Here is a 57,171-nt window from a genome sequence, read left to right on the forward strand (position 1 = left end):
AAAACGGAATCTATGGTCACTCCCGTTTTTGCAACACCGATTTTGACGATAAATTGGCTTGCTTGAATCTATCCGGCGTCTGAATGGGATTTTATTCCCGCGCCTCGATGAGTTCCGCGCCTGATGAACCTCCAGAAAATATACGGCTTCAATGAGCCTTTCCGTTTTACAGGTTCCTCAACAGGCCGGTGGGCCGTTAGTATCATCAATATCAGTATTCGCAAAACCAGATCAGTGATTCTTTAAACCGGTGTATTTCTGCCGTTATGCTACATAAGTTTGCTGTCGTGCCGTTAGGGCCCAGGCTATTCTGGCCAGCTTGTTTGCCAGAGCACAAGTGACGACAAAGTTGCTTTTCCTACACAGTAGATCCCTGACCCAATCGGCCAATTTGCCAGACTGGTGTTCCAGTTTTTGTATGAATACCCTGGCACATTGAACCAACAAAGTTCGGATCTTTTTGTTACCTCGCTTACTAATTCCCAGCAATGTCGTCCGACCTCCCGTGCTGTACTGTCGAGGCACTAGCCCTGTTGCCGCCGCAAAGTCACGACTGCTGGCGTACTGCTTCCCGTCGCCAATCTCAGTTGAAATAGTACTCGCTGTCAGTGTTCCGACGCAGGGAATGCTCAGCAAGCGCTGTCCAATCTCATCTTCGTCCAACTTTCGTTTCAACTGGGATTCCAAATCTTTAATCTGCTCAACAAGATAGTGATAATGCTGTTGTAATTTCAGCAATAACTGGCTGAGGTATAGAGGCAAACTATTGTCCTCAAGAAGGGTACTCAGTCGGCTAATAACGGCAGCTCCTCGTGGAACGCTGATGCCAAATTCCAGCAGAAAAGCATGCATCTGATTGGTTGTTTTTACCTTATCCTGAACCAGGGATTCACGGACACGATGCAGCGCACGCATTGCCTGCTGAGATTCAGTTCTGGGCTGTACAAAACGCATAGACGGACGCGATGCAGCTTCACAAATAGCTTCGGCGTCGACAAAGTCGTTTTTGTTACTTTTAACGAATGGACGGACAAATTGTGGTGATATCAGCTTAGGAAAATGCCCNCCTGAACCAGGGATTCACGGACACGATGCAGCGCACGCATTGCCTGCTGAGATTCAGTTCTGGGCTGTACAAAACGCATAGACGGACGCGATGCAGCTTCACAAATAGCTTCGGCGTCGACAAAGTCGTTTTTGTTACTTTTAACGAATGGACGGACAAATTGTGGTGATATCAGCTTAGGAAAATGCCCTAACTCTTCCAACTTGCGTGCCATAAAGTGAGAGCCACCACAGGCTTCCATTGCGATGGTTGTAGCGGGGCATGTCGCCAAAAATTCGATTAACTTTGGCCGTGTAAATTTTTTACGGTAAACAGCCTTGCCGCGACGATCCTGGCAATGAATATGGAAAGAGNAACTCTTCCAACTTGCGTGCCATAAAGTGAGAGCCACCACAGGCTTCCATTGCGATGGTTGTAGCGGGGCATGTCGCCAAAAATTCGATTAACTTTGGCCGTGTAAATTTTTTACGGTAAACAGCCTTGCCGCGACGATCCTGGCAATGAATATGGAAAGAGTTTTTACCCAGATCGATACCAATGAGCGCAATGTTTTCCATGATAGTTCTCCGAATGAAAGCCTGTCCTCAGCATAGTACCGGGAAGGAGGGAGTGACCATCTCATTAAAAATGATCGTTATAGTTATCAGCGGAATCGCTTGAGTAGTTACGATAATCACCGGAGTACATCAGTAAATACTTATCCTGACCGCGCTCTCCGATCATACTCAAAACGGGCGCTGCGCTCTGAAACGAGGAACCGATAGCATCTCTGCTATGTGGCTGATAAGACACGTTATCATTATAACCATAGTCCACAGCGACCTTGCCCTGGAAGTCGATCCCCGCAAAGCCAATGTGTGATTTCGGTGTTAAATCAGCCCATACGGGCTGCGATATCACGATTCCGGTAATCACGAGTAATTTAGTATGCATTCTTACCGATAAATCCTTTAAAAATAGTTTTAATAATAATTTTTATATCCAACCATAAAGACCAGTTTTGAATGTACTCAATATCGTACTGAACCCTTTTTTCCATCTTATAAAGCGCATCGATTTCCCCGCGGAAACCGTTGATCTGCGCAAGCCCGGTGATCCCAGGCTTAACTTTATGGCGGATCATGTAATTTTCGACCTGTTTACGGTACTGCTCATTATGCGTAACCGCATGAGGTCTGGGACCGACAATCGACATACTTCCCTGCAATACATTGATAAATTGCGGTAGTTCATCCAGTGAGGTACGGCGTAAGAAACTACCAAACTTGGTTACTCGTGGATCGTTTTTAGTGGCCTGAATAACCGTATCGGCGTTCTCCATAACGCGCATCGAGCGAAACTTCCAGACCTTAATTTTTTGCCCGCTAAGACCATACCGGTCTTGTTTGAAAAAGACTGGCCCGCGGGAAGTGAGTTTGATTCCAATGGCAATGGCCAACATCAGCGAAGAAATCATCACCATAATGATGCTACCAAGCACCAAATCTTCCGCCCGCTTGATAAACGAACCCGCCCCTTCGAACGGCGAACTAAAAATGCCAATAGTTTGCAGGTTGTGAATGGAGCGCAGCTTGGACATGTTGTTACTGTAGGTGTGGAAGTCAGGAACAATATACGTATCTACGGTGGTGTCTGACATCATCGCCAAAAAATGACGAATGCGTTGTAAAGCTACCATCGGTAAAGCGATGTAGATTTCGTCTATATTTCCCTGCCGGGCTTCCTCAACCAGATTGATCACCGGCCCACGAAAGGGGCTTTTAACCTTATCGACGATATCGCCACAGCGGGATAAGGCGCGCTCATCATAAAAAGCCAGATCTAATGTGATATTAGCGTATTCATCCATTAACGCGTTTTCTGCCGCCAGGCCATTGTCGGTCAGACCAATAATCGCCACACGCATACTCTTTTTCGTTGAATATTTAAAAATGAAAAAGCGAATGTAATAAAGAAAAGGTAATGGGATGAAGTACCAGTAAATAATCGCTGAATAAAAGGGGGAAGGCAGTTTGTCTAAGTAGCCGAGAGACTCGGGTTCAGCCACCGTCATGCTGACCAGTTCGTTCAGAAAAATCGCCAGTAGTGTACAAAAAACCAACCGTTTTTGATTACGTAAACCGATCGTCTTAATCTTTTGTTGATACATTTTAATGTATTCAGCAAACAGTAAGAAAAAGACTGAGAAGAGAATACTCAGAATGGCAATGGTGTTAAATGGCGCCAGACCTAACAGATGGGCGCTAAAAATTAACGTCGCATTGATTACAATGAAATCGACCAGCTTTAAAAAGACTGGATATCCCTGGCTGCTAATCTTTAGCGATTTTTTAAGCATATCTCAGCCCATTATTTATTGATCTTTAATTGTTTTTTTCTCATTTATGTTGCTAATTATATCACAAGTCTTAAAAACGCAATGGCACACTGTCAGTAAATGTAAAAAACAATGTAATACAATGTGATGGGTTTCGCACCATACAAATGCAACCCAATGATTTAGATGATTATTTATTGGTAATATTTTTTAATTTCATCCTTAAAAAACATGATTAATTGCAACATAAACGTCATTGACAGATCACAATTCATAAGCTACCAGTGGCTAGAATCACATGATGAGCGCCTGACAACGGGTTAACCTTACAAAAAGCAATACTTTGTCCAAACCTCGTTGCGCTACGCTCAGTGATGAGAGTCCTGGAGAGCGACAAGAAGAAATCAATAAGTGTATTTATAATTCCCACCATAAAAATAACTTAGTAACACATTTACAAAGCAATGATTAGCAACCTTATTATAAATAAGGTATTTTACGAAGAGTCTGCGATTGCTTTCATTTTCACGCTCAAATTTCAAAAAAAAAAACGAATAGTAAAAAAATTTAGTTTAAATAATTGTAGCAACTCCGATGAGTAGAAGCGGCAAGCATGGCTTAAATTAAAACGATAGCCAATCATTGAGAAAATGCGTGTTACATATTACTAATGTCAACATTCTGCATGAACACACCTTTAACATCAGAGTTTACAGCGCTTACCAACACATCAATTTAAAATAAAGAGAAGAGAATAAATGACAGCATTAAAATTTTGTTAAAAGCAGCGTAAATCGCCCCAACGAATTATTGATAACAATGTATACACTTTTGTTAAGATATATATAAAAACACCTTCCAAAGCCATTCAATCATGCCAAAAAAATTTTGTTTACTTATTTTTCGCAAATAAATAATATCCGCGCCGGATTACTTGTTGAGCAATTTACGCACGTTAATCATTTCTTTCAAATGAAGTCCTACATCATTTTTTGACGTTGATGAACTCCAGCTGAATCTGTGCCTCTGACAAGTACTTTTCTGGGTAAATAATAAATTTAACGGAGTTATGATGATGAAAACTGCACTTACCAGCAGTGTACTGGTCGCTTTGTTTGCCGCTAATGCTGGCGCAGCAGCGAATTACGTTACCACTGCCGCAACAGGTTCTAAAGCCACCGCGACGGTCCATTTTACCGGTGAAATTGTTGCCTGTACCTGCGTGGTGAGCACAGCAAACCAGCCAGGTAAAACAGTGGCATTGCCACAAGTTACCAACCAGCTATTTAGCGGCGCGGGCTCTAGCACCGGTGATACTCCGTTTACGTTGCAATTTAGCGGCTGTAGTGGGGTAACTGGAGGAAGCGGCTATGTGGTGGTCTTTACCGGTAAAACCCCTGGCAGTAACACAGCACTTCTGGAAGCGAAACGTGGCTCGGCTTCTGCCACCGATGTTGGCATCGAAGTGGATCAAGCGGGTCATGCCCTCGATTTCGCTTCCGGTAGTAATGAGGTGAGCTTAAAAGCAGATCAAAATGGCGATGCACAAATCGATCTGGTCGCCAAATATCAGCAAATTGGCGGAACGCTGCCTGCGGCTGGCACGATCACTGCGGATATGAATTACACCGTCATTTATAAATAACGGACGTTGATTGCTATGGATGGCACTCTTCCCTGAACCTGGAAAGTGCACCTGATGAATAAAATATTCTTTTACCTGCTGCTGTGTGTGATTAGCACCGCTCACAGCGCAATTAATTTGGGTCAAACGCGCGTTATTTATAATGAGAACGATAAAGCGGCGATGTTTGACGTCAACAATAATACAGACAAGCCATATATGGTACAGACGTGGCTGGATAATGGTAATCCGGATGAGACGCCTGCCAATCTGCCAATGTTAATTACGCCCCCGATCCTGAAACTTGACGGCCATAAATCAGCCGTGTTGCGAGCTATTTATCAGGGCAACGGCTTTCCTGAGGATGTTGAATCTGTAGTGTGGATTAATGTGCAGGAAATCCCCACCATCGAGAATGAAGAAAATACCTTACAGCTGGCGCAGCGTATTCGCATCAAACTATTTTATCGCCCTGTTGGGCTGAATATGACGCTACCTGAAGCCGTTGAGAAATTACAGTGGCAGTGCCACGGTCATACTCTGCGGGCGGTCAATGCGACGCCGTTACATATCTCCCTGACGCAATTACATATTAACGGCCAAAACATTGATGCCGACATGATTAATCCGCATGGCGAACGCACGTTTGCGTTGTCACAGCAAAAAGTCAGCCATATCGGTTTTAGCTGGGTAGATGATTACGGCGGCACTAACGCGGTTAATAACGTCCCGGTATCTTGCAATTAAGCTGGGGTTGCACATGATGAAAAAAAATAAGCACCCGCAACGGTACACCCTCTTTACGCTGTCAACGCTGGCCGTGTGCATACCTGCATACGCCAGCAGCACGCCGCAGTTTAATACCCGTTTTGTACATGGTACGCAAAATATTACCTCCGTAGTGCAAATAGCCCGTAATGACGGACTTAGCGAAGGCACGTTTGAATACGATATATATCTAGACCATAGCTTCGTCGAAACGCGCAATGTTGACTTTAAAAGACGTCAACCACAAGGCAAGCCGCAACCTTGCCTGAGCGCGGACGATCTGCGCAAATACGGGATTAAAATCCCTGAAGGTAACGCCGATACCTGCGTGGAGCTCACGGCTCTGATCGCAAACAGTCGCCTGACGGCAGATGCAAACTACCAGCGCATTGATATTTCAGTACCAGAAGCTTTTCTGCTTTCGACTGCGCATGACGCCGTGCCTGAATCGGCCTATGACGATGGGATTAATGCCGCTTTTGTCGGCTACAACGCCAATACGACGCACCTGATTGAACAGGGCCAGGATCATGACTCTGTTTTTGCCAGTTTTGCCAACGGTATAAACCTGGCGGGATGGCATTTTCGTAACCAGTCTACTTTCAGCTATGCCAGCGGTTCAGGCCGTCAATGGCAGGCGGTTTCCACGTGGGTGGAACGTAATATTATTGCGCTGCGTAGCCGCTTGCGCTTCGGGCAAACATATACGGACGACGATGTATTTGACAGCATCCAGTTTACCGGGGCACAGCTCACCAGCGATGAAAACATGTTGCCTGATAGCCAACGCGATTTTGCGCCAGTCGTTCGCGGCGTCGCCAATAGCAATGCCACAATCGAAATCCGTCAAAATGGCTATCTGATTTACAGTAAAAACGTCGCGCCGGGCGCATTTGACATTGATGATATCAACCCCAGCAACCAAAGCGGCGACCTGTACGTCAGCGTTATTGAAGCCGATGGCAGTCGGCGTAATTTCAGTGTGCCTTATTCGGCGGTACCGAACATGCTGCGTGCAGGTAACAACCGCTTTCAGTTTACGGCAGGGGAATACCGCGACGGTTACAGCGGTGGTTGGCGGCCCCGCTTTGTTCAAGGCACATTGAGTTATGGTCTCAGCTTTGGCTCCACGTTGTACGGTGGTTTCCTGACCGCAGAAAGCTATAATGCGATTGCCACCGGGATCGCGCAGGATCTGCACCAGTTCGGCGCGATCTCTTTCGATATCACTACCGCCAGAGCGCAGCTTGCCAGTGGAGATACGTCCACAGGACAAAGTTACCGTTTCTTATACTCCAAATCGCTGAACCAGTACGGTACGGATTTCCGTCTGGTAGGCTACCGCTACAATACCTCCGGTTATTACAGCTTTAGCGACACCATTAACGAGCATAACAGCTGGTCCTCGGGCTATTACGACATCGCCTATGACGACCCGAATCAACAGCTGCGTTTCCCTGGCGAGGAGCACAACAAAAAGCATTACTACACCACTAACTACAATAATCGCCGCCAACGTTTTGAGGTCTCTGTTAACCAGCGTTTGTGGGATAACGCCTCTCTTTACGTCAGCGCCAGCCAGCAAAACTACTGGCACAACGGGAGTCACGACCGCACGATACAGTTGGGTTACAACGATACACTGGGGAAAATCAACTGGAGCGTTTATGTACAGGATACCCGTAACCAGTACGACTACCAGGACCGCAGTATCAACCTGACGCTTTCCATTCCATTCGATTTCATGGATAGCCGCGGCTTTGTCTCCACCAACATCATGCATAGCCAGCAGAATGGCGACAGCTACTCCACCAGCTACAGCAATACAGCATTTGACGATCGTCTGAGCTGGGGCGTTCAGGGCAGTACCACCGATCGACAGGATTCCTCTGCCGGGGTTAACGCCGCCTGGCAAGGCGACAAGATGAATGTTCAGGGGGGCTACAGCGCAGGACGCAACTACCAGAATATGAATATGGGCATCAGCGGCGGGGCAATGCTGCACGCAGGCGGCGTGACGCTCATGCACTCTCCTGGCGATACCATGGTGTTGGTCGAGGCCAAAAATGCCGACGGTGTCCATATCCAGCAACAAAATGGCGTGGCAATTGACGGTAACGGCTATGCGGTCCTTACCGCCGCAGACGCATGGCATTACAACGTGGTGAGTCTGAATACCGCTGATATTGGTGCCGGGCTGGATATTCCGCAGGCACAGAAAAAAATTGTTCCAACAGAGAAAGCCATCGGCAAAGTGGTGTTTGAAACCTTCAGCGGCCGCAACTATCTGGTCAATGCCGTCATGCCCGGCAATATTGCCCCCCCGGTCGGCGCGAACGTACGAGATACGAAAGGTCGTAGCCACGGTCTGGTCGGTATGCATGGCGCACTGTATGCCAGCGGCGTGGAGGACAATTCTCGCCTGGAAGTGCGCTGGGGCTCCCACGCAAATGAACACTGCTTTATTCAAATGCCGGATAACCATAACCAGCCGGTGAAGAAAATCGGATATACACAAATTACCGCCCAGTGCGTCGGCTCGTAAGGTGCAATCAATGAATCCGTTAAAAATAGTTAAACTCGTGGCGCTGCTTTGTTTGCCGATATTCAGTAGTGCAAGCTATGCGGTTACCTGTACAGCAAACAGCGTCTCCGTACACGTTGATCCCATTAAAATCAGCCACAGTACCACCGCTGGGGACACCGTTTGGGTGTCCAATCCACAAACCGTTAGCGTCACTTGCCGCGACACAGACTATATGCCCCACGGCGAAGCCGCCAGAATCTACATCGACCCTGATCATGAGTTTGCGCATTTTCTGCAGGGAACCAATATGAAACTGGTGGTGAGCATTGATGGTCGCCCCTACGATCAAAGCGCCCAGGCCGTCACCACCCAATATCAGGCAACGTTGCCCCGAACACGTTCAGACAACTACTGCAGCAGTAATAACCACAGCCATTCCAGTGACTGCCAGGCGCGCCCACAAACATTTTCTTTCACCTTTAACCTCAGTCTGGTCGCTACCGGAAAACTCCCGGATCCTTTGCCTGCGCTGGCCGGTCGCACCATCAACAAAGTTTTCGTCGTCGACGGTATTGGCAGCATTAACGCCTGCGGTTCGCATTGCTCCACCAGCAATCCGGCAAAAAACTTTGGCCCCGCGCTTAATGGCCTGAATAACATCAGTTATATCAACTGCGAACCGATCGTCTCTATCAGCTCTGACAAAGGAACGGATACCGTCGAGTTTGGCAGGATCAGCATTACCGAAGCAAAAGTGGGAAAAGATAACAGCCACAGTAAACAGTTTGCCGTTATTGCCGCAGAAGCCGCCGGGAAGCATGAATGTCGCGGCATCAACTACGCGGTAACGTTTACCGGCACCACGAGCAACAGCGGCGCAGTTTTTACCGGTCAGGGTACGCCAGATATCGGCGTTACGCTCCAGGATGCTGCACAGCCCGGCTCCGGGGACATTATCAGCGGCAACCGTATCGATTTTGCCAGTAACGCGTTTACCAACCAGAGCGACAGCCGACGCAAAGAGTTCATGGCAACCCTGTTCTGGCTGAAGAATCCTCCCCAACCCGGCACATTTAGTATCCCTGTCAATGCAACGGTGACCTTTAAATAACAGGCGCAGGACGATGCTGATCGTCCTGCGCGTCTCGCACCAGGCATAAAAACCGCAGTCGTACGCTTAACCCGCCTAATGTTTCACTCCGTGATAGCTGAGGGTGCGTGCGGTGCAGACGAGCAATGTCGTTGACCAGCGCCAGGCCTATCCCGGCGCCAGGGACATTACCGACGTTATCAAGGCGATGAAACGGCAGCAGCGCCTGGTGCACCATCTGCTCATCGATACCCGGCCCGCTATCTTCAACCACCAGCACCACCGCCTCTCCTTTTCGCAGCAGACGGGCGGTTACCACACCATGCGGCGGCGTGTATTTCAGTGCGTTATCCAGCAGATTCCCGCACAGTTCGCCAAGCAGGACTTCATCGCCCTCAATCCACACCGCATCCTGTTCCCCTTCATAGCCCAGATCGATCCCTTTACTGCGCGCCTGCGCCAGTCGCGTGAAACAACTGCTTTGCACCACCTCATACAAATTAACCGGCGAGAAGTGCCTTTCTCCTTGCTCTTTGCGCTTCACAGCCGACAACTGTAACAGCCTTTCCGTCAGTTGAATGGTGTTGTCCAGCGTGGAGCTCATGGCTTGCAGACTCTCATACCATTGCTGCGGCTGCTGGCTGGCGAGGGCCACCGACGCCTGAGTTTTTAGCACCGCCAGCGGCGTTTTAAGCTGATGGGAAGCATCCGCGCTGAAGCGCTCCTGGCGAGAGATCAGGCCGCGAAGTCGGTCCAGATAACGGTTGAATGCCACAATCAACAGACGGGTTTCCGACCACGGCAGCAGCTCCGGCAACGGCGTCAGCAGCCCAGGCTCGCGACGCACCATCAGCGATGACAGCTGGCGCATCGGGCGTAACACCCGACGCAGCAGCCAGCCGACCAGCACCAGCGTGAGCAGCACCAGCAGCCCTTGCGAAACCCACGAGGAAAACAGCAACTGTCGCGCCAGGTAACGTCGCGATTGCAGCGTTTCGGCGACATAAATCTCGGCCATGCCGATAATGCCGCCCTCGTTGACGGGCTGCAGCAGACGCGCCACGCGAATTGCCTCCCCGCGATATTCAGTGTGATAAAACCACGCCAGCGCCGGATAAAGCCGCGTACGCGATGTCGCAGGCGGCATCGCAGGTAAATCGTCATAACCTGAGATAACCTTCCCCGCCGGATCGACCACCTTGTAATACAACCTGTCGTTCATATTCAGCTCAAAGCTGTCCAGCACCACCCACGGCACATTCACTTCCAGCTGTTTGTTGTGCACCACCAGTCGCTCGGAGACGGTTCTGGCAGACGAGAGCAGCGTCCGGTCATACGCCTGCGTCGCCGCCTGTAGCGCGCTGACATAGCTGTTAAATGCCGACAACCCCCACAACAACATGAGCGGCAAACCCAGAAACATCAGCAGTTGCAGGTATAACGATTGGGGTTTAACCCACTTCATCGCTACGCTCCAGCACATAGCCCAGCCCGCGCAGCGTGGCGATGCGCACATCGCTTCCCTGTAGCTTTTTACGCAGACGATGGATGTACAATTCAATGCTTTCGGGGCTGACCTCATCGTTTAGACTGAAGACCTGTTCAAACAACTGCTGACGCGAAACCGGTCGCAATCGACGGTACATCAGCACCGTCAGCAATGCCTGTTCGCGCGGCGTGAGCGCCAGCGCCTGCCCCTGCAACAGAAAATAGCCCTCATCGTGAAACGCCAGTTCGCCCAGTTGCTGTATGCCCTGCACCTGCCCCGCGCTGCGGCGTAGCAAAGCCCTCAGCCGCGCATCCAGCTCCTCGATTTCAAACGGTTTTGCCAGATAATCATCGGCCCCGACGTTCAATCCTTTCACCCGATCGGCCACCGCGCTGCGCGCCGTCAGCAGCAGAACAGGAAGCGTCTGCCCGCGTTTGCGCAGGCGCTGAACGACGTCAAGACCATCCAGTCCCGGCATATTGATATCCAGCACCGCCAGCGCGTACGTTTCGCTATGTAAAAGATGGTCGGCCGCCAGGCCATCAAAAACGCAGTCGACGGCAAAACCGTTTTGCACCAGCGCTTTCTCCAGCCAGTGAGCTAACTCACGATTATCTTCCGCTAATAAGAGACGCATATCACATCCTGTAAAGTTTCTGCCGCATTGAAAGGGAATTGAAAGGTTAATGTTTTAACAATCATGCAACCGAACTGCTACACATCGGCTCACATAATCACAAAAATCTTCTTCCGTACCCGAAAATCCGGTTTTCCGGTGTGAGGATAAACAATGAAAAAACAGTTACTTCGTACCCTTACTGCAAGCATTTTACTGATGAGTACCTCTGTTCTGGCGGAACAAGCGCCATCGCGCACAGAATGTATCGCCCCTGCTAAACCTGGCGGTGGTTTCGATCTCACCTGTAAGTTGATTCAAGTGAGCATGATGGAAACCGGCGTTATCGAAAAACCAATGCGCGTTACCTACATGCCCGGCGGCGTTGGCGCCGTGGCCTATAACGCGATCGTCGCGCAACGTCCGGCTGAAGCGGGTACCGTAGTGGCATTCTCCGGCGGCTCGCTGCTGAACCTGTCACAAGGGAAGTTTGGTCGCTACGGCGTTGATGATGTCCGCTGGCTGGCAAGCGTGGGCACTGACTACGGCATGATTGCCGTACGCCAGGACTCACCATGGAAAACGCTGAAAGATCTGCTGACGGCTATGGAGAAAGATCCTAACAGCGTGGTCATTGGCGCAGGCGCCTCTATCGGTAGTCAGGACTGGATGAAGTCGGCGCTGCTGGCGCAAAAAGCCAACGTCGATCCACACAAGATGCGCTATGTGGCCTTTGAGGGCGGCGGCGAACCGGTCACCGCGCTGATGGGGAATCACGTACAGGTGGTTTCCGGCGATCTCAGCGAGATGGTGCCTTATCTTAGCGGCGACAAAATCCGCGTGCTCGCCGTGTTCTCTGATCAACGTCTGCCAGGCCAGTTAGCTAACGTACCAACCGCCAAAGAGCAGGGTTACGACCTCGTGTGGCCCATCATTCGTGGCTTCTACGTTGGACCAAAAGTCAGCGACGCCGAGTATCAGTGGTGGGTTGATGCCTTTAACAAACTCCAGCAGACCGATGAGTTTAAAAAGCAGCGCGATCTGCGCGGCCTGTTTGAATTCAACATGAGCGGTAAGCAGCTCGACGAATACGTGAAAAAGCAGGTCACGGATTACCGTGAGCAGGCGAAAGCCTTCGGTCTGGCGAAATAAGCGCAGAGGCAAAGATGATGAGCGATCGTATTTTTGCAGGTATCTGGCTGTTGCTCTGCATAGCCGGGCTGTTCGTGGCCTGGCAAATCACCAGCGAATACAGCTATGAGCCGGTTGGGCCGCGTCCCTTTCCGCTTGGCATTATCAGCCTGATGCTGGTATGCGCCGTGGCGCTGCTGTTGCGCCATCCCGACACCATCAGTTGGCCCCGCCGTCACGTGCTGCAAAAGCTGCTGACGATGGTGATTGTTCTGTTGATGTACGCCTGGGGTTTCGAATGGCTCGGTTTTCCCATCGCCACCGCCATTCTCACCGTGGTGATTGGCATGCTGTTCGGCGCAACCATTCCGGCTGCCGGGATTTCCGGCGCGGTACTCGGCATTCTGCTGTGGTATGCCTTTGACCGACTGCTTGACGTCACCTTACCACTCGGCGCCTGGCTGGGTTAACGGAGAAACGATGGATACCTGGATTTATCTTTCTCAGGGTTTCGCGGTGGCCATGACGCCGGAAAACCTGGTCATCGCCCTGATTGGCTGTTTTGTCGGTACCATTGTCGGGCTGTTGCCTGGTCTTGGACCCATTAACGGCGTGGCGATCCTCCTGCCTCTGGCGTTCGCTTTGCATCTGCCTGCAGAATCTGCGCTGATCCTGCTGGCTACGGTCTACATAGGTTGTGAATACGGCGGACGTATCTCCTCCATCCTGCTGAATGTTCCCGGCGATGCGGCGGCGATTATGACCGCGCTGGATGGCTACCCGATGGCGCAGCAAGGCCGTGGTGGCGTTGCGCTCTCTATCTCGGCGGTCAGCTCTTTCATTGGTTCGCTTATCGCTATCGGCGGCATCATTCTGTTTGCCCCGGCGTTAGCCCAATGGTCGCTGGCCTTCGGTCCGGCGGAATACTTTGCCTTAATGGTTTTCGCCATTGCCTGCCTCGGCAGCATGATGGCGCAAAACCCGCTGAAATCATTTCTGGCAGCGCTTATCGGTCTCGGCCTTGCGACCGTTGGCGTAGACGCCAATACCGGGGTTTATCGCTTTACCTTTGACAGCGTTCATCTCTCCGACGGTGTGCAGTTTATCGTGGTAGTGATTGGGCTGTTCTCAGTCTCTGAAATACTGTTAATGCTGGAACATACCAGCAGTGGCCAGACGCTGGTGCGTAAAACGGGCCGCATGTTATTTAACGCCAAAGAAGGTGCGCAGTGCGTTGGCGCAACCCTGCGTTCATCGGTGATTGGCTTTTTCGTCGGCGTCCTGCCCGGCGCGGGCGCAACCATTGCCAGCGCTATCACCTATATGACCGAGAAAAAGCTCAGCGGCAATAGCGAAAGCTTCGGCAAAGGGGATATACGCGGCGTGGCGGCCCCCGAAGCCGCCAACAACGCCTCGGCCTGTGGCTCCTTTATCCCGATGCTGACGCTCGGCGTACCGGGCTCCGGCACCACGGCGGTGATGATGGGCGCGCTGACGCTGTACAATATCACCCCGGGTCCGGCCATGTTCACCGAACAGCCGGACATCGTCTGGGGGCTGATTGCGGCGCTGCTGATTGCTAACGTGATGCTGCTGGTGATGAACATCCCGTTGATCGGCCTGTTTACCCGTATGCTGACCATCCCCTTGTGGTTTTTGGTACCGGCTATCGCGGCAGTCTCCGCGGTGGGCGTGTATGCCGTCCACAGCACCACTTTCGATCTGGTGCTGATGGTTGCCCTCGGCGTGCTGGGCTACATATTGCGCAAAATGCACTTCCCGATGTCGCCGTTGATTTTAGGCTTCGTTCTGGGGGAAATGCTGGAGCAGAACCTGCGTCGGGCGCTGTCTATCAGTAACGGTAATATGGATATTCTGTGGGCCAGCGGCGTGGCGAAAGTGCTGCTGGTGATGGCGGTACTGGTTATCGTGGTCCCGCCAGTGCTACGCCTGATTCGTAAACGTAACAGCAAACCGCAGGTGGATATCAGTTAATAATATGCCGGATAGCGGCGCTGACGCGCCTTATCCGGCATTTTCATCTTAATTCCTGAACGGCACTGAGTACATGCTCAACAAACCGCGTCAGCTTGGGCAGCGGACGCAAATCTTGTCGCCACAGCAGATGAATAGGCCGCGGCTGCGGCGTAAACTTTTCCAGTATCCGAATCAGTTTCCCGGTAGCCAACTCTTGCGCCAGCAGCACCTCCGGTTGCAATAACAGTCCGGCCCCCGCTACCGCCGCCATACGCAGGCCATGACCATCGTTACAGCGCAGGATCGCATCGCGCTTCCATCTGACTTCGCCCGTCACGCCAGGCAGTATCCATTCGTTGCGAGCCGTCCACACGGTATGGGACAGGCACAGATGATCCACCAGATCCGCAGGCGTAAGGGGCGTGCCATGACGGGCAAGATAATCCTTTGATGCACAGATCGCCATACGGTAAGGACACAGGTATTTCGCCACCACATCAGTCTGATGGATATCGCCAATACGGATCGCCAGGTCAACGCCTTCATTCACCAGATCAACCATCCGGTTGGTCAGATCCAGTTCAATGCGCACCTCTGGCCAGGCCTGTAAAAACGCAGCGGCCAGCGGCGAGATAACGCAAGCTCCAAAAGAAGTAGGCGCGCTAATGCGCAGCGTCCCCGCAGGGGCCAGCCGCAGACGCTCTACCGAACGCTCAGCTATCGACACCTGCTCCAGCACGCGGCGGGCTTCTTCAAAATAGACACGCCCGGCATCGGTCAGGCTCTGGCGGCGAGTATTGCGCTCCAGCAGACGCGTGCCAAGCTGTGCTTCCAGTTGGGTGATATATTTTCCCACCATCACCGCAGACATCTCGAGTCTTGTTGCCGCGGAGGTAAAGCTTCCGCTCTCCACCACGGCGATAAACGTTTCCATGCCGCGCAGCTTATCCATATTACAAACCTCTGGTTAGTAATCATCTAACTTATAGCCAGTTTATCCGATTTCATTTTCATTAAAGAATAGCGGCTCACACTATTCTGGAGGTGGTTATGAAAATCGTCATTATTGGTGCCAGCGGTACAGTGGGGCGCGCAGTCACAGAAACGTTAAGCCGTAAACATGAGGTGATCCGCGTAGGTCGCACGCAGGGAGATTACCAGGTCGATATCACCTCGCAGGAGAGTGTCGAGGCATTGTTTGAAAAAGTCGGTCGGGTAGATGCGATCGTTTCCGCCACCGGCAACCTGTTCTTTGGCCCGCTGTCGACAATGACCGACGAGGACTTTAATCAGGGATTACAGGATAAGCTGTTAGGCCAAATACGTCTGGCATTAACCGGGCAACATTTCCTCAATGATGGCGGCTCGATTACGCTAATTAGCGGCATTATCGCCCATGAACCCATCGCACAAGGGGCGAATGCGGCAACGATCAATGCCGGGCTGGAAGGATTTGTGCGCGCTGCTGCCTGTGAGCTAGGTCGTGGTCAGCGCATAAACCTGATAAGCCCAACCGTACTCAGTGAATCCGCCGAAGCATACGATGGTTTCTTCCCAGGCTTTGAAAGCGTCCCCGCCGCTACCGTTGCCAATGCCTATCGCCGCAGCGTGGAAGGCATCCAAACCGGGCGCATTTATAAAGTCGGTTACTGACTTTGCTGCTGCCGTTGAGTTACCCTCAGCGGCAGAATAATTAACTCTTTGTTTTAAAATAACATTACCTGTCATCCCTTCTCATCCCCGCACTTAACCTCACTTTTTATAATGTTAAATAATTGTTGTTTTTGATCACAAATAATAAACAAACAAGCCCATTCTGTGCGCGTTTTTCAAAAATGTAGATATTTTTAATTTATGGCTACGAAACGAGCTGCGCCATATCTCCCTGACAATCTACTGAGAGGAACGATTTGATGAACGCACTGACTGCCGTAAAACCGAACGCTGATGATCCAGCCCAGCACTACAGCGGTTTCACGTTGAAACCATCAGCCCAGTCCCCACGCCTGCTGGAGCTGACTTTTTCCGCTGAGACCACTGAGCAATTTCTGAAAGCCGTAGCGCAGTGGCCGGTGCAGGCACTGGAATACAAATCCTTCCTGCGCTTCAAAGTGGGCAAGATCCTCGACGACCTGTGCGGCAATCAGTTGCAGCCTTTGCTGCTGAAAACGTTGCTCGATCGTGCCGAAGGCGCACTGCTGATCAACGCTGTTGGCGTAGATGATGTGGCACAGGCTGAAGAGATGGTCAAGCTGGCGACGGCGGTAGCGCATCTTATCGGGCGCTCCAATTTTGATGCAATGAGCGGTCAATTCTATGCCCGTTTTGTGGTGAAAAACGTTGATAACTCAGACAGCTATCTGCGCCAGCCGCACCGTGTAATGGAGCTGCATAACGACGGAACCTACCTCGAAGAAATCACCGACTATGTGCTGATGATGAAGATTGACGAGCAGAACATGACCGGCGGTAACTCGCTGCTGCTGCACCTCGACGACTGGGAACATCTGGATCAGTACTTTACCCACCCGCTGGCGCGTCGCGCCATGCGCTTTGCCGCACCGCCAAGCAAAAACGTCAGCCAGGAAGTGTTCCATCCGGTGTTTGACGTTGACCAGCAAGGCCGTCCGGTGATGCGCTACATCGACCAGTTCGTCCAGCCAAAAGATTATGAAGAAGGCGTCTGGCTGAGCGATTTGTCCGATGCGTTGGAAACCAGCAAGGCCATTATTTCCGTTCCGGTTTCAGTCGGTAAATTCCTGCTAATCAACAACCTGTTCTGGTTGCACGGTCGCGATCGCTTCACCTCGCATCCTGACCTGCGCCGCGAGCTGATGCGCCAGCGTGGTTATTTCGCTTACGCGACAAACCACTACCAGACCCATCAGTAAGCGCGAAGGAATAAAGCGGATGTATGATTTTGTGATTATTGGCGGCGGCATCATCGGCATGTCGACCGCCATGCAGCTGATTGATGTCTATCCGGACGCCAGAATCGCGCTGCTGGAAAAAGAGTCCGGCCCGGCCTGTCATCAGACGGGCCACAACAGCGGCGTAATTCATGCCGGGGTCTATTACACTCCCGGCAGCCTGAAGGCGCAGTTTTGCCTGGCCGGAAATCGCGCCACAAAAGCCTTTTGCGACCAAAACGGCATCCGCTACGACGTCTGCGGAAAAATGCTGGTTGCCACCTCCGAACTGGAAATGGAGCGCATGCGCGCGCTGTGGGATCGCACCGCCGCTAACGGCCTTGAGCGCGAATGGCTGAATGCGCAGGAGCTTCGCGAGCGTGAACCCAACATCACCGGGCTGGGCGGTATTTTTGTTCCGTCGAGCGGGATCGTCAGCTACCGCGAAGTGACCGCCGCGATGGCGAAGATATTTCAGGCCAAAGGCGGTGAGATTATCTACAACGCTGAGGTCAGCGCGCTAAAAGAGCACGCTGCGGGCGTTGTCGTACATACCCGTCAGGGTCAGGAATTTGAGGGAGCGACGCTGATTAGCTGCTCTGGCCTGATGGCGGACCGACTAGTGAAAATGCTCGGCGTTGAACCCGGCTTTATCATCTGTCCGTTCCGTGGCGAATATTTCCGTCTGGCGTCAGAACATAACCAGATAGTCAACCATCTGATCTACCCCATCCCCGACCCGGCGATGCCGTTTCTCGGCGTTCATCTGACCCGGATGATTGACGGCAGCGTCACCGTGGGCCCCAACGCGGTACTGGCATTTAAACGTGAAGGCTACCGTAAACGCGACTTCTCGCTCAGCGATACGCTGGAGATCCTCAGCTCTTCCGGCATTCGTCGCGTGCTGCAAAACAACCTGCGCTCAGGACTTGGCGAAATGAAGAATTCGCTGTGCAAAAGCGGTTATCTGCGGCTGGTACAAAAGTACTGCCCGAGTCTGACGCTCAAGGATCTGCAGCCCTGGCCTGCAGGCGTGCGGGCACAGGCTGTGTCGCCGGACGGCAAGCTAATCGACGATTTCCTGTTTGTCACCACACCACGCTCAATTCACACCTGTAACGCGCCTTCTCCGGCAGCAACGTCGGCGATCCCTATCGGCGCGCATATTGTCAGCAAAGTTCATGCGCTGCTGGAGAACCAGAGTAATCCCGGACGCACGCTGCGTGCGGCACGTAGCGTGGAAACATTACACGCCGCATTCACCCGTTAAAACGATTAAGACAGGACGCAATTATGCAACTTAACGATCCAACCTTATTTCGCCAGCAGGCACTGATCGACGGCAACTGGCGTGACGCCAACAGCGGCGAGACCATCGCGGTGACCAACCCCGCCAACGGTCAGCAATTAGGTAGCGTACCGAAAATGGGGGCGGATGAAACCCGCGAAGCAATTAACGCCGCTAACCGCGCCCTGCCCGCCTGGCGTGCGCTGACCGCCAAAGAGCGGGCCAACATCCTGCGCCGCTGGTTCAACCTGATGATTGAGCATCAGGACGATCTCGCCCGTCTGATGACCCTGGAACAGGGTAAACCGCTGGCAGAAGCCAAAGGTGAAATCACCTATGCCGCTTCCTTTATTGAGTGGTTTGCCGAAGAGGGCAAACGTATCTATGGCGATACGATCCCCGGCCACCAGGCCGACAAACGCCTAATCGTCATCAAACAGCCGATCGGCGTTACCGCCGCGATTACACCGTGGAACTTCCCCGCGGCGATGATTACCCGCAAAGCCGGTCCGGCGCTGGCGGCTGGTTGCACAATGGTGCTTAAACCGGCCAGCCAGACCCCCTACTCCGCACTGGCGCTGGCAGAGCTTGCCAATCGCGCCGGGATCCCGGCAGGCGTTTTCAGCGTGGTGACCGGTTCAGCGAGCGCGGTCGGCAACGAGCTGACCGGCAACCCGCTGGTACGCAAGCTGTCATTTACCGGCTCAACCGAAATTGGCCGTCAGTTAATGCAGCAGTGCGCCAAAGACATCAAAAAAGTGTCGCTGGAGCTGGGCGGCAATGCGCCGTTTATCGTCTTTGACGATGCCGATCTTGATAAAGCCGTGGAAGGCGCACTGGCATCGAAGTTCCGTAACGCAGGCCAAACCTGTGTCTGCGCCAACCGCCTGTACGTGCAGGACGGCGTGTATGACCGTTTTGCCGAAAAACTCCAGCAGGCAGTGAGCAAACTGCACCTCGGTGATGGTCTGCAACCTGACGTCACCACCGGGCCGCTGATCGACGAGAAAGCGGTAGCCAAAGTGCAGGAACACATCGCCGATGCTCTGGATAAAGGCGCGCGCATTATCGCGGGCGGCAAACCTCACGCACTCGGCGGCAACTTCTTCCAGCCCACCATTTTGGTGGATGTGCCTGACAACGCGAAGGTCGCCAAAGAAGAGACGTTCGGCCCGCTGGCTCCGCTGTTCCGGTTTAAGGACGAGGCTGACGTCATCGCTCAGGCCAATGACACCGAGTTTGGTCTGGCCGCCTATTTCTACGCCCGTGATTTGAGCCGCGTCTTTCGCGTTGGCGAAGCGCTGGAATACGGCATTGTCGGGATTAACACCGGCATTATCTCCAACGAAGTCGCCCCGTTTGGGGGAATTAAAGCCTCCGGTCTTGGCCGTGAAGGATCGAAATACGGCATCGAAGACTACTTAGAAATCAAATATATGTGCATCGGCCTTTAATAAAATAAATACTGGAGAACACCTGATGAGCACCAACAAAGAACTTATGCAACGTCGCAGCAACGCCGTTCCCCGTGGCGTAGGACAAATCCACCCTATTTTTGCCGAGCGTGCAGAAAACTGTCGAGTCTGGGACGTTGAAGGCCGTGAATTCCTCGATTTTGCTGGCGGTATTGCGGTGCTGAACACCGGCCACCTGCACCCGCAGATCGTCTCTGCGGTAGAAGCACAGTTGAAAAAGCTGTCCCATACCTGTTTCCAGGTGCTGGCCTATGAGCCGTACCTGGAGCTGTGCGAAATCATGAATAAGAAAGTGCCGGGCGATTTCGCCAAAAAAACCCTGCTGGTGACAACCGGCTCGGAAGCGGTGGAAAACGCGGTGAAAATCGCCCGCGCCGCCACCAAACGAACCGGCACTATCGCCTTCAGCGGCGCTTACCACGGTCGAACCCACTACACCCTGTCGCTGACCGGGAAAGTAAACCCGTACTCTGCAGGAATGGGACTGATGCCGGGCCACGTGTACCGTGCGCTTTATCCTTGCCCGCTGCACGGCATCAGTGAAGACGATGCTATCGCCAGCATTCACCGTATCTTCAAAAATGATGCCGCTCCGGAAGACGTTGCCGCCATCGTGATTGAGCCCGTCCAGGGCGAAGGTGGTTTTTACGCCGCCTCTCCTGCTTTTATGCAACGTCTGCGCGCCATTTGTGACGAGCACGGCATCATGCTGATTGCCGATGAAGTACAGAGCGGCGCGGGCCGTACCGGTACGCTGTTCGCTATGGAGCAGATGGGCGTTGCGCCCGATCTCACCACCTTCGCCAAATCTATCGCCGGTGGCTTCCCGCTGGCGGGAGTGACCGGGCGCGCCGAAGTCATGGACGCAATCCCACCGGGCGGTCTGGGCGGTACCTATGCCGGTAACCCGATTGCCTGCGCCGCCGCACTGGCGGTACTGAATATTTTCGAACAGGAAAATCTGCTGCAAAAAGCCAACGAGCTGGGTCAAACCCTGCGCGAAGGCCTGCTGGCTATCGCGGAAACCCACCGCGAGATTGGCGATGTACGCGGGCTGGGAGCGATGATCGCAATCGAACTGTTTGAAGACGGCGATCACACGAAACCAGACGCCAAACTGACTGCGGAAATCGTCGCGCGTGCGCGCGATAAAGGGCTGATCCTGCTCTCCTGCGGACCTTACTACAACGTACTGCGCATTCTTGTCCCACTGACCATTGAAGATGCCCAAATCCGCCAGGGGCTGGACATTATCGCTCAGTGTTTTGCCGAAGCGAAGCAGGGTTAACACCGCATTCGACCAATAAAAAACGCAATCCTCAGGCCGGATAAGGCGGAGCCGCCATCCGGCAGACAGGGTCAATAACAATAAATACGCGTGCCCCGGCGCGGGAATGCCGGGGTGCTCTCCCAAGTGAAATACTTTCGAGAGGTTTAAAAGATGGGGCAAGTGTCACAATCACATGATTTAGGGGGCGGGCTGAAATCACGCCACGTCACCATGCTGTCTATTGCCGGGGTTATCGGCGCAAGTTTGTTTGTGGGTTCAAGCGTGGCGATTGCAGAAGCCGGTCCCGCAGTATTACTGGCCTATCTGTTCGCCGGATTGCTGGTGGTGATGATTATGCGCATGCTGGCCGAAATGGCCGTTGCCACCCCGGATACCGGTTCCTTTTCCACCTACGCCGATAAGGCCATCGGGCCGTGGGCGGGTTATACCATCGGCTGGCTGTACTGGTGGTTCTGGGTGTTGGTTATCCCGCTGGAAGCGAATATTGCCGCCATCATTCTGCACTCCTGGGTTCCAGGCATTCCTATCTGGCTGTTTTCTCTGGTTATCACGTTGGCATTAACCGGCAGTAATTTGCTGAGCGTCAAAAATTACGGTGAGTTCGAGTTCTGGCTGGCGCTGTGCAAAGTGATTGCCATTCTGGCGTTTATCACTCTCGGCGCGGTGGCGATTAGCGGTTTCTATCCCTATGCCGAGGTCAGCGGAGTTTCGCGTCTGTGGGATCAGGGCGGCTTCATGCCCAACGGCTTTGGCGCGGTGATCAGCGCGATGCTAATCACCATGTTCTCCTTTATGGGCGCAGAGATTGTTACCATCGCCGCCGCCGAGTCCGATACCCCGGATAAGCACATCGTCCGCGCCACCAACTCGGTTATCTGGCGTATCTCCATCTTCTATCTGTGCTCTATTTTCGTGGTCGTCGCGCTGATTCCGTGGAACATGCCGGGACTGAAAGAGGTGGGTTCTTACCGCTCGGTGCTGGAGTTACTGCATATCCCACACGCGAAGCTGATCATGGACTGTGTCATATTGCTGTCGGTAACCAGTTGTCTGAACTCCGCGCTGTATACGTCCTCGCGTATGCTTTACTCCCTGAGCCGTCGTGGCGATGCTCCCGCCTTTATGGGTAAAACGAACCGGAGTAAAACGCCTTATGTGGCGGTGTTGCTGTCTACGGGTGCCGCGTTCCTCACCGTGGTGGTCAACTATTACGCCCCGGCCAAGGTGTTCAAATTCCTGATCGACAGCTCCGGTGCCATCGCCCTGCTGGTTTATCTGGTGATTGCAATTTCCCAACTGCGGATGCGCAAAATCCTGCTGGCGCGAGGCGGTGAAATTAAACTGAAAATGTGGCTCTATCCGTGGCTTACCTGGCTGGTAATCGCCTTTATTATCTTTGTGCTGGTGGTGATGCTCTTTCGCCCGGCTCAACAACTGGAAGTTATCTCTACCGGGTTGTTAGCCATAGGAATTATTTGCACCGTGCCTATTATGTCACGCTGGAAAAAACTGCTATCGTGGCAAAAAGCACCGTTGCAAAATACGCATTAAACCTTTTCCCGGCGCAGGCCGGGAAAACCGTTCAGGAGTAAGACCATGACCGCCATTCCCCAACCGACGGCCATTGATGGATACCGCTGGCTGAAAAACGACATCATCCGCGGTGTGTATCAGCCTGATGAAAAACTGCGTATGAGCCTGCTGACCTCACGCTATGAGCTTGGCGTGGGACCGCTACGCGAAGCGCTTTCGCAGTTGGTTGCCGAGCGGCTGGTCACGGTGGTCAATCAGAAAGGGTATCGTGTCGCCCCAATGTCCGAACAGGAGTTGCTCGATATTTTCGATGCCCGCGCAAATATGGAAGCCATGCTGGTCGCGCTGGCCATTGAACGCGGCGGCGACGCCTGGGAAGCTGAAATCCTGGCGCGGGCGCATATGCTCGGCAAGCTTGAAGCCGTTGACGCCAGTGAACAGATGCTCGACGAGTGGGATCAGCGCCATCAGGCTTTTCACTCGGCAATTGTCGCTGGCTGCGGTTCACAGTATCTGCTGCAAATGCGCGAACGGCTATTCGATTTGGCGGCGCGCTACCGGTTTATCTGGCTGCGAAAGACGGTGCTGTCGGTGGAGATGTTGGAAGATAAACACGATCAGCACCAAACGCTGACCGAAGCAATTCTGGCACGCGATGCTGCACGTGCCAGCGAATTAATGCGCCAGCACCTGCTGACGCCCATTCCGATTATTCAACAAGCGATGTCCGGCAAATTGCTGGCGCAATAAGCCTGAACTTTCTTATTGTTCTGGAATACGCAAAACCTGCCCTGGATAAATTTTATCCGGGCTTTTCAGCATCGGTTTATTCGCTTCAAATATCTGGTTATACAGGTTGGCGTTACCGTATACCTGTTTGGCAATAGCGCTCAGGGTATCTCCTGATTTTACGGTATAAAACTGGCTTTCACTCGCCGGCGCAGAAGTTTTTACCTGATCGTCGACGCTGGCAATACCAGAGATATTACCAATCGCAATCAGGATTTTTTCTTTCGCTTCCTGACTTAATCCATCGCCAGAAACGGTGGCTTTACCTTCGTTAATTTGGACGTTCACTTTATCCGCATCCGGGATGCCCGTTTTGTTCAGGTGTTCCTGTACCTTTTTTGCCAGATCGGCAGTGTCATGGTTGCCAGTAACCGCATCCCACAGTTTTTCACCCGCATCTTTTACAAAATTAAAGAGTCCCATATCCACCTCGGTAGTTAACAATCAACACCAGGAAGTGTAGCAGAGGAGAAAGGAGCGCAAAGAAAACGGCGCCAGAGCGCCGTAGTAGAAAGGTAATTAGTTACGCGTTTGTATCCAGAAGGCGTGGATCAGACCCGGGATGTAGCCCAGCAGCGTCAGAACAATATTGAGGATAAATGCCCAGCCGAACCCCTTCCCCAGCAGCACGCCAAGCGGGGGCAGAATAATAGTAAAAACGATTCTCCAGAAACCCATACACACTCCATACAAGCAAAAAGTTACTCATTGTTTAAAAAGAGATTTTATCTCTAAGCATAGTCAGTGTACCTAACTCTGCCAGCCTTCCCCTGCTGTTTTACCCTCCTTTACGCTCTTTACGCTGGCGTACGTTGACCGTTTATTTTAGAATAAGCTTAATTTAGAACATGCTTAAATACATATGACTGAACTTGAACAACTCCAGGCCAGCGCTGAGCAGGCTGCCGCCCTGCTAAAAGCGATGAGTAACCCGAAAAGGTTGCTGATTTTGTGCATGCTCTGCGGCTCACCCGGTACCAGCGCGGGCGAATTAGCCCGTGTTACCGGCCTGAGTCCTTCCGCCACTTCGCAGCATCTGGCGCGTATGCGTGAAGAGGGCCTGATAGACAGCCAACGCGATGCCCAGCGCATCCTGTACTCCATCAAAAATGCGGCCGTGAATTCACTGATCGCCACATTAAAAACACTGTATTGCCCATAAGGAGCCATCATGACCATTGGGACGATTTCCCCGCGCGAGGCGCAGACGCTGGTCGCACAAGGCGCAAAACTGATTGATATCCGCGATGCTGACGAGTATCTGTACGAGCATATTCCGGAGGCGCATCTGGCGCCATTACCTACGCTAGAGCAGGGATCGCTGCCTGCGAATTTACGCGCCGGGCAGGTGATTTTTCACTGCCAGTCAGGCAAACGTACACAAAACGCGGCGACAAAACTGAACGCTATTGCCGCGCCTGCGCAGGTCTGGTTGCTGGAAGGTGGCATTGACGGCTGGAAAGCCGCAGGTTTTCCGGTGGCAAAAGACCGTTCACAACCGTTACCGCTGATGCGCCAGGTGCAGATAGCCGCAGGCAGCCTTGCCTTACTCGGCGTCATTCTGGGCTACACCGTTAGCAGCACCTTCTTCCTGCTGAGCGGTTTTGTGGGCGCCGGGCTAATACTCGCTGGCGTGACCGGCTTTTGCGGCATGGCGCGATTGCTGGATATCATGCCCTGGAACCGACGTACTCATTAAGCGGTAATCATTGAAACTGCACTGTACCCGCTGATTGACGTGATCTATGGTGAGTTCTGCGATAAATAAAGGAGAGCAATATGTTTAAACCTGGCGATCTGGTTCAACCACGCATGGGTGGACCTAAACTGAAAGTTGTCGAAGTCAATGGCGATCACATTGTGGCGGTACACGCCAGTAATGAAAGCGGCGAAAAATTCACGCTAAAAGCAGCTGACGTGACGCGATATACCGAAGAGGGTGATTTTGGCGTTTGCTGAAAATAAGCGGTGAGGTCGCCCTCACCGCATTAATAATCAGATCAAAAAGTCATCAAGAGATTTACCGGCAGCCAGTGCCTGGGCAATTGGCTTCGGTGTGCGACCCTGTCCGGTCCATGTTTTTGTTTCGCCATTGAGATCGGTAAAACGATATTTCGCCGGGCGCGGCTGACGTTTTTTAACTGAACGTGCCGTCGCAGGCGTCATGCTCAGTAGCTCTTCCGGATTGATCCCGTCTGCCTGCATCAGCGCCAGCAAAGTATTAATTTTTTCCTGCTGTTCTGCACGTTGGCGCTGTAGTTGTTCTTCTTCATCGCGGCGTTCTTTGGTCACTACCCTGAATTTTTCCAGCATATCTTCCAGCACATCAACGGAAAATTCACGAGCCATTGCACGCAGCGAGCGGATATTATTTAAGTTTTTTAACATTGAACTCATATTAACAAAACCTCTTTAACGTAAAACATAAAAACGGTATTACCCTAAATATTGTATGCAACTGCTTATTATATTTCCAGTCTAATTTATTCGCATATTACTAATCAAAAAAGCTAATTCGTGTATTTATCGCATCCATTTTGATATCGCCTATGCGATATATTCCATTCCTCTGCTAGTCGCTATAAATATACTTGCAAGGAGTCTCAGGGTATCACTCGAGAAACAGGCCACAACATCGCGCGGAGCCGGTGCGTATACATATTGCACATTAGTCAACATTGAGAAAAGGAGCGCAAAAAATTCAGAAAAACAAATTCCCATAACCCATTGATCTAAAATGCCTTTAATTAAATCAGCAACGAAAACACCAAAACGAACAAAAAACAAACCATTGCAGAGCATTTTATCGACAAAAAGGTAATAAATAAAAATTTTAAGCTAGTTGCTAGTTATTATCCAGGCAGATATCCTATTCAAACGCGAAAGCAGCAAGACAAATCACTAGCAAGAAGGTATTCAAAACCTTTTTTTCCCTTTTTACAAGGAGCATTAACATGTTCTCTCCGCAGTCACGCTTGCGTCATGCAGTAGCAGACACGTTCGCGATGGTTGTTTATTGTTCTGTCGTGAACATGTTGATCGAAATATTCCTTTCAGGAATGAGCTTTGAACAGTCTCTGTACTCCAGACTGGTGGCTATCCCCGTCAACATCCTGATCGCGTGGCCATACGGCATGTATCGCGATTTGTTTATGCGCGCGGCGCGTAAAGCCACGCAAGCAGGATGGGGGAAAAACCTGGCGGACGTGCTGGCTTATGTCACCTTCCAGTCACCAGTGTATGTGATTATTCTATTGACGGTTGGCGCAGACTGGCACCAGATTACGGCTGCAGTAAGTTCGAACATCGTGGTATCAATGCTGATGGGCGCGGTCTATGGCTACTTTCTTGATTATTGCCGCCGCCTGTTTAAGGTCAGCAGCTATCACCAGGCTAAAGCCTGACAGATCTCTTCGCGACTGGCCCTGCCAGTCGCATTATTAGTTTGAACTAACGTCGCCAAACAACCCACTCAGATAACGCTCAAGCGCAATTCGCGAACTGAAGCCGTGCGGAATACCATAATGTTCGTGAGTCTCTCCGGCTAAATATAGCGGGAATTGCTGGTAGTGATCGCAGGTTTTAATATCCGTCGCAGGTTCCGCCAGCGAAGAGCTGCGCTCTTTTAGCGTGGGATGGATAACTAATGCGGTACGTCCCATACGTGCTTCACGGTTAACGTACACATAATTTTCGCCACGACGATAGCCGTACGTTTTTTGCGTCACTACATCGACGGTAAAGCCCACTTTTTCAAGTACGCGCGCCACCTCATCAGGTCGTAAATACATATATTTTCCTCGTTATCTTTTTTACTGCGGGCTTACCTTACCTGATTCAGCATTAGCAACGCTTTCAGAAAAGTCCATAAACGAGTGGCGATGGTGGGACGAATATCTTAAGAACCGCGCAGATTTATGTCAGCGCCATCCGCAATTGATACGCCGCCTGCTGCGCCATTTCCACCGAGCTGATGTTGGTAAACGACAGCAATATTCCCCCCTTTCCTGCTGAAGTTATTCGCCAGCGGCTTAACGCCTGAACCGCCAGCCCGGCCTGATTCGCTTTGCGCACTAGCGCAACATCATCTCCGTCGACAGTTATCACCAGCTGAATCCCACCTTCCTGAGGAATGACGTTAAATCCTTGTTCGCTCAGCGCGTTTTCCATCCATTGACGTCGCAGGGCATAATTCTGGCGCATACGTTTTAAGTGCCGCCAGAAGTGGCCATCTTGCATAAAATCCGCCAGCGTTTGCTGCCATAAAACTGGAACGCTACAGGCCGTTAGCGCCGCCTGCTGACGAAAATGTTCGACCTGAGTCAGGGGTACCACCAGCCATGCCGTGCGCAAAGCCGGAAACATCGATTTGCTGAACGTTCCGGCATAAATCACCCGCTGGGGTGCATCCAGACTTTTTAGCGGCGGCAACGGTTTACCGTGGTAGCGAAATTCACTGTCGTAATCATCTTCAATGATCCACGCCTGCGCCCGAGTCGCCCATTCAAGCAGTTGGTGGCGACGGTCTAATGACAGGGCGACGCCCAGCGGACTTTGGTGTGCGGGTGTGAGCAGCACAAAACGCGCCTGCGGGTAGTCACGGATCCCAGCGCAGACATCCAGGCCATCGGCATCAACTGCCACCGGCATCAGCTCAATGCGCTCCTGAGCCACCACGGGGTGAATCAACGGAAAGCCAGGATCTTCGACCCACATCCCCTCACCGGGTTGAGACAGAGCGCGCAGGATTAACGTCATTGATGCAGCGTAGCCTGAAGTAATAAAAATCTGCTCCGGCTGGCACTCAATACTGCGTGAGACGCGCAGGTAATCGACAATCGCCTGACGTAACACCCGTTCGCCGCAAACATCACCCACGGCCAGGTCAAAACGCGTTTGGGTGCGTAAACGCCGCCCCATCACCCGCGCCCAGACGTCCCGCGGGAAGAGATCGAGTGCGGGTAATCCCATCTGAAAAGGCTGCGGCCTGGGGTTTTCTCCGGCGAAGATAGCGGGAGACACAGGTGCGTTTTCCGGTCGCAGTTGCTCACTGACAAATGTTCCTGCCTGCCCGCGTCGCGCGAGCCAGCCCTGCGCCACCAGATCTGCATAGGCATTTTCCACCGTCGAACGTGATACCCCCAGCTCCTGGGCCCAGGTCCGACTGGAGGGCAATCTTGTGCCTGGCTTTAGTTCACCTTTCTCAATGGCGTTTTTTAACTGACGGGCGATTTGCTGATAGCGTGGCATTTATGGTCTGCTTTTTTGGCAACAATATGGCTCTCTGTAGCAGTCCATTATAGTGCTACATTGCGGGTCATCCAAACGAGGAGAAATACCATGACAATGTTACGCCAGCCCTATTATGAACTCAGTCCTGAAATCTATAACGCTTTGGTTCAGGCCAGCAAAGCGCTGGAAAACTGCGCGCTGGAACCTACGCTGACGGAACTGATTTACCTGCGAGTCTCGCAAATCAACGGCTGCGCCTTTTGCCTGGAAATGCACAGTAAGGCGCTGCGCAAATCCGGTGTTGCGCAGGCCAAACTGGACGCGCTGGCAGGCTGGCGGGTGAGTCATCACTTCAGCGAGCAGGAGCGTGCGGCACTGGCGTGGGCCGAATCCGTCACCCATATAGCCAGCACCCATGCCGAAGATGACGTTTATCTGCCGCTGCTCGACCATTTTAGCGCGAAAGAGATTAGCGATCTGACGTTTGCTATTAGCCTGATGAACTGCTTTAACCGTCTGGCGGTAGGGATGCGCATGTGATTCTGCGCTGCCGGATGGCGACATAAACGCCATCCGGCAACCTGCCATAGTTTCTATCACTTCCTCCGTCACGCTCATCACCCAGGCCCTCATCAATCTAAAATTACCATATCTTGTATGGTTGAATCTTTTTAAAACTACATCTAGTATCTCCTCTATCAAGACACACACAACCTGACGCCCTCTATCGCGTCATTCTTTTACTTTTAGATGGAAATACGAATCATGCGCATTGTTATTTACACTCGTAACAACTGTGTTCAGTGCCACGCTACTAAGCGGGCGATGGAAAGCCGCGGGTTTGACTTTGAGATGGTAAACGTCGATTTACACCCCGATATGGCTGATCGCCTGCGCGATCAAGGCTTTCGTCAGTTACCAGTCGTGGTCGCAGGGGAAACCAGTTGGTCAGGATTTCGCCCGGACATGATCAACCGTCTGCGCCCGGCTCCTCAAGTGGCCAGCGCATGAGTCAGCTCGTCTACTTTTCCAGCAGCTCCGAAAATACGCACCGCTTCATGCAGCGTCTGAGGCTGCCTGCCATCCGCATTCCGCTTAACGAACGCGAGCGGATCCGGGTAGACGAACCTTACATTTTAATCGTGCCCTCCTACGGTGGCGGCGGTACAGCTGGCGCGGTCCCGAGACAGGTGATCCGCTTTTTAAACGATACGCACAACCGGGCGTTAATCCGTGGAGTGATCGCCTCCGGCAATCGCAATTTCGGGGACGCCTACGGTCGCGCGGGTGATGTCATCTCACAAAAATGCGGCGTGCCGTGGCTCTATCGCTTTGAGCTGATGGGCACCCAAAGCGATATCGACAACGTGCAAAAAGGAGTGAGCGAATTTTGGCAACGACAACCACAGAACGTGTAGAACAGCAGACGCTGGATTATCACGCCCTGAACGCCATGCTGAATCTGTACGATAAGGCCGGGCGCATTCAGTTCGACAAAGACCATCAGGCGGTGGAGGCATTCTTTACCGCCCACGTCCGCCCCAACTCGGTGGCGTTTGCCAGCCAGCAGGCGCGTCTGGACACGTTGGTGGATGAAGGCTATTACGATGCCAGCGTGTTAGCCCGCTACGATCGCGCGTTTGTGCTGAAGCTATTCGCCCACGCCCACGCCAGCGGATTCCGTTTCCAGACGTTCCTCGGCGCATGGAAGTTCTACACCAGCTATACGCTGAAAACGTTCGACGGGAAGCGCTATCTCGAAGACTTTGAGGATCGCGTAACGATGGTGGCGCTCACGCTGGCGCAGGGCGATGAAGCGCTCGCTCTGCAACTGACCGATGAAATGCTCTCCGGGCGTTTTCAACCCGCCACGCCAACCTTTTTAAACTGCGGTAAACAGCAACGCGGCGAGCTGGTTTCCTGCTTCCTGTTACGCATTGAAGACAACATGGAGTCAATTGGACGGGCGGTCAACTCGGCGCTGCAACTCTCCAAACGCGGCGGCGGCGTGGCATTTTTGCTCTCTAACCTGCGTGAGGCGGGTGCGCCCATTAAGCGCATTGAGAACCAGTCCTCTGGGGTGATCCCGGTAATGAAAATGCTGGAGGATGCGTTTTCTTATGCGAATCAATTAGGGGCGCGTCAGGGTGCGGGCGCGGTGTATCTGCACGCGCATCATCCGGATATTTTGCGTTTTCTCGATACCAAACGTGAAAACGCCGACGAGAAAATCCGTATCAAAACGCTCTCGCTTGGTGTGGTGATCCCGGATGTCACCTTCCAGTTAGCCAAAGAAAATGCCCAAATGGCGCTGTTTTCACCGTATGACGTGGAACGAATTTACGGCAAACCATTCGGTGATATCGCCGTAACTGAACGGTATGACGAACTGGTTGCCGACAAACGAGTGCGCAAAAAATACATTAACGCCCGCGATTTCTTCCAGCGGCTGGCCGAGATCCAGTTCGAGTCCGGCTACCCTTACATCATGTTTGAAGACACGGTGAATCGCGCCAATCCGATTGCCGGTCGTATCAATATGAGCAACCTGTGCTCGGAGATTTTGCAGGTTAACAGCGCTTCCACCTACGATGAAAACCTCAATTACGCACAAACAGGGCACGATATATCCTGCAACCTCGGCTCGTTGAATATCGCTCATACCATGGATTCGCCAGACTTTGGGCGCACTGTGGAAACGGCGGTTCGCGGTTTAACGGCCGTTTCGGACATGAGCCATATCCGCAGCGTACCCTCAATTGAGGCCGGGAACAGCGCATCGCACGCTATCGGTCTTGGGCAGATGAACCTGCACGGGTATCTGGCACGGGAAGGTATCGCCTACGGCTCACCTGAAGGGCTGGATTTCACCAATCTCTATTTCTACACCATCACCTGGCATGCGCTGAATACGTCGATGAAGCTCGCCCGGGAACGCGGCAAAACCTTTGCCGGATTCAGGCAGTCCCGCTACGCCAGCGGTGAGTATTTTAACCAGTATCTGCAGGGCGACTGGCAGCCAAAAACCGCCAAGGTTCGCACACTGTTTGCCACCAGCGGCATTACGCTGCCAACGCGCGAAATGTGGTCGCAGCTGCGTGAAGATGTCATGCGCTACGGCATTTATAACCAGAATTTACAAGCGGTTCCGCCAACGGGTTCTATCTCCTACATCAACCATGCGACATCAAGCATTCACCCGATCGTGTCAAAAGTGGAGATTCGCAAAGAGGGCAAAACCGGGCGCGTTTACTACCCTGCCCCGTTTATGACCAATGAGAATCTGGCCTTGTATCAGGATGCCTACGAGATTGGTCCACAAAAAATCATTGATACCTACGCTGAAGCAACGCGGCATGTCGATCAGGGGCTTTCACTGACGCTCTTTTTCCCCGATACCGCCACTACTCGCGATATCAACAAAGCGCAGATTTACGCCTGGCGTAAGGGCATCAAATCGCTGTACTACATCCGACTACGCCAGTTGGCGCTGGAAGGAACCGAAATCGAAGGTTGCGTGTCATGCGCGCTGTAAGGAGGACAACATGACATTATCGCGCGTAAGTGCCATCAACTGGAACAAGATTGAGGATGATAAAGATCTCGAGGTTTGGAATCGCCTGACCAGTAACTTCTGCTACCGGAAAAGGTCCCGCTCTCCAACGATATCCCGGCCTGGCAAACGTTGAACGCCGCCGAACAGCAGCTAACTATCCGCGTTTTTACCGGGCTGACGCTGCTCGACACTATTCAGAACATAGCCGGTGCGCCAGCATTGATGGCCGATTCGTTAACGCCGCATGAAGAGGCGGTGCTATCGAATATCAGCTTTATGGAAGCGGTGCACGCCCGTTCGTACAGCTCAATTTTCTCCACTCTTTGCCAGACCAAAGACGTGGATGCGGCTTACGCGTGGAGTGAAGAAAATACCCCACTCCAGCGCAAGGCACAGATCATTTTGACACATTACGCCAGCGACGAACCGTTGAAGAAAAAAATTGCCAGCGTGTTTCTGGAATCCTTCCTGTTCTATTCCGGCTTCTGGTTGCCAATGTATTTCTCCAGCCGCGGAAAACTGACCAATACCGCCGATCTCATTCGTCTGATCATTCGTGATGAAGCCGTTCACGGGTATTACATTGGTTATAAATATCAAAAAGGTCTGGAGCACATTTCTGAATCCGCACGCGAGGAGTTAAAGAATTTTGCCCTCGACCTGCTGATGGAATTGTATGATAACGAAGCGCGTTATACGGAAGAATTGTATGCAGAAACCGGCTGGGTGGATGACGTCAAAGCCTTCCTTTGCTACAACGCCAATAAGGCATTAATGAATTTGGGGTATGAGGCATTATTCCCGCCAGAAATGGCGGAGGTTAACCCGGCAATCCTTGCTGCGCTGTCGCCCAACGCTGACGAAAACCACGATTTCTTCTCAGGTTCCGGCTCATCATACGTGATGGGAAAAGCTGTCGAAACCGAAGACGACGACTGGAATTTCTAGCACTCATTTCCGCGGGAAATACCGTACATTTTTCGCGGAAATATTTTAACAGGATCACACTTTTGTCGTGCAAATATAATTGTGTGATCTACACTCAATATCAGCCGCATTATTCGCCTGCATTTCAGCAATTCAGGCGACTTTTCATTGCCATTTACAAAAAATATTACCCCATTCACATTCGCGCTCAGCCCTTATATCACGGGAAGTCCCGCCACATGGCCTTCAGCAATATTCGTGCCACAAACAAATTCAGGGTTGTCTCAGATTCTCAGTATGTTAGGGTAGAAAAAGGTCACTATTTCCATCAGGTAATATATCGATATAAACAAATAACAGGAATCATTCTATTGCATGGCAATTAAATTAGAAGTTAAAAATCTCTATAAGATATTTGGAGAGCATCCGCAGAGAGCCTTCAAATATATTGAAAAAGGACTTTCAAAAGAGCAGATTCTGGATAAAACAGGGCTATCGCTTGGCGTTAAGAACGCCAGTCTGGCCATTGAAGAAGGCGAGATATTTGTCATCATGGGATTATCCGGTTCGGGTAAATCCACAATGGTACGCCTTCTCAATCGCCTGATTGAACCCACCCGCGGGCAAGTATTGATTGACGGCGTAGACATCGCCCGGATATCCGATGCAGAGCTTCGCGAGGTGCGCAGAAAAAAGATTGCGATGGTTTTCCAGTCCTTTGCCCTGATGCCGCACATGACGGTCCTGGACAATACGGCATTCGGCATGGAATTAGCCGGTGTTGGCGCGGATGAACGTCGTGAAAAAGCGTTAGATGCGCTGCGTCAGGTTGGTCTGGAGAATTATGCTCACGGATACCCGGATGAACTTTCCGGAGGGATGCGCCAGCGTGTGGGCCTCGCCCGTGCATTAGCCATAAACCCTGACATCTTATTAATGGATGAGGCCTTTTCTGCCCTCGATCCGTTAATTCGTACCGAGATGCAGGATGAACTGGTAAAACTACAGGCGAAACATCAACGTACCGTGGTCTTTATTTCCCACGATCTCGACGAAGCTATGCGTATTGGCGACAGAATTGCCATTATGCAAAACGGTGAAGTGGTCCAGGTCGGCACGCCAGATGAAATCCTGAATAATCCGGCCAATGATTATGTACGCACCTTCTTCCGCGGCGTTGATATTAGCCAGGTCTTTAGTGCCAAAGATATTTCACGTCGTAGCCCTGAAGGTTTAATTCGTAAAACGCCCGGGGTCGGTCCACGTTCAGCGCTGCAATTATTGCAGGACAAAGATCGCGAATATGGTTACGTGATCGAGCGCGGCAATAAATTCGTCGGCGTTGTCTCTATCGACTCTTTAAAAACAGCATTAAGTCAGGCGCAAGGTATTGAAGCGGCATTGATCGATGAGCCGTTAGCCGTGGATGCGCAAACTCCTCTCAGCGAGTTGCTTTCTCATGTCGGCCAGGCCCCGTGCGCGGTGCCGGTTGTTGATGAGGAACAGCAGTATGTGGGCATTATTTCAAAACGCATGCTGTTACAGGCTTTAGATCGTGAGGGGGCAAACAATGGCTGATCAAACCAATCCGTGGGATACCACACCAGCGGCCGACAGTGCCGCACAAACCGCCGATGCCTGGAGTACGCCATCAGGCGCGCCAGCTGACGGCGGTGGCGCAGACTGGCTGACCAGCGCACCCGCGCCGGCGCCAGAGCATTTCAATATTATGGATCCGTTCCATAAAACGCTGATCCCGCTGGATAGCTGGGTCACAGAAGGGATCGACTGGGTCGTTACCCATTTCCGTCCGGTCTTCCAGGGCATTCGAGTCCCGGTGGATTATATTCTCAACGGCTTCCAGCAGCTTCTGTTGGGTATGCCTGCCCCGGTGGCGATTATCCTGTTCGCTCTGATTGCCTGGCAGATTTCCGGCGTTGGAATGGGCGTTGCTACGCTGATTTCATTGATTGCAATCGGGGCCATCGGCGCGTGGTCGCAGGCCATGATCACCCTGGCGCTGGTACTAACCGCGCTGCTGTTCTGCGTGGTGATCGGTCTGCCGATGGGGATCTGGTTGGCGCGCAGTCCACGGGCGGCAAAAATTGTTCGTCCGCTGCTGGACGCCATGCAAACCACACCGGCGTTCGTCTATCTGGTGCCGATCGTCATGCTGTTTGGTATTGGTAACGTCCCGGGCGTGGTGGTGACGATTATCTTCGCCCTGCCGCCAATCGTGCGTCTGACCATTCTGGGGATTAACCAGGTGCCAGCCGACTTGATTGAAGCCTCGCGCTCATTTGGCGCCAGCCCGCGTCAGATGCTGTTTAAAGTCCAGCTCCCGCTGGCGATGCCTACCATTATGGCCGGGGTCAACCAGACGCTGATGCTGGCGCTCTCAATGGTCGTCATCGCGTCGATGATCGCCGTCGGCGGACTGGGTCAGATGGTTCTGCGCGGAATTGGTCGTCTGGATATGGGGCTTGCCACCGTCGGCGGGGTTGGGATCGTGATCCTCGCCATCATTCTCGACCGCCTGACGCAGGCTGTCGGTCGCGACGCCCGTAGCCGTGGCAACCGTCGCTGGTACACCACCGGTCCCGTTGGGCTTATCACTCGCCCATTCACGAAGTAATTCACCCGTTGCCCGGTGGTGCATTGCTTACCGGGCCTATACGTCCCTCCAATAATTAAGGAACAACGATGCGACAGAACGTCATTATTGCCACAGCGTTTGCCACCCTTGTCTCCACCAGCACTTTCGCTGCCGATCTGCCAGGCAAAGGCATCACTGTACAGCCAATCCAGAGCACTATCTCTGAAGAATCCTTCCAGACGCAACTGGTCGCCCGTGCGCTGGAGAAACTGGGTTATACCGTTAACAAAACAAGCGAAGTTGACTACAACGTCGGCTATACCTCCATTGCCTCTGGCGATGCAACTTTTACCGCTGTGAACTGGCAGCCGCTGCATGATGATATGTATGCCGCAGCGGGCGGAGACAAAAAGTTCTATCGCGAGGGGGTATTCGTTACGGGTGCCGCGCAAGGTTATCTGATCGATAAAAAAACCGCTGAGCAGTATAAAATCACCAACATTGCCCAGTTAAAAGATCCGAAGATCGCCAAAATCTTTGACACCAACGGCGACGGAAAAGCAGACATGATGGGCTGCTCGCCGGGCTGGGGCTGCGAAGCGGTGATCAACCACCAGAACAAAGCCTTCGATCTGGAAAAAACCGTCGAGGTCAGCCACGGTAACTATGCGGCGATGATGGCTGACACTATTACCCGCTTTAAAGAAGGCAAACCCATTCTTTACTACACCTGGACACCGTACTGGGTGAGCGACGTAATGAAACCGGGTAAAGATGTGGTCTGGCTGCAAGTACCGTTCTCTTCCCTGCCAGGCGAGCAGAAAGACATTGATACCAAGCTGCCAAACGGCGCCAACTACGGCTTCCCGGTGAACACTATGCATATCGTCGCCAACAAAGCCTGGGCGGAGAAAAACCCGGCTGCGGCGAAACTGTTTGCCGTCATGAAGCTGCCGCTGGCGGACATCAACGCGCAGAACGCGATGATGCACGACGGGAAAGCATCTGAAGCCGACGTACAGGGTCACGTTGACGGCTGGATCAAAGCCCACCAGCAACAGTTTGATGGCTGGGTGAAAGAAGCGCTGGCTGCGCAGAAATAACCCCCTCGTAGGTCTGATAAGCGTAGCGCCATCACACCAATGCCGGATGGTGGCGCGATGCGCCTTATCCGGCCTACACGCCCTCCTCCCAACCGCACAATCCATCACCCAACAAATCAGCAACATTTAATCACTTACGTTATGATTGTTTTCTGCAACCCATTTTTCAGTTGAAAACCATGACGAAAACCACTCAGGGACTTAGCCCTTCGCTGATCCTGTTAATGTCTATCGCCACCGGCCTCGCCGTCGCCAGTAACTATTACGCGCAGCCGCTGCTCGACACCATCGCACGTAACTTTTCGCTATCGGCCAGTACCGCTGGCTTTATCGTCACCGCGGCCCAGCTCGGCTATGCCGCCGGCCTGCTGTTTTTAGTACCGCTTGGCGATATGTTTGAACGTCGGATGCTGATCGTCTCCATGACGCTGTTAGCGGCAGGCGGCATGCTTATTACCGCCAGCAGCCAGTCGCTGGGCATGCTGATCCTCGGCACCGCCCTGACCGGGTTGTTCTCGGTAGTGGCACAGATTCTGGTTCCGCTGGCGGCGACGCTTGCCACGCCGGATAAGCGCGGTAAAGTTGTCGGCACCATTATGAGCGGCCTGCTGCTGGGTATCCTGCTGGCGCGCACCGTGGCGGGATTACTGGCCAATCTTGGCGGCTGGCGCACCGTATTTTGGGTCGCATCGATATTAATGGCGCTGATGGCGATTGCGCTGTGGCGCGGTCTGCCGAAGATGAAATCAGATACTCATCTCAACTATCCACAACTGTTAGGCTCCGTATTCAGCCTGTTTATCCATGATAAATTGCTGCGTACCCGCGCGATGTTGGGCTGCCTGACCTTTGCCAATTTCAGTATTCTCTGGACCTCTATGGCGTTTTTGCTCGCCGCGCCGCCGTTTAACTACTCCGAAGGAACGATCGGGCTGTTTGGCCTGGCAGGGGCCGCAGGGGCGTTAGGCGCGCGTCCGGCAGGTGGTTTTGCCGATAAGGGAAAATCACATCTCACCACGACCACAGGTCTGTTATTACTGCTGCTCTCCTGGTGGGCTATCTGGTTAGGGCATAGTTCCGTGCCAATGCTGATTATCGGTATCCTGGTCCTGGACCTCACCGTTCAGGGTGTGCATATCACCAACCAGACGGTTATCTATCGCATTCATCCGGACGCGCGTAATCGCCTGACCGCCGGATACATGACCAGCTATTTTATTGGCGGGGCGGCAGGTTCGCTGATTTCGGCCTCCGCCTGGCAGCATGCCGGTTGGGCTGGCGTTTGTCTGGCCGGTACGACCGTTGCCCTACTCAACCTGTTGGTCTGGTGGCGAGGATATCACCGTCAGGAAGCCGTAAATTAAGCATATAGCGTATGTTTACCGCTGATTGGGCTCCGCAGGGTGTTAAGGAGCCCATCAGTCTGCTAAGGTTATAACTCATTGAACCAAGTTATATTAATTTCGGTAATGAAACCTATAACCCTATGGAAAGCCCGATATCCCAGTCTGAACCCAGTTCTGCGACGCTAACTGAAGGATTCAAAGACAGCCTGCCAATAGTCATCAGCTATATTCCGGTCGCTTTTGCATTTGGTCTCAATGCCACTCGCCTTGGCTTTACTCCGGTTGAAAGCGTGTTTTTCTCCTGCATTATCTATGCGGGAGCCAGCCAGTTTGTCATCACCACAATGCTCGCCGCAGGCAGTTCTTTGTGGGTCGCCGCACTGACCGTCATGGCCATGGATGTACGCCATGTTTTGTACGGACCTTCCCTGCGTAGCCGAATCGCCCAGCGACTGAGCAAACCCAAAAGCGCGCTGTGGGCCTTTGGCCTCACCGATGAAGTCTTTGCCGCCGCCACGGCGAAGCTGGTACGGGATAACCGGCGCTGGAGTGAAAACTGGATGATCGGCATTGCGCTATGCTCCTGGGCCTCCTGGGTGTTTGGCACGGTGATCGGCGCGTTTTCCGGCAGTGGTTTACTCAAGGATTACCCGGCAGTTGAAGCGGCGTTGGGCTTCATGCTCCCGGCGCTGTTCATGAGCTTCCTGCTCGCCTCTTTCCAGCGTCAACAAGCACTCTGCGTGACTGCAGCACTGACCGGCGCGCTGGCTGGCGTCATGCTGTTTTCCATTCCTGCCGCCATCCTTGCAGGCATTGTCTGCGGATGTCTGACGGCTCTTATCCAGTCATTTTGGCAGGGAGGTCCCGATGAGCTATGAGGTCCTGCTGCTTGGCCTGTTGGTCGGCTGCGTTAACTATTGTTTTCGTTATTTGCCGCTCCGTCTTGGAGTGGGGAATGTTCGCCCGACGAAGCGCGGCGCGACGGGCATATTACTCGACACCATTGGCATTGCATCAATTTGCGCCCTGTTGGTGGTGTCTACCGCGCCAGAAGTGATGCACGATTCTCGTCGGTTCGTGCCTACGCTGGTGGGGTTTGTCATACTGGGCGCAAGCTTCTATAAGACCCGCAGCATCATCATTCCAACCTTACTGAGTGCTCTGGGCTATGGATTAGCCTGGAAAATGCTGATTGTCTTATAGATAAAAACAATCATTTTAAATAAATAATACATTTACTTTATTTGTCACTGTCGTTACTATATCGGCTGAAATTAATGAGGTTATACCCAAATGGATAGTTCGTTTACGCCCATTGAACAAATGCTAAAATTTCGCGCCAGCCGCTACGAAGAGTTCCCTTATCAGGAAGTGCTTCTGACTCGTCTATGCATGCACATGCAGGGCAAGCTGCTGGAAAACCGCAATAAGATGCTGAAAGCTCAAGGGATTAACGAGACATTGTTTATGGCGTTGATTACGCTGGAGTCTCAGGAAAACCACAGTATTCAGCCTTCTGAACTGAGTTGCGCGCTTGGCTCGTCACGCACTAACGCAACCCGCATTGCGGATGAGTTAGAAAAACGTGGCTGGATCGAACGTCGCGAAAGCGATAACGATCGCCGCTGTCTGCATCTGCAATTGACCGAGAAAGGCCACGCATTTTTGCAAGAGGTGTTACCGCCTCAGCATAACTGCCTGCATCAGCTTTGGTCATCTCTCAGCACCACCGAAAAAGATCAGCTTGAGCAAATTACCCGTAAACTTCTGACCCGTCTTGACCAGATGGAACAAGATGGCGCGGTATTAGAAGCGTTGCGCTAACGCGCCGACTCGCTCAGAAATCCAGATTTATAAATGAAAAAACCGACAGGCCAGCACGCATACTGCTGGCCTGTCTGATAAACAGGTCGGCTCAGCCGATGTGAAAAAAAAGAAGATCGTGGAGAACAACATGAGCGTAAATGCGGAGACTCAAACCCCGCAGCAACCGGTCAAGAAGAATGGCAAACGTAAAAGTATGCTGCTCCTTCTGACCTTGCTCTTTATTATTATTGCCGTGGCATATGGGATTTATTGGTTTTTAGTACTGCGTCATGTCGAAGAGACAGACGATGCGTACGTGGCAGGGAACCAGGTTCAAATCATGGCGCAGGTATCAGGCAGCGTGACGAAAGTCTGGGCTGATAACACTGACTTTGTAAAACAAGGCGATGTGCTGGTCACCCTCGACCAGACGGACGCAAAGCAGGCATTTGAAAAAGCCAAAACTGCGCTGGCTTCCAGCGTGCGTCAGACGCACCAGTTGATGATCAACAGCAAGCAGTTACAGGCAAGCATTGAAGTGCAGAGAACCGCGCTGGCGCAGGCACAAAGCGACTTTAATCGCCGTGTCCCGCTGGGCAACGCCAACCTGATTGGCCGCGAAGAGCTGCAACATGCGCGTGATGCCGTCGCCAGCGCTCAGGCTCAGCTTGATGTGGCTATCCAACAATATAATGCCAACCAGGCGATGATTCTCGGCAGTAAGCTGGAAGACCAGCCCGCCGTGCAACAGGCTGCCACTGAAGTGCGCAATGCCTGGCTGGCGCTGGAACGAACCAGAATCGTCAGCCCAATGACTGGCTATGTTTCCCGTCGTTCCGTGCAGCCGGGAGCGCAAATTAGCCCGACCACGCCGCTGATGGCGGTCGTTCCAGCCACAAACCTGTGGGTGGATGCCAACTTCAAAGAAACACAGCTCGCGCACATGCGTATCGGTCAACCGGCGACCGTTATCAGCGATATTTACGGCGATGACGTGAAATATACCGGTAAGGTTGTCGGGCTGGATATGGGTACGGGCAGCGCCTTTTCCCTGCTGCCAGCACAAAACGCGACGGGTAACTGGATCAAAGTCGTCCAGCGTCTGCCGGTGCGTATTGAACTGGATGCACAGCAGCTGGCGCAGCATCCGCTGCGTATCGGTTTATCTACGCTGGTTACGGTAGATACCTCAAATCGTGACGGACAAATTCTGGCAAGCCAGGTTCGCACCACGCCGGTATCAGAAAGTAATGCACGGGAAATCAACCTTGCTCCGGTCAATAAGATGATCGAAGAGATCGTGCAGGCCAACGCGGGCTAATTCAAAGGTGCGTGTGATGCAACAGCAAAAACCGCTGGAAGGCGCGCAGCTCGTCATTATGACGATCGCGCTGTCCCTGGCGACATTCATGCAGGTGCTGGACTCCACCATTGCTAACGTGGCGATCCCCACTATCGCCGGGAACCTCGGCTCTTCACTGAGCCAGGGAACCTGGGTGATCACCTCATTCGGGGTGGCGAACGCTATCTCGATTCCGATCACCGGCTGGCTGGCAAAGCGTTTTGGCGAAGTAAGGCTATTCATGTGGTCAACTATCGCCTTCGTCATTGCGTCATGGGCATGCGGGATGTCCACCAGCCTGAACATGCTGATTTTCTTCCGCGTAATCCAGGGGATTGTCGCCGGTCCATTAATTCCGCTGTCACAAAGCTTGTTGCTGAATAACTATCCTCCCGCCAAACGTTCCATCGCTCTGGCGCTATGGTCGATGACGGTGATTGTTGCCCCGATATGTGGCCCTATTCTTGGGGGCTATATCAGCGACAACTATCACTGGGGCTGGATATTTTTCATCAACGTGCCAATCGGTGCTGCGGTGGTATTGATGACTCTGCAAACCCTGCGCGGTCGGGAAACCAAAACCGAGCAGCGGCGCATCGATGCCATTGGTCTGGCCCTGCTGGTCATTGGTATCGGCAGTTTGCAGATTATGCTCGACCGCGGCAAAGAGCTGGACTGGTTCGCCTCTCAGGAGATTATCATCCTGACGGTGGTCGCCGTTGTCGCCATCAGCTTCCTGATCGTCTGGGAGCTTACCGACGAGCACCCCATTGTCGACCTCTCACTGTTTAAGTCGCGCAACTTTACCATCGGCTGTCTGTGTATCAGTCTGGCCTATATGCTCTACTTCGGCGCAATCGTCCTGCTGCCGCAGCTGTTGCAGGAGGTATACGGCTATACGGCAACCTGGGCCGGTCTGGCGTCAGCGCCGGTTGGGGTGATTCCGGTGATCTTATCGCCGATTATCGGCCGCTTCGCGCACAAGCTTGATATGCGTCGGTTAGTCACGTTCAGTTTTATTATGTACGCCGTCTGTTTCTACTGGCGTGCGTGGACGTTCGAACCAGGTATGGACTTTGGCGCATCGGCCTGGCCACAGTTTATTCAGGGTTTCGCGGTAGCCTGCTTCTTTATGCCGCTGACGACTATCACGCTGTCCGGCTTACCACCTGAGCGTCTGGCCGCGGCATCAAGTTTGTCGAACTTTACGCGAACGCTGGCCGGCTCTATTGGTACATCAATTACGACGACGATGTGGACTAACCGTGAGTCACTTCACCATGCGCAGTTAACGGAATCCGTTAATCCCTACAATCCAAACGCGCAGGCAATGTACGATAAGCTGCAGGATTTAGGGATGACGCACCAGCAGGCGTCAGGCTGGATAGCCCAGCAGATCACCAATCAGGGGCTGATTATTTCCGCCAACGAAATCTTCTGGATGTCGGCGGGGATCTTCCTGGTCTTGCTTGGCCTGGTGTGGTTTGCCAAGCCACCCTTCGGTGCGGGCGGCGGCGGCGGCGGCGCGCACTAAATATCTGATAAAAGGGATCTGCGGATCCCTTTTTTATTGCCCCGTAAACCACCTCCCAGGGAGATGGTTTACGGGAGGCAATAAAAAACCCCGGTTATAAGCCGAGGTTAATTTAAATACTGGAACAACTAATCAGTATGACTAAATATGCAGTTCCTGCAGTTTCTCTTTCGGCAGCGCCAGCTCTTCATTGCTGTTAACGCGTACATCATGCTCCAGAATATGACGTGCGATATCCTGTGCTTCGCTAAGAGAGTGCATCTGATACGTGCCACACTGGTAAACGTTCAGCTCCGGGATCTGGTTTTGATCCTGCACTTTCAGCACGTCCGCCATCGCCGCTTTCCACGCGTCGGCAACACGCTGCTCGTCTGGCGTACCAATCAGGCTCATGTAAAAGCCAGTGCGGCATCCCATCGGAGAGATATCGATAATCTCCACGCCGTTGCCGTTGAGATGGTTACGCATAAAACCTGCAAACAGGTGTTCCAGCGTGTGGATACCTTTCTCAGGCATCACTTCTTTGTTCGGAATGCAGAAACGCAGATCAAACACGGTGATTGCGTCGCCATGCGGGGTGTTCATCGTTTTTGCAACCCGGACCGCGGGAGCTTCCATCCGGGTGTGATCGACAGTAAAACTATCTAACAACGGCATTTAGCCACCTCCGATAAATTTTTTGAAAATAATCTGAACTCTTTGTTCCGGGGCGAGTCTGAGTATATGAAAGACGCGCATTTGTTATCATCATCCCTGTTTTCAGAGATGAAATTTTGGCCACTCCCGAGTGGCCTTTTTCTTTTGTATCAAGCGTGCTTTTCCAGCCACACGCTAAACGGCTCAGTATCAGCCGCTTCGATCTCCTGCTGACGACGCTTTGAAGCCTCGGTTTCAGCAATAAATTCCGCTTCCTGCAATATTTCTAACGGCTCTTCACGCAGCAGATTTCGGTAAGCCTCACCCAGCGCTTTACCCGTGCCGCCAATGCCTTCATCAATCATAGACCGTAGGATGCGGGCAGAGAAAGTCAGTTCTGGGTTGTCAAAACAGGCAACCAGTTCATCACAGACCTTTTGATACTCCTCTCCCCCATCGATGCTGTCCAGCGTTTGTGCCACGCGTTTCAGATCACGGAACAGATCTTTCCCTACCTTAGGCAGCGGGAACTGGGCTGTTTCACAGCCAATACCTAACGTCAGCCCAGGCTTACGACCTTCGAGAATCACACGATTCCAGTTTTTACGCGTACACAGCAATTCATCGCTGCTCATTTCCGGGGCATCGGCCAGCGCACACCAGACCATAAACAGATCGAGGAAACGCACCTGCTGCTCGTCCACGCCGATCGGTGAGAACGGGTTGATATCCAGTGAACGAACTTCGATGTACTCAATACCGCCACGCAGAAGCGCGTCAGAAGGCGTTTCGCCACGACGAGTGACGCGTTTCGGGCGAATAGGCGCATACAGCTCATTTTCAATCTGCAGAACGTTGCTGTTGATTTGCAGACGCTTACCGTCCTTCTCCAGACCGATCGCCGCGTACTCCTCGGAAGGGGTTTTAATCGCGCGCTTTAATCCTGCCACATACTCATGCAAATCGTTAAACGTAATTCCGAGATTGCTTTGCGACTTATTGGTATAGCCCAAATCACTCAGACGCAGCGACGTCGCATACGGCAGGTAATACATCCCACAGTCGGTTTTTTCAAACGGCAGGGTTGTCGGTTTTCCTTGCAGGAAAGAGGAACAAATGGCCGGAGAGGCGCCAAACAGATACGGGATCACCCAACCAAAACGGTAGTAGTTGCGGATCAGACGGAAGTAACCCGCGGAGATCTTCTCTTTAGCATCTTCGCCGCCCGTTACGCCACATTTCGCCTGCCAGAAAGCCATCGGCAATGAGAAATTGTAGTGTACGCCGGAGATAGTCTGCATCAACGCGCCGTAACGGTTTTTGAGGCCTTCGCGGTACAGCGTTTTCAGACGACCGGTATTCGACGTACCGTACTGCGCCAGTTCGATATCCTGGCCTTCGGCAATATAGCAAGGCATGCTCAACGGCCACATACGCTCGTCGCCCAGATTTCTGGCGGTATACCGATGCAGGTCGCGCATGAACGTGAGCATTTTCTCAATGTCGTCGCCTGGAGGCGTAATAAACTCCAGCAGCGCTTCGGCAAAGTCAGTGGTTATCCATTTATGCGTTAGCGCTGAGCCTAACACCTCAGGATGGCCTGTCGTTGCTAATGACCCATCTGCATTAACGCGCAGCGTTTCGCGCTCCAGCCCACGTTGAATCCCCTTTAACGCCTGAGGATGGTTTTCCAGCCAGGCCAGCGCCTGTGATACGTCCGGGATCAAATTGACCTCCCGCCTGTCAAAATCGTTTTAATTAGCATAATGGTATTGGTTACCCTGAAGGCTATCTCACAACACAATTAGTGCCACCACATAATGCCTTGCGTCGTAACCGCTGCGACAACTACATAGCGCAGCGCCTTGCCAAGGCATAAGAAAAAAAGTACTGGACCCCACGAGATGCGCATCCATCCAGCTAACAGGCACAGTAAATCACCCACAACCGGCATCCAGCTTAATAATAGTGTGACAGCGCCATAGCGCCGCAGCCAGCCAGTGGCTTTTTCTTGCCAGCGCGATGTTTTACGCAATGGAAAGAAACGCCCAAGGATAACGTTAGTTAACCCTCCAAGGCTATTACCCATTGTTGCTGTTAAGACTAAGACCCAGGGATGACTTACCCCAGAGACCAGCAAAGCAACTAAAACAACTTCAGAATTGCCGGGTAATAGCGTAGCGCTGAGAAAACTGCTGGCAAACAGTGACAGGAGCGATAGTCCATCACTCACAATAACCGGACATCCACCGCGTCCATTCCTGCGGCACGCGCCGCCTGCAGCCCAAAATCGGCATCTTCAAATACGACACAGCGCGCCGGAGCAACACCCATACGTTCGGCACAGAGCAAAAACGTATCAGGAGCAGGTTTATGGTGTTGTACGTGATCGGCTGCGACTACAGCATCAAAATAGCGACGCAGCCCAAGGTGTGCGAGCAGAGCTTCCGCAATCGCGCTTTCACTCCCCGTACCTACCGACATATGACGACGACCATGCCAGGCTTTCACGACGTCAACCAATGGCAAAGGCTGGACGCTATCCAGCAGCATGCTTCTCACGTTGTCGGTTTTTTCACGCGCCAAGGCATGAGGGTCAAGATCGGCATGATTCAATTCAATTACCGACTGGGCAATACGCCACGTTGGGGAGCCATTGAGGGCGACCATGGCTTGTTCATCAAAACGTAATCCATAATGCCCCAATACCTCATGCCACGCCTTACGGTGCGTTGGCTCGGTATCCAGGATGGTGCCATCCATATCAAAAATCAAACCCGCATAACGTTCGTACATCGTCTTCTCACAAGCCGAATGACCAGACGTTATTTTATCGTAATTGATTGATTTTGTCGCTGACAGCGAATTAAGGGGTGTTCCGGGAGTATGTGGAATGATTCAAAGGAGAGAAGATGGTGCATCCGGGAGTTATCTCGGAGAAGATGGTGCATCCGGGAGGATTCGAACCTCCGACCGCTCGGTTCGTAGCCGAGTACTCTATCCAGCTGAGCTACGGATGCATCAGGGAAACTTGCTTTACTGCAGACTTGATGTCGCTGCTAAAGCGCTATCAAGTAAGATGGTGCATCCGGGAGGATTACTCGGCTGCGCCTCGCCCTGCGGGCCGTTGCTTAAGCAACGTTATCCTCCCTGGTGCTCGCGATTATCTCGCAGACCATGAAACAACAGTTTTGCTGTTATCTCGGAGAAGATGGTGCATCCGGGAGGATTCGAACCTCCGACCGCTCGGTTCGTAGCCGAGTACTCTATCCAGCTGAGCTACGGATGCANAAGCAACGTTATCCTCCCTGGTGCTCGCGATTATCTCGCAGACCATGAAACAACAGTTTTGCTGTTATCTCGGAGAAGATGGTGCATCCGGGAGGATTCGAACCTCCGACCGCTCGGTTCGTAGCCGAGTACTCTATCCAGCTGAGCTACGGATGCATCGGGAAACTTGCTTTACTGCCGATATTGATATCGTAATGAGCGATATCAAGTAAGAGATGGTGCATCCGGGAGGATTACTCGGCTGCGCCTCGCCCTGTGGGCCGTTGCTGAAGCAACGTTATCCTCCCTGGTGCTCGCGATTATCTCGCAGACCATGAAACAACAGTTTTGCTGTTATCTCGGAGAAGATGGTGCATCCGGGAGGATTCGAACCTCCGACCGCTCGGTTCGTAGCCGAGTACTCTATCCAGCTGAGCTACGGATGCANAAGCAACGTTATCCTCCCTGGTGCTCGCGATTATCTCGCAGACCATGAAACAACAGTTTTGCTGTTATCTCGGAGAAGATGGTGCATCCGGGAGGATTCGAACCTCCGACCGCTCGGTTCGTAGCCGAGTACTCTATCCAGCTGAGCTACGGATGCATCAGGGAAACTTACTTACTGCAGATTTGATATCGCTGCTAAAGTGATATCGATTTTCTGTAACAACGCTAATGCGCTATTGCAGAGAAGATGGTGCATCCGGGAGGATTCGAACCTCCGACCGCTCGGTTCGTAGCCGAGTACTCTATCCAGCTGAGCTACGGATGCAAATGGCGGTGAGGCGGGGATTCGAACCCCGGATGCAGCTTTTGACCGCATACTCCCTTAGCAGGGGAGCGCCTTCAGCCTCTCGGCCACCTCACCAACACGCCTCTTGCGAGTGCTTCGAAGAACTTGTTTCTGCTCATCGTCGCTGCGTGGCGCACATATTACTTTCTGGGACTTATAAGTCAAACAATTTTTCCAGCGCTTTTATCGTTTGCACATTTCACGCGCAATTAGTCTGCAAAAACGGCAAAAAGAGTGTTTTATCAACAGATAAATTGGCAATTTCCTGAGGCAATGAACAAACGGAAAAATCGCAGGGAAAGGCAATACGCGGATGAGAATCGAAAAAATGAGGAAGACGAAGAAGAAAAGAGAAGAAAAGGGATAATTCAATCAGGTTGCGCCTCACCAGAAAGGTGAGACGCGAAAACCTTAGTAACTGGACTGCTGGGATTTTTCAGCCTGGATACGCTGGTAGATCTCTTCACGATGGACAGAAACTTCTTTCGGGGCGTTTACGCCAATGCGCACCTGGTTGCCCTTCACCCCTAAAACTGTCACGGTGACCTCATCGCCTATCATGAGGGTCTCACCAACTCGACGAGTCAGAATCAGCATTCTTTGCTCCTTGAAAGATTAAAAGAGTCGGGTCTCTCTGTATCCCGGCATTATCCATCATATAACGCCAAAAAGTAAGCGATGACAAACACCTAAGTGTAAGCAGTCACGGCATCACATTCTGTTAAACCTAAGTTTAGCCGATATACACAACTTCAACCTGACTTTATCGTTGTCGATAGCGTTGATACAAACGCTGCGGATTGAAGTCCGCAGCGTCGACTTACGCTTATAATTATTACAGTTTTGCGCTGACCCAGCCTTTCACACTGGCTAACGCTGCTGGCAGAGCCGCAGCATCCGTACCACCGGCTTGCGCCATGTCCGGACGACCACCACCCTTACCGCCTACCTGCTGAGCGACCATTCCAACCAGTTCCCCTGCTTTCACGCGATCTGTCACGTCCTTAGACACACCCGCAATCAGAGAAACCTTACCTTCCACTACCGTTGCCAGAACGATAACGGTAGACCCCAGTTGATTTTTCAGATCATCAACCATGGTACGCAACATTTTCGGCTCAACGTCCGCGAGTTCGCTGACCAGCAGCTTCACGCCATTGATATCAACCGCTTTGCTGGAGAGATTTGCACTCTCCTGCGCCGCAGCCTGTTCCTTCAATTGCTGCAATTCTTTTTCGAGTTGACGCGTACGCTCCAGCACGGAACGAACTTTGTCACCAATATTCTGGCTATCGCCTTTCAGCAGCTGCGCAATATCGCTTAAGCGATCGCTCTCAGCATGCACGGTTTGGATAGCGCCTTCACCGGTCACAGCTTCGATACGACGAACGCCCGCCGCAGTGCCTGACTCAGACACAATACGGAACAGACCGATATCACCCGTACGGCTGGCATGAGTACCACCACACAGTTCGGTAGAGAAATCACCCATGCTCAGAACACGCACGTGGTCGTCATATTTCTCGCCAAACAGCGCCATTGCGCCTTTGGCTTTCGCCGCTTCGAGATCCATGATGTTCGTTTCAATCGGCAGATTGCGACGAATTTGCGCATTAACCAGATCTTCAACGGCACGGATTTCAGCAGGCTTCATAGCTTCAGTATGAGAGAAGTCGAAGCGCAGCACTTTATCGTTAACCAATGAGCCTTTCTGTGCCACATGCGTGCCCAGTACCTGGCGCAGCGCCGCGTGCATCAGGTGCGTTGCGGAGTGGTTCAAGCGAATGCGCGCACGACGAGCTTCATCAACATCAGCCTGTACTGCATCGCCAATTTTCAGAGAACCCGCAGACAGCTTACCGATGTGACCAATGGCCTGGCCATATTTCTGCGTGTCGCTCACGGCAAACGCGAAGCCTGCGCCTTTCAGTTCACCCTTGTCGCCAACCTGACCACCAGATTCCGCATAGAACGGAGTCTGATCCAGTACGACAACTGCGTCCTGACCTGCGTTAATTGCGTCTACCGCTTTACCATCAACAAACAGCGCGGTCACTTTGCCGTTCAGTTCCAGATGTTCGTAGCCTTTAAATTCAGAGGCGCCATCAACACGAATCATCGCATTGTAGTCTGCGCCAAAGCCGCTGGCTTCACGCGCGCGACGGCGCTGTTCTTCCATTGCAGCTTCAAAGCCTGCTTCGTCAACCTTAATGTTGCGCTCGCGGCAAACGTCCGCCGTCAGGTCAACCGGGAAACCGTAGGTGTCATACAGACGGAATGCGGTTTCGCCATCCAGTGTATCACCGGACAGTTTTGCCAGTTCTTCATCCAGCAGCGCCAGACCACGCTCCAGTGTACGCGCAAACTGCTCTTCTTCGGTTTTCAGAACCTGCTCAACCATAGCCTGCTGACGCTTCAGTTCTTCACCTGCGGAGCCCATGACGTCCACCAGCGGACCAACCAGCTTGTAGAAGAAGGTATCCTTCGCGCCCAGCATGTTGCCATGACGTACCGCGCGACGAATGATACGACGCAGCACATAACCACGGTTTTCATTCGACGGGACAACGCCATCGGCAATCAGGAATGCACAGGAACGGATATGGTCAGCGATAACGCGCAGCGACTTGTTGCTCAGATCGGTCGCGCCGGTGACTTTCGCCACGGACTCAATCAGTGAACGGAACAGGTCGATTTCATAGTTGGAATTAACGTGTTGCAGCACGGCCGCAATACGCTCAAGGCCCATACCGGTATCCACGGACGGCTTCGGCAGCGGTTCCATGGTACCGTCAGCCTGACGGTTGAACTGCATGAAGACGATGTTCCAGATCTCAATGTAGCGATCGCCATCTTCTTCTGCGCTTCCCGGAGGGCCACCCCAAATGTGGTCGCCATGGTCGTAGAAAATTTCGGTGCACGGACCGCAAGGGCCGGTATCACCCATCTGCCAGAAGTTGTCGGAAGCATAAGCCGCGCCTTTGTTATCACCGATACGGATGATACGTTCGCGCGGAATGCCGACTTCTTTTTCCCAGATTTCATAGGCTTCATCGTCAGTTTCATAGACGGTGACCCACAGACGCTCTTTTGGCAGGGCAAACCAGTTTTCACCGGTCAGCAGTTCCCATGCGTATTGAATAGCATCATGTTTGAAATAATCGCCGAAGCTGAAGTTGCCCAGCATTTCGAAGAAAGTATGGTGACGTGCAGTGTAACCGACGTTTTCCAGGTCGTTGTGCTTACCGCCCGCCCGCACGCAACGTTGCGAGGTGGTTGCGCGGGAATAATTACGCTTGTCGAGGCCAAGGAACACATCCTTGAACTGGTTCATCCCGGCGTTGGTAAACAACAAAGTAGGGTCATTGTTCGGTACCAGGGAGCTGCTGGCAACTACCTGATGTCCTTTACTATGGAAAAAATCGAGAAACGCCTGACGGATCTCAGCGGTGCTCTTGCTCATAATTATCCTGAAGAAATCAAGCTAACGAAATGTCATTACCAGCATCGGCACGTAAACTGCGCCTCTGGCAATCGAAAAGTGGGAATAAGATAAGTTTTCTTTACTGGGAAGTAAAATCCCGTATGCGCTCAATCGTCAAAATTTCGCCATATTGCCTGAATATCTTCCATCAGATAGCCACGGTAGAGCAAAAAGCGCTGGACCTTTACCTTATCTGAAAAATCTACAGGTAAAGGTTCTCCGTATTTACGAATGGCCTGCGCGCGCGCAAGTGCTGCCCAGTCAATTTCGCACTCGCGCATGGCTCGTTCAACGGCTTCACGCGAAATCCCTTTTTGGTTTAATTCCTGACGCACACGCGCGGGTCCATAACCTTTACGGCTACGGCTGGAGATAAACTGCTGAACAAAGCGGTCATCATCCAGATAACGACTTTCAATACACCAGGCGATGACCTTGTCGTAATCCTCCGGCGTTGCATCAATGTCTTCCGGTCCATTTTTTCCCATCACCGGAGCGGCCAGCTTACGCCGCAGTTCCTGCTCGCTGTGATCGCGCATCGCCAGTATACGTACAGCGCGGTCAAGAAGTCGGGAATAAGCGGAGCGGCGGGAAGTTGCTTCTGTCATAGTGAGCCTTCAGAAATGGAAAAGGGCTGCATCGTATGCAGCCCTTCTATGTGCGATAACGTCAGATTATCAGAAATCTTCGTTCGTTTCTTTTACATCTTCACCGCTGTCATCAACAGAGAAGTCTGGTTTTGAATCCGGGTTATTGAGCAGTAACTCGCGTACTTTCTTCTCAATTTCCTTCGCCGTTGCCGGGTTTTCCTTCAGCCAGTTAGTGGCATTCGCTTTACCCTGACCAATTTTCTCACCGTTGTAGCTGTACCATGCACCGGCTTTTTCAATCAGCTTCTCTTTCACGCCCAAATCGACCAGTTCGCCGTAGAAGTTGATACCTTCACCGTAAAGAATCTGGAATTCAGCCTGTTTGAACGGTGCGGCAATTTTGTTTTTCACGACCTTAACACGGGTTTCGCTACCAACCACGTTGTCGCCTTCTTTCACCGCGCCAATACGACGGATATCCAGGCGAACAGAAGCATAGAATTTCAGGGCGTTACCACCGGTAGTGGTTTCCGGGTTACCGAACATAACGCCAATCTTCATACGGATCTGGTTAATGAAAATCAGTAGCGTGTTGGACTGCTTCAGGTTACCGGCCAGCTTACGCATGGCCTGGCTCATCATACGTGCCGCAAGGCCCATGTGAGAGTCACCAATCTCGCCTTCGATTTCTGCCTTCGGCGTCAATGCGGCAACGGAGTCGACAACGATAACGTCAACCGCACCGGAGCGCGCCAGCGCATCACAGATTTCCAGCGCTTGTTCACCGGTATCCGGCTGAGAGCACAGCAGGTTGTCGATATCAACGCCAAGCTTGCGCGCATAGACGGGATCCAGTGCGTGTTCCGCATCGATGAACGCACAGGTTTTACCTTCGCGCTGTGCGGCAGCAATAACCTGCAGGGTCAGCGTCGTTTTACCGGAAGATTCAGGCCCGTAGATTTCAACGATACGGCCCATTGGCAAACCGCCCGCGCCCAATGCGATATCCAGAGAAAGCGAACCAGTGGAGATGGTTTCCACATCCATGGAACGGTCTTCACCCAGGCGCATGATGGAGCCTTTACCGAATTGCTTTTCGATCTGACCCAGCGCTGCCGCCAACGCTTTCTGTTTGTTTTCGTCGATAGCCATTAATTACTCCTGTCATGCCGCTTTCGGGTTAAACCGCGAAACGTGATAGATAATGTTCTGTTGGGGCAATTATACTGTATGCTCATACAGTATCAAGTGTTTTGTAGAAATTGTTGCCACAGGTTTTGTAACGCGTAGGCGGTCGCCTGTCGACGTACCGCATCGCGATCGCCGCTGAAGCATTCCCGGCGAGTAATCCCCTCGCCGCTCGCGCTGGCAAAAGCGAACCATACCGTCCCCACGGGCTTTTCTTCACTGCCGCCATCTGGCCCCGCAATACCGCTAATCGAAACAGCGAAATGCGCGCGGGCCGCTTTTAGCGCGCCAATCGCCATCTCCACCACCACAGGTTCGCTCACCGCCCCATGCTGGACCAGCGTCTCTTCGCGCACGCCAATCATCTGCGCTTTGGCTTCATTGCTGTAGGTCACAAACCCGCGCTCAAACCAGGCGGAGCTGCCGGCAATATCCGTAATTGCTTTGGCTACCCAGCCGCCGGTGCAGGATTCCGCCGTCGTCACGGTTGCCCCGCGCGCTTTCAACGCCAGGCCAACCTGCTCGCTTAACTGCATCAGTTCACTGTCGGTCATTTCAGCCTCTGTCAGTTAAAAAAATATGCCGGACAAGATAGCACTTTCATAACCAAGATGGGGATGAGGAGACAATTTTACGAGGGGCATTCAGAAAATAGATAAACCGCATTCAAAAGAGTACCGGATAACGCACCAGGATAGCCTATTCGGTCTACAAGGAATTGCCCCTGTAGACCGATAACAAATGATTACTGCACGCGCGCCAGCGCGACCGCCTGACCCAATTGCCACACGGCCATTGCATAGTGGGTACTGTGGTTGTAGCGGGTGATGGTGTAGAAGTTCGGCAGTCCATACCAATACTGATAACCGGTACCGATATCCAGTCGCAGCAGGCTGGCCTGCTGATGATTTCCCAACGACTGCTGCGGCGTCAGGCCCGCGGCGGCAAGTTGAGAAATGCTGTACTGGGTTTTAAAGCCGTTCGCCAGCCCAGGCGCCTGGCCATTCGCCGGAACCGCGACCGTATCGCCTTTTACCCAGCCGTGGCCTTTGAAATAGTTCGCCACGCTACCGATAGCATCAACCGGATCCCACAGGTTAATGTGACCATCGCCATTGAAATCAACGGCATATTGTTTATAGGAAGATGGCATAAATTGGCCGTAGCCCATCGCCCCTGCGAAAGAACCTTTCAAATCGAGCGGATCGTCGCTTTCATCTCGCGCCATCAGCAGGAAGGTTTCCAGTTCACCAGAGAAATATTCCGCACGACGAGGATAGTTAAACGACAACGTCGCTAACGCATCCAGAATCCGCGTTTTACCCATCACGCGGCCCCAGCGAGTCTCTACGCCAATAATGCCAACGATAATTTCCGGCGGTACGCCGTAGACCTGCCATGCACGGTTCAGCGCATCTTCATATTGGTTCCAGAAGGCCACACCGTTTTGCACATTATCCGGAGTGATGAACTGTTTACGATACCGCAGCCATGCACCGTTAGGTCCGGCTGGCGGTTGAGTCGTCGGCGCCTGGCGGTCCATCAAACGCAATACCGAGTCCAGACGCTTGGCCTGCGACAGGATCTCCTGCAACTGCTGGCGGTCAAAGCCGTGCTTGTTCACCATTTTCTCGATGAACTGCTGCGCGTTCGGATTATTGGCAAAATCGCCGCCCGTTTGCATGACATTGTGCTGTGGCTCAAGCAGGAAGCCGCCGGATGGCGTACCCGTAGTCGTTTGAGTCTCTGAAGGTTTAGGTTTGCTGCTACAAGCAGCAAGCAATACGAAAAGGGGAAGTAACACTACATAACGACGCTTGAACATGAGACATCCATTAAACAAATTCAGCCTGGGAGAAGTATGGTAAAGCATCCTCCGCCACACAAGGAAGCAGTAGTCGCTCTCCTTCACAGAATTTCCCCCCTCTTACACTCCTGACCGGCACATTTGCGCGTTCTCACGCACAATCTTTCAAATTAAAATATTTATCTTTCATTTTGCGATCAAAATAACACTTTTAAATCTTTCGATCTGATTAAAATTAGTTACCGTTTGGCAAGATAACTAAAACCCCTACAGGAGAGAATAATGATCGACACCATCACACTCGGTGCTGAGTGGTTTATCGGATTGTTCCAGAAAGGCGGAGAGGTGTTTACCGACATGGTGACCGGTATTCTGCCTCTGCTGATCAGTCTGCTGGTCATCATGAATGCGCTGATTAACTTTATCGGTCAGCAACGTATTGAACGTTTTGCCCAGCGCTGCGCCGGAAACCCGCTGTCCCGCTATCTACTGCTGCCGTGCATCGGCACATTTGTGTTTTGTAATCCTATGACGCTGAGCCTGGGCCGCTTTATGCCGGAAAAGTTCAAGCCCAGCTACTACGCAGCCGCCTCTTACAGCTGCCATTCAATGAACGGCTTATTTCCCCACATCAACCCCGGTGAGCTGTTCGTCTATCTGGGGATCGCCAGCGGACTGACCACGCTGGGTCTTCCGCTCGGCCCGCTGGCGGTGAGCTATTTGCTGGTCGGCCTGGTGACCAACTTCTTCCGCGGCTGGGTGACCGATTTCACCACCACCATCTTTGAGAAAAAAATGGGCATTCAACTTGAGCAGAAAGTACATCTGGCGGGAGCAGCATCATGACGCGTATTCGTATTGAAAAAGGCACCGGCGGCTGGGGCGGCCCGCTTGAACTGGATGCCGTGCCAGGCAAGAAAATTGTCTATATCACCGCCGGGACTCGCCCCGCAATAGTCGACAGGATAGCCAGCCTGACAGGTTGGCAGGCCGTTGATGGCTTCAAAGAAGGCGAGCCGCCAGAGAACGAAATTGGCGTGGCGATCATCGACTGCGGTGGCACGCTGCGCTGCGGGATCTATCCAAAACGCCGTATACCAACAGTGAATATTCACGCGACGGGTAAATCAGGTCCGCTGGCCCAATATATTATCGAAGATATCTATGTCTCTGGCGTGAAAGAAGAAAACATTACCGTCGTCGGTGAAGCATCCGCTGCGCCAACGCCAGCAAACAGCACGATGGGTCGCGAGTACGACACCAGCAAGAAAATTACCGAACAAAGCGACGGTCTGCTGGCAAAAGTCGGCATGGGAATGGGTTCAGCCGTTGCGGTTCTGTTTCAGGCTGGGCGAGACACTATCGATACCGTCCTGAAAACCATTCTGCCGTTTATGGCGTTCGTCTCGGCGCTGATCGGCATCATTATGGCGTCTGGCCTGGGGGACTGGATTGCCCACGGACTCGCACCGCTGGCCAGCCATCCGCTGGGGCTGGTAACCCTGGCGCTGATCTGCTCTTTCCCGCTGCTGTCCCCTTTCCTCGGCCCTGGTGCGGTCATCGCCCAGGTTATCGGCGTCCTGATCGGCGTACAGATTGGTTTGGGGAACATTCCTCCGCATCTGGCGCTACCTGCCTTGTTCGCCATTAACGCTCAGGCGGCATGCGACTTTATTCCAGTCGGATTGTCGCTAGCCGAAGCGCGCCAGGACACGGTCCGCGTCGGTGTGCCATCCGTACTGGTGAGTCGTTTTCTGACCGGCGCACCGACCGTTCTCATCGCCTGGTTTGTTTCCGGCTTTATTTACCAATAAGAGGCACTCAAAAATGACCGTGATTTATGAAACCACCATCACCCGCATCGGCCAGAGCGCCCCGGATGCACTCTGCGACCAGATGCTAATTACCTTTCGTGAAGGCGCGCCTGCGGATATCGAAGAATTTTGCTTCATCCATTGCCATGGGGAGCTGAACGGCTCTTTGCAGGCAGGGATCCAATTTGAGCTAGGCCAGCATCACTACCCGGTCACAGCCGTTGGCAGCGTGGCGGAACAAAACTTACGTGAACTGG

General features: G+C 52.4%; 53 protein-coding genes, 7 tRNA genes and 3 pseudogenes (1 of these 63 only partly in view). 35 read left to right on the top strand and 28 right to left on the bottom strand.

Annotated elements, in window-relative coordinates:
- Positions 1-264 precede the first annotated feature (264 nt).
- The 3 genes and pseudogenes from B9P82_RS07390 to B9P82_RS07410 form a co-directional block, all read right to left on the bottom strand.
- Positions 265-1,418 (bottom strand): annotated as a pseudogene (locus B9P82_RS07390) (IS110 family transposase); the annotation flags it as partial.
- Positions 1,419-1,690: 272 nt separating this feature from the next.
- Positions 1,691-1,999: pseudogene (locus B9P82_RS07405) on the bottom strand (capsular biosynthesis protein); the annotation flags it as partial.
- Positions 1,989-3,404, bottom strand: a complete 1,416-nt coding sequence (locus tag B9P82_RS07410) for an undecaprenyl-phosphate glucose phosphotransferase (protein WP_019077512.1) — start codon at positions 3,402-3,404, stop codon at positions 1,989-1,991. The pseudogene B9P82_RS07405 and the gene B9P82_RS07410, both read right to left, overlap by 11 nt.
- A 1,051-nt stretch (positions 3,405-4,455) precedes the next feature.
- On the opposite strand from B9P82_RS07410, the gene B9P82_RS07415 reads away from it, so the two are divergent.
- Genes B9P82_RS07415 through B9P82_RS07430 form a run of 4 tightly spaced genes read left to right on the top strand, consistent with a single transcriptional unit; the run spans position 4,456 to position 9,413 of the window.
- The gene (locus tag B9P82_RS07415; RefSeq protein ID WP_101700148.1) at positions 4,456-5,028 is read left to right on the top strand and encodes a fimbrial protein; all 573 of its coding nucleotides are present in this window, start codon (positions 4,456-4,458) and stop codon (positions 5,026-5,028) included.
- Between the two features lie 54 nt (positions 5,029-5,082).
- A complete protein-coding gene (locus B9P82_RS07420) occupies positions 5,083-5,754 on the top strand; it encodes a fimbrial biogenesis chaperone (protein ID WP_019077515.1) in 672 nt (223 codons plus the stop codon).
- Between the two features lie 13 nt (positions 5,755-5,767).
- Positions 5,768-8,320, top strand: a complete 2,553-nt coding sequence (locus B9P82_RS07425) for a fimbria/pilus outer membrane usher protein (RefSeq protein ID WP_101700149.1) — start codon at positions 5,768-5,770, stop codon at positions 8,318-8,320.
- Between the two features lie 10 nt (positions 8,321-8,330).
- Positions 8,331-9,413, top strand: coding sequence for a fimbrial protein (locus tag B9P82_RS07430; protein ID WP_101700150.1), 1,083 nt, complete (start codon positions 8,331-8,333; stop codon positions 9,411-9,413).
- On the opposite strand, the gene B9P82_RS07435 is transcribed toward B9P82_RS07430, so the two are convergent.
- Both B9P82_RS07435 and tctD read right to left on the bottom strand, forming a co-directional pair.
- Positions 9,406-10,857, bottom strand: a complete 1,452-nt coding sequence (locus B9P82_RS07435; protein ID WP_016154125.1) for a HAMP domain-containing histidine kinase — start codon at positions 10,855-10,857, stop codon at positions 9,406-9,408. The genes B9P82_RS07430 and B9P82_RS07435 overlap by 8 nt on opposite strands.
- On the bottom strand, positions 10,844-11,518 hold the full coding sequence (gene tctD, locus B9P82_RS07440) for a transcriptional regulator TctD (RefSeq protein WP_101700151.1): 675 nt from the start codon (positions 11,516-11,518) through the stop codon (positions 10,844-10,846). Before tctD ends, B9P82_RS07435 begins: the two co-directional genes overlap by 14 nt.
- A 153-nt stretch (positions 11,519-11,671) precedes the next feature.
- On the opposite strand from tctD, the gene B9P82_RS07445 reads away from it, so the two are divergent.
- From B9P82_RS07445 to B9P82_RS07455, 3 genes are read left to right on the top strand one after another with little or no spacing between them, the layout of a single operon-like run.
- Positions 11,672-12,649 carry a Bug family tripartite tricarboxylate transporter substrate binding protein gene (locus B9P82_RS07445; protein WP_095715247.1) on the top strand — a complete coding sequence of 326 codons (978 nt, stop codon included), beginning with the start codon at positions 11,672-11,674 and terminating at the stop codon, positions 12,647-12,649.
- Between the two features lie 14 nt (positions 12,650-12,663).
- Positions 12,664-13,098, top strand: coding sequence for a tripartite tricarboxylate transporter TctB family protein (locus B9P82_RS07450; protein WP_087050849.1), 435 nt, complete (start codon positions 12,664-12,666; stop codon positions 13,096-13,098).
- 10 nt (positions 13,099-13,108) lie between these two features.
- Entirely contained in the window at positions 13,109-14,623 is a 1,515-nt protein-coding gene (locus tag B9P82_RS07455) for a tripartite tricarboxylate transporter permease (protein ID WP_047414797.1), read from the top strand.
- A gap of 43 nt (positions 14,624-14,666) precedes the next feature.
- Here the strand turns inward: B9P82_RS07455 and B9P82_RS07460 are convergent, their stop codons facing one another.
- Positions 14,667-15,557: a LysR family transcriptional regulator gene (locus B9P82_RS07460; RefSeq protein ID WP_016157283.1), complete on the bottom strand. Its 891-nt coding sequence runs from the start codon at positions 15,555-15,557 to the stop codon at positions 14,667-14,669.
- Between the two features lie 98 nt (positions 15,558-15,655).
- Here B9P82_RS07460 and B9P82_RS07465 point away from each other — a divergent pair, with 98 nt between their 5' ends.
- The 7 genes from B9P82_RS07465 to csiR all read left to right on the top strand — a co-directional run bounded on the left by B9P82_RS07465 (position 15,656) and on the right by csiR (position 23,851).
- Positions 15,656-16,258, top strand: a complete 603-nt coding sequence (locus tag B9P82_RS07465; protein ID WP_047414795.1) for a short chain dehydrogenase — start codon at positions 15,656-15,658, stop codon at positions 16,256-16,258.
- 260 nt (positions 16,259-16,518) lie between these two features.
- Positions 16,519-17,496, top strand: a complete 978-nt coding sequence (gene glaH, locus B9P82_RS07470; protein ID WP_101700152.1) for a glutarate dioxygenase GlaH — start codon at positions 16,519-16,521, stop codon at positions 17,494-17,496.
- 19 nt (positions 17,497-17,515) lie between these two features.
- The gene (gene lhgO / locus B9P82_RS07475; RefSeq protein ID WP_016157289.1) at positions 17,516-18,784 is read left to right on the top strand and encodes an L-2-hydroxyglutarate oxidase; all 1,269 of its coding nucleotides are present in this window, start codon (positions 17,516-17,518) and stop codon (positions 18,782-18,784) included.
- Positions 18,785-18,807: 23 nt separating this feature from the next.
- Positions 18,808-20,256 (top strand): NADP-dependent succinate-semialdehyde dehydrogenase, encoded by a 1,449-nt coding sequence (gene gabD, locus B9P82_RS07480; protein WP_016154134.1) that lies wholly within the window; start codon positions 18,808-18,810, stop codon positions 20,254-20,256.
- Positions 20,257-20,281: 25 nt separating this feature from the next.
- Positions 20,282-21,565, top strand: a complete 1,284-nt coding sequence (gene gabT, locus B9P82_RS07485; RefSeq protein WP_101700153.1) for a 4-aminobutyrate--2-oxoglutarate transaminase — start codon at positions 20,282-20,284, stop codon at positions 21,563-21,565.
- 153 nt (positions 21,566-21,718) lie between these two features.
- On the top strand, positions 21,719-23,119 hold the full coding sequence (gene gabP, locus B9P82_RS07490) for a GABA permease (RefSeq protein ID WP_016154136.1): 1,401 nt from the start codon (positions 21,719-21,721) through the stop codon (positions 23,117-23,119).
- Positions 23,120-23,164: 45 nt separating this feature from the next.
- Positions 23,165-23,851 (top strand): DNA-binding transcriptional regulator CsiR, encoded by a 687-nt coding sequence (gene csiR, locus B9P82_RS07495; protein WP_016157292.1) that lies wholly within the window; start codon positions 23,165-23,167, stop codon positions 23,849-23,851.
- A 12-nt stretch (positions 23,852-23,863) separates the two neighbouring features.
- Here the strand turns inward: csiR and lysM are convergent, their stop codons facing one another.
- On the bottom strand, positions 23,864-24,313 hold the full coding sequence (lysM, locus tag B9P82_RS07500; RefSeq protein WP_016154138.1) for a peptidoglycan-binding protein LysM: 450 nt from the start codon (positions 24,311-24,313) through the stop codon (positions 23,864-23,866).
- A gap of 96 nt (positions 24,314-24,409) precedes the next feature.
- Entirely contained in the window at positions 24,410-24,568 is a 159-nt protein-coding gene (locus B9P82_RS07505) for a YqaE/Pmp3 family membrane protein (protein WP_003037242.1), read from the bottom strand.
- A gap of 184 nt (positions 24,569-24,752) precedes the next feature.
- On the opposite strand from B9P82_RS07505, the gene B9P82_RS07510 reads away from it, so the two are divergent.
- The 3 genes from B9P82_RS07510 (at position 24,753) to B9P82_RS07520 (ending at position 25,849) form a co-directional block, all read left to right on the top strand.
- The gene (locus tag B9P82_RS07510; RefSeq protein WP_016154139.1) at positions 24,753-25,052 is read left to right on the top strand and encodes an ArsR/SmtB family transcription factor; all 300 of its coding nucleotides are present in this window, start codon (positions 24,753-24,755) and stop codon (positions 25,050-25,052) included.
- 9 nt (positions 25,053-25,061) lie between these two features.
- Positions 25,062-25,589, top strand: coding sequence for a rhodanese family protein (locus tag B9P82_RS07515; protein ID WP_047414789.1), 528 nt, complete (start codon positions 25,062-25,064; stop codon positions 25,587-25,589).
- A gap of 80 nt (positions 25,590-25,669) precedes the next feature.
- Positions 25,670-25,849, top strand: a complete 180-nt coding sequence (locus tag B9P82_RS07520) for a hypothetical protein (protein ID WP_016154141.1) — start codon at positions 25,670-25,672, stop codon at positions 25,847-25,849.
- Positions 25,850-25,885: 36 nt separating this feature from the next.
- Here the strand turns inward: B9P82_RS07520 and stpA are convergent, their stop codons facing one another.
- Entirely contained in the window at positions 25,886-26,287 is a 402-nt protein-coding gene (gene stpA, locus B9P82_RS07525; protein WP_019077523.1) for a DNA-binding protein StpA, read from the bottom strand.
- Between the two features lie 557 nt (positions 26,288-26,844).
- Here stpA and alaE point away from each other — a divergent pair.
- Entirely contained in the window at positions 26,845-27,294 is a 450-nt protein-coding gene (gene alaE, locus B9P82_RS07530; protein ID WP_016154144.1) for an L-alanine exporter AlaE, read from the top strand.
- Between the two features lie 36 nt (positions 27,295-27,330).
- Here alaE and B9P82_RS07535 read toward each other — a convergent pair whose 3' ends face one another.
- The gene (locus B9P82_RS07535) at positions 27,331-27,681 is read right to left on the bottom strand and encodes a DUF2002 family protein (protein WP_016154145.1); all 351 of its coding nucleotides are present in this window, start codon (positions 27,679-27,681) and stop codon (positions 27,331-27,333) included.
- A gap of 124 nt (positions 27,682-27,805) precedes the next feature.
- Positions 27,806-29,140: a MocR-like pyridoxine biosynthesis transcription factor PdxR gene (locus tag B9P82_RS07540; RefSeq protein WP_047499466.1), complete on the bottom strand. Its 1,335-nt coding sequence runs from the start codon at positions 29,138-29,140 to the stop codon at positions 27,806-27,808.
- Between the two features lie 90 nt (positions 29,141-29,230).
- Between B9P82_RS07540 and B9P82_RS07545 the strand changes: the two genes are divergently transcribed.
- From B9P82_RS07545 to emrB, 14 genes and pseudogenes are all read left to right on the top strand, one after another.
- Entirely contained in the window at positions 29,231-29,662 is a 432-nt protein-coding gene (locus B9P82_RS07545) for a carboxymuconolactone decarboxylase family protein (RefSeq protein WP_016154147.1), read from the top strand.
- A 225-nt stretch (positions 29,663-29,887) separates the two neighbouring features.
- A complete protein-coding gene (nrdH, locus tag B9P82_RS07550; protein WP_016157297.1) occupies positions 29,888-30,133 on the top strand; it encodes a glutaredoxin-like protein NrdH in 246 nt (81 codons plus the stop codon).
- Positions 30,130-30,540, top strand: a complete 411-nt coding sequence (nrdI, locus tag B9P82_RS07555) for a class Ib ribonucleoside-diphosphate reductase assembly flavoprotein NrdI (protein WP_019077526.1) — start codon at positions 30,130-30,132, stop codon at positions 30,538-30,540. The genes nrdH and nrdI overlap by 4 nt, the downstream gene beginning before the upstream one ends.
- Positions 30,513-32,657: a class 1b ribonucleoside-diphosphate reductase subunit alpha gene (gene nrdE, locus B9P82_RS07560; RefSeq protein WP_075847555.1), complete on the top strand. Its 2,145-nt coding sequence runs from the start codon at positions 30,513-30,515 to the stop codon at positions 32,655-32,657. Before nrdI ends, nrdE begins: the two co-directional genes overlap by 28 nt.
- Positions 32,658-32,667: 10 nt before the next feature.
- Positions 32,668-33,626, top strand: a pseudogene (gene nrdF / locus B9P82_RS07565) (class 1b ribonucleoside-diphosphate reductase subunit beta).
- A gap of 354 nt (positions 33,627-33,980) precedes the next feature.
- Positions 33,981-35,183, top strand: a complete 1,203-nt coding sequence (proV, locus tag B9P82_RS07575) for a glycine betaine/L-proline ABC transporter ATP-binding protein ProV (RefSeq protein ID WP_016157301.1) — start codon at positions 33,981-33,983, stop codon at positions 35,181-35,183.
- Positions 35,176-36,240 carry a glycine betaine/L-proline ABC transporter permease ProW gene (proW, locus tag B9P82_RS07580; RefSeq protein ID WP_016157302.1) on the top strand — a complete coding sequence of 355 codons (1,065 nt, stop codon included), beginning with the start codon at positions 35,176-35,178 and terminating at the stop codon, positions 36,238-36,240. Before proV ends, proW begins: the two co-directional genes overlap by 8 nt.
- A 68-nt stretch (positions 36,241-36,308) precedes the next feature.
- Positions 36,309-37,304: a glycine betaine/L-proline ABC transporter substrate-binding protein ProX gene (gene proX / locus B9P82_RS07585; RefSeq protein WP_016154154.1), complete on the top strand. Its 996-nt coding sequence runs from the start codon at positions 36,309-36,311 to the stop codon at positions 37,302-37,304.
- A 179-nt stretch (positions 37,305-37,483) separates the two neighbouring features.
- On the top strand, positions 37,484-38,668 hold the full coding sequence (locus B9P82_RS07590; RefSeq protein ID WP_047358817.1) for an MFS transporter: 1,185 nt from the start codon (positions 37,484-37,486) through the stop codon (positions 38,666-38,668).
- Between the two features lie 122 nt (positions 38,669-38,790).
- Positions 38,791-39,528 carry an AzlC family ABC transporter permease gene (locus B9P82_RS07595; protein ID WP_047358816.1) on the top strand — a complete coding sequence of 246 codons (738 nt, stop codon included), beginning with the start codon at positions 38,791-38,793 and terminating at the stop codon, positions 39,526-39,528.
- A complete protein-coding gene (gene ygaH, locus B9P82_RS07600) occupies positions 39,518-39,853 on the top strand; it encodes an L-valine transporter subunit YgaH (protein ID WP_016154157.1) in 336 nt (111 codons plus the stop codon). Before B9P82_RS07595 ends, ygaH begins: the two co-directional genes overlap by 11 nt.
- 90 nt (positions 39,854-39,943) lie before the next feature.
- The gene (gene emrR / locus B9P82_RS07605; protein WP_003037300.1) at positions 39,944-40,474 is read left to right on the top strand and encodes a multidrug efflux transporter EmrAB transcriptional repressor EmrR; all 531 of its coding nucleotides are present in this window, start codon (positions 39,944-39,946) and stop codon (positions 40,472-40,474) included.
- A gap of 130 nt (positions 40,475-40,604) precedes the next feature.
- Positions 40,605-41,777, top strand: coding sequence for a multidrug efflux MFS transporter periplasmic adaptor subunit EmrA (emrA, locus tag B9P82_RS07610; RefSeq protein WP_016154158.1), 1,173 nt, complete (start codon positions 40,605-40,607; stop codon positions 41,775-41,777).
- A 16-nt stretch (positions 41,778-41,793) separates the two neighbouring features.
- Entirely contained in the window at positions 41,794-43,332 is a 1,539-nt protein-coding gene (emrB, locus tag B9P82_RS07615) for a multidrug efflux MFS transporter permease subunit EmrB (RefSeq protein WP_016154159.1), read from the top strand.
- A gap of 141 nt (positions 43,333-43,473) precedes the next feature.
- On the opposite strand, the gene luxS is transcribed toward emrB, so the two are convergent.
- The 17 genes from luxS to mltB form a co-directional block, all read right to left on the bottom strand.
- Positions 43,474-43,989 carry an S-ribosylhomocysteine lyase gene (luxS, locus tag B9P82_RS07620; protein ID WP_016154160.1) on the bottom strand — a complete coding sequence of 172 codons (516 nt, stop codon included), beginning with the start codon at positions 43,987-43,989 and terminating at the stop codon, positions 43,474-43,476.
- Between the two features lie 149 nt (positions 43,990-44,138).
- Positions 44,139-45,695: a glutamate--cysteine ligase gene (gshA, locus tag B9P82_RS07625; protein ID WP_101700154.1), complete on the bottom strand. Its 1,557-nt coding sequence runs from the start codon at positions 45,693-45,695 to the stop codon at positions 44,139-44,141.
- Between the two features lie 77 nt (positions 45,696-45,772).
- A complete protein-coding gene (locus tag B9P82_RS07630; protein ID WP_003825961.1) occupies positions 45,773-46,201 on the bottom strand; it encodes a YqaA family protein in 429 nt (142 codons plus the stop codon).
- Positions 46,198-46,764 carry a fructose-1-phosphate/6-phosphogluconate phosphatase gene (gene yqaB / locus B9P82_RS07635; protein ID WP_101700155.1) on the bottom strand — a complete coding sequence of 189 codons (567 nt, stop codon included), beginning with the start codon at positions 46,762-46,764 and terminating at the stop codon, positions 46,198-46,200. Before yqaB ends, B9P82_RS07630 begins: the two co-directional genes overlap by 4 nt.
- 147 nt (positions 46,765-46,911) lie before the next feature.
- Positions 46,912-46,988, bottom strand: a tRNA-Arg gene (locus B9P82_RS07640).
- A 192-nt stretch (positions 46,989-47,180) separates the two neighbouring features.
- Positions 47,181-47,257 (bottom strand) — tRNA-Arg (locus tag B9P82_RS07645).
- An 81-nt stretch (positions 47,258-47,338) separates the two neighbouring features.
- Positions 47,339-47,415 (bottom strand) — tRNA-Arg (locus B9P82_RS07650).
- A 192-nt stretch (positions 47,416-47,607) separates the two neighbouring features.
- Positions 47,608-47,684, bottom strand: a tRNA-Arg gene (locus B9P82_RS07655).
- Between the two features lie 81 nt (positions 47,685-47,765).
- Positions 47,766-47,842, bottom strand: a tRNA-Arg gene (locus B9P82_RS07660).
- Between the two features lie 91 nt (positions 47,843-47,933).
- Positions 47,934-48,010 (bottom strand) — tRNA-Arg (locus B9P82_RS07665).
- 3 nt (positions 48,011-48,013) lie between these two features.
- A tRNA-Ser gene (locus tag B9P82_RS07670) sits at positions 48,014-48,106 on the bottom strand.
- Between the two features lie 336 nt (positions 48,107-48,442).
- Positions 48,443-48,628, bottom strand: a complete 186-nt coding sequence (gene csrA / locus B9P82_RS07675) for a carbon storage regulator CsrA (RefSeq protein WP_000906486.1) — start codon at positions 48,626-48,628, stop codon at positions 48,443-48,445.
- A gap of 238 nt (positions 48,629-48,866) precedes the next feature.
- Positions 48,867-51,494, bottom strand: a complete 2,628-nt coding sequence (gene alaS / locus B9P82_RS07680; RefSeq protein ID WP_016157306.1) for an alanine--tRNA ligase — start codon at positions 51,492-51,494, stop codon at positions 48,867-48,869.
- A 128-nt stretch (positions 51,495-51,622) separates the two neighbouring features.
- Positions 51,623-52,123, bottom strand: a complete 501-nt coding sequence (recX, locus tag B9P82_RS07685; protein ID WP_016154165.1) for a recombination regulator RecX — start codon at positions 52,121-52,123, stop codon at positions 51,623-51,625.
- 69 nt (positions 52,124-52,192) lie between these two features.
- A complete protein-coding gene (gene recA / locus B9P82_RS07690; protein WP_016154166.1) occupies positions 52,193-53,257 on the bottom strand; it encodes a recombinase RecA in 1,065 nt (354 codons plus the stop codon).
- Between the two features lie 92 nt (positions 53,258-53,349).
- The gene (gene pncC / locus B9P82_RS07695) at positions 53,350-53,847 is read right to left on the bottom strand and encodes a nicotinamide-nucleotide amidase (protein ID WP_049268545.1); all 498 of its coding nucleotides are present in this window, start codon (positions 53,845-53,847) and stop codon (positions 53,350-53,352) included.
- Between the two features lie 191 nt (positions 53,848-54,038).
- A complete protein-coding gene (mltB, locus tag B9P82_RS07700; RefSeq protein ID WP_049268544.1) occupies positions 54,039-55,118 on the bottom strand; it encodes a lytic murein transglycosylase B in 1,080 nt (359 codons plus the stop codon).
- 264 nt (positions 55,119-55,382) lie between these two features.
- On the opposite strand from mltB, the gene srlA reads away from it, so the two are divergent.
- The 3 genes in view from srlA to srlB are tightly spaced (at most 13 nt apart) and all read left to right on the top strand, a layout consistent with a single transcriptional unit that may run on beyond the window.
- On the top strand, positions 55,383-55,946 hold the full coding sequence (srlA, locus tag B9P82_RS07705; RefSeq protein ID WP_049268542.1) for a PTS glucitol/sorbitol transporter subunit IIC: 564 nt from the start codon (positions 55,383-55,385) through the stop codon (positions 55,944-55,946).
- Positions 55,943-56,914, top strand: a complete 972-nt coding sequence (locus tag B9P82_RS07710; protein ID WP_016157309.1) for a PTS glucitol/sorbitol transporter subunit IIB — start codon at positions 55,943-55,945, stop codon at positions 56,912-56,914. The genes srlA and B9P82_RS07710 overlap by 4 nt, the downstream gene beginning before the upstream one ends.
- 13 nt (positions 56,915-56,927) lie before the next feature.
- Positions 56,928-57,171: the 5' portion of a PTS glucitol/sorbitol transporter subunit IIA gene (srlB, locus tag B9P82_RS07715; protein WP_016157310.1), read on the top strand. It continues 119 nt past the right edge of the window; the window shows 244 of its 363 coding nt (coding positions 1-244); its start codon is at positions 56,928-56,930; its stop codon lies off the right edge, out of view.

Source organism: Citrobacter sp. L55, from assembly GCF_002850715.1.
In the GTDB taxonomy this organism is placed as follows: Bacteria; Pseudomonadota; Gammaproteobacteria; order Enterobacterales; family Enterobacteriaceae; genus Citrobacter; species Citrobacter braakii.

Excerpts from the sequence above, each read along its gene's own strand:
- B9P82_RS07410 (WP_019077512.1), bottom strand. The coding sequence starts at position 3,404 with ATGCTTAAAAAATCGCTAAAGATTAGCAGCCAGGGATATCCAGTCTTT.
- B9P82_RS07415 (WP_101700148.1), top strand. The coding sequence starts at position 4,456 with ATGATGAAAACTGCACTTACCAGCAGTGTACTGGTCGCTTTGTTTGCC.
- B9P82_RS07420 (WP_019077515.1), top strand. The coding sequence starts at position 5,083 with ATGAATAAAATATTCTTTTACCTGCTGCTGTGTGTGATTAGCACCGCT.
- B9P82_RS07425 (WP_101700149.1), top strand. The coding sequence starts at position 5,768 with ATGATGAAAAAAAATAAGCACCCGCAACGGTACACCCTCTTTACGCTG.
- B9P82_RS07430 (WP_101700150.1), top strand. The coding sequence starts at position 8,331 with ATGAATCCGTTAAAAATAGTTAAACTCGTGGCGCTGCTTTGTTTGCCG.
- B9P82_RS07435 (WP_016154125.1), bottom strand. The coding sequence starts at position 10,857 with ATGAAGTGGGTTAAACCCCAATCGTTATACCTGCAACTGCTGATGTTT.
- tctD (WP_101700151.1), bottom strand. The coding sequence starts at position 11,518 with ATGCGTCTCTTATTAGCGGAAGATAATCGTGAGTTAGCTCACTGGCTG.
- B9P82_RS07445 (WP_095715247.1), top strand. The coding sequence starts at position 11,672 with ATGAAAAAACAGTTACTTCGTACCCTTACTGCAAGCATTTTACTGATG.
- B9P82_RS07450 (WP_087050849.1), top strand. The coding sequence starts at position 12,664 with ATGATGAGCGATCGTATTTTTGCAGGTATCTGGCTGTTGCTCTGCATA.
- B9P82_RS07455 (WP_047414797.1), top strand. The coding sequence starts at position 13,109 with ATGGATACCTGGATTTATCTTTCTCAGGGTTTCGCGGTGGCCATGACG.
- B9P82_RS07460 (WP_016157283.1), bottom strand. The coding sequence starts at position 15,557 with ATGGATAAGCTGCGCGGCATGGAAACGTTTATCGCCGTGGTGGAGAGC.
- B9P82_RS07465 (WP_047414795.1), top strand. The coding sequence starts at position 15,656 with ATGAAAATCGTCATTATTGGTGCCAGCGGTACAGTGGGGCGCGCAGTC.
- glaH (WP_101700152.1), top strand. The coding sequence starts at position 16,519 with ATGAACGCACTGACTGCCGTAAAACCGAACGCTGATGATCCAGCCCAG.
- lhgO (WP_016157289.1), top strand. The coding sequence starts at position 17,516 with ATGTATGATTTTGTGATTATTGGCGGCGGCATCATCGGCATGTCGACC.
- gabD (WP_016154134.1), top strand. The coding sequence starts at position 18,808 with ATGCAACTTAACGATCCAACCTTATTTCGCCAGCAGGCACTGATCGAC.
- gabT (WP_101700153.1), top strand. The coding sequence starts at position 20,282 with ATGAGCACCAACAAAGAACTTATGCAACGTCGCAGCAACGCCGTTCCC.
- gabP (WP_016154136.1), top strand. The coding sequence starts at position 21,719 with ATGGGGCAAGTGTCACAATCACATGATTTAGGGGGCGGGCTGAAATCA.
- csiR (WP_016157292.1), top strand. The coding sequence starts at position 23,165 with ATGACCGCCATTCCCCAACCGACGGCCATTGATGGATACCGCTGGCTG.
- lysM (WP_016154138.1), bottom strand. The coding sequence starts at position 24,313 with ATGGGACTCTTTAATTTTGTAAAAGATGCGGGTGAAAAACTGTGGGAT.
- B9P82_RS07505 (WP_003037242.1), bottom strand. The coding sequence starts at position 24,568 with ATGGGTTTCTGGAGAATCGTTTTTACTATTATTCTGCCCCCGCTTGGC.
- B9P82_RS07510 (WP_016154139.1), top strand. The coding sequence starts at position 24,753 with ATGACTGAACTTGAACAACTCCAGGCCAGCGCTGAGCAGGCTGCCGCC.
- B9P82_RS07515 (WP_047414789.1), top strand. The coding sequence starts at position 25,062 with ATGACCATTGGGACGATTTCCCCGCGCGAGGCGCAGACGCTGGTCGCA.
- B9P82_RS07520 (WP_016154141.1), top strand. The coding sequence starts at position 25,670 with ATGTTTAAACCTGGCGATCTGGTTCAACCACGCATGGGTGGACCTAAA.
- stpA (WP_019077523.1), bottom strand. The coding sequence starts at position 26,287 with ATGAGTTCAATGTTAAAAAACTTAAATAATATCCGCTCGCTGCGTGCA.
- alaE (WP_016154144.1), top strand. The coding sequence starts at position 26,845 with ATGTTCTCTCCGCAGTCACGCTTGCGTCATGCAGTAGCAGACACGTTC.
- B9P82_RS07535 (WP_016154145.1), bottom strand. The coding sequence starts at position 27,681 with ATGTATTTACGACCTGATGAGGTGGCGCGCGTACTTGAAAAAGTGGGC.
- B9P82_RS07540 (WP_047499466.1), bottom strand. The coding sequence starts at position 29,140 with ATGCCACGCTATCAGCAAATCGCCCGTCAGTTAAAAAACGCCATTGAG.
- B9P82_RS07545 (WP_016154147.1), top strand. The coding sequence starts at position 29,231 with ATGACAATGTTACGCCAGCCCTATTATGAACTCAGTCCTGAAATCTAT.
- nrdH (WP_016157297.1), top strand. The coding sequence starts at position 29,888 with ATGCGCATTGTTATTTACACTCGTAACAACTGTGTTCAGTGCCACGCT.
- nrdI (WP_019077526.1), top strand. The coding sequence starts at position 30,130 with ATGAGTCAGCTCGTCTACTTTTCCAGCAGCTCCGAAAATACGCACCGC.
- proV (WP_016157301.1), top strand. The coding sequence starts at position 33,981 with ATGGCAATTAAATTAGAAGTTAAAAATCTCTATAAGATATTTGGAGAG.
- proW (WP_016157302.1), top strand. The coding sequence starts at position 35,176 with ATGGCTGATCAAACCAATCCGTGGGATACCACACCAGCGGCCGACAGT.
- proX (WP_016154154.1), top strand. The coding sequence starts at position 36,309 with ATGCGACAGAACGTCATTATTGCCACAGCGTTTGCCACCCTTGTCTCC.
- B9P82_RS07590 (WP_047358817.1), top strand. The coding sequence starts at position 37,484 with ATGACGAAAACCACTCAGGGACTTAGCCCTTCGCTGATCCTGTTAATG.
- B9P82_RS07595 (WP_047358816.1), top strand. The coding sequence starts at position 38,791 with ATGGAAAGCCCGATATCCCAGTCTGAACCCAGTTCTGCGACGCTAACT.
- ygaH (WP_016154157.1), top strand. The coding sequence starts at position 39,518 with ATGAGCTATGAGGTCCTGCTGCTTGGCCTGTTGGTCGGCTGCGTTAAC.
- emrR (WP_003037300.1), top strand. The coding sequence starts at position 39,944 with ATGGATAGTTCGTTTACGCCCATTGAACAAATGCTAAAATTTCGCGCC.
- emrA (WP_016154158.1), top strand. The coding sequence starts at position 40,605 with ATGAGCGTAAATGCGGAGACTCAAACCCCGCAGCAACCGGTCAAGAAG.
- emrB (WP_016154159.1), top strand. The coding sequence starts at position 41,794 with ATGCAACAGCAAAAACCGCTGGAAGGCGCGCAGCTCGTCATTATGACG.
- luxS (WP_016154160.1), bottom strand. The coding sequence starts at position 43,989 with ATGCCGTTGTTAGATAGTTTTACTGTCGATCACACCCGGATGGAAGCT.
- yqaB (WP_101700155.1), bottom strand. The coding sequence starts at position 46,764 with ATGTACGAACGTTATGCGGGTTTGATTTTTGATATGGATGGCACCATC.
- csrA (WP_000906486.1), bottom strand. The coding sequence starts at position 48,628 with ATGCTGATTCTGACTCGTCGAGTTGGTGAGACCCTCATGATAGGCGAT.
- alaS (WP_016157306.1), bottom strand. The coding sequence starts at position 51,494 with ATGAGCAAGAGCACCGCTGAGATCCGTCAGGCGTTTCTCGATTTTTTC.
- recX (WP_016154165.1), bottom strand. The coding sequence starts at position 52,123 with ATGACAGAAGCAACTTCCCGCCGCTCCGCTTATTCCCGACTTCTTGAC.
- recA (WP_016154166.1), bottom strand. The coding sequence starts at position 53,257 with ATGGCTATCGACGAAAACAAACAGAAAGCGTTGGCGGCAGCGCTGGGT.
- pncC (WP_049268545.1), bottom strand. The coding sequence starts at position 53,847 with ATGACCGACAGTGAACTGATGCAGTTAAGCGAGCAGGTTGGCCTGGCG.
- mltB (WP_049268544.1), bottom strand. The coding sequence starts at position 55,118 with ATGTTCAAGCGTCGTTATGTAGTGTTACTTCCCCTTTTCGTATTGCTT.
- srlA (WP_049268542.1), top strand. The coding sequence starts at position 55,383 with ATGATCGACACCATCACACTCGGTGCTGAGTGGTTTATCGGATTGTTC.
- B9P82_RS07710 (WP_016157309.1), top strand. The coding sequence starts at position 55,943 with ATGACGCGTATTCGTATTGAAAAAGGCACCGGCGGCTGGGGCGGCCCG.